Annotated in this window: 47 protein-coding genes (1 of these 47 running past the window's edge); 17 read left to right on the top strand and 30 right to left on the bottom strand. The window is 60.8% G+C overall.

Annotation, left to right across the window (positions count from 1 at the left end):
• From CAG25_RS20485 to CAG25_RS20475, 3 genes are all read right to left on the bottom strand, one after another.
• On the bottom strand, window positions 1-520 hold the start of the coding sequence (locus CAG25_RS20485) for a lipoprotein-releasing ABC transporter permease subunit (protein ID WP_011335181.1). Its footprint begins 725 nt before the window's first position; the window shows 520 of its 1,245 coding nt (coding positions 1-520); the start codon lies at window positions 518-520; its stop codon lies off the left edge, out of view.
• 63 nt (window positions 521-583) lie between these two features.
• A complete protein-coding gene (lolD, locus tag CAG25_RS20480; RefSeq protein WP_162831788.1) occupies window positions 584-1,267 on the bottom strand; it encodes a lipoprotein-releasing ABC transporter ATP-binding protein LolD in 684 nt (227 codons plus the stop codon).
• 7 nt (window positions 1,268-1,274) lie between these two features.
• On the bottom strand, window positions 1,275-2,525 hold the full coding sequence (locus CAG25_RS20475; protein WP_039772786.1) for a lipoprotein-releasing ABC transporter permease subunit: 1,251 nt from the start codon (window positions 2,523-2,525) through the stop codon (window positions 1,275-1,277).
• A 94-nt stretch (window positions 2,526-2,619) separates the two neighbouring features.
• Between CAG25_RS20475 and CAG25_RS20470 the strand changes: the two genes are divergently transcribed.
• Window positions 2,620-3,201 carry a PilZ domain-containing protein gene (locus CAG25_RS20470; RefSeq protein ID WP_085613128.1) on the top strand — a complete coding sequence of 194 codons (582 nt, stop codon included), beginning with the start codon at window positions 2,620-2,622 and terminating at the stop codon, window positions 3,199-3,201.
• A 14-nt stretch (window positions 3,202-3,215) separates the two neighbouring features.
• Window positions 3,216-3,938, top strand: a complete 723-nt coding sequence (locus CAG25_RS20465) for a glycerophosphodiester phosphodiesterase family protein (protein WP_085613127.1) — start codon at window positions 3,216-3,218, stop codon at window positions 3,936-3,938.
• 42 nt (window positions 3,939-3,980) lie between these two features.
• Here CAG25_RS20465 and sthA read toward each other — a convergent pair whose 3' ends face one another.
• A complete protein-coding gene (gene sthA / locus CAG25_RS20460; RefSeq protein ID WP_007953019.1) occupies window positions 3,981-5,375 on the bottom strand; it encodes a Si-specific NAD(P)(+) transhydrogenase in 1,395 nt (464 codons plus the stop codon).
• Window positions 5,376-5,572: 197 nt separating this feature from the next.
• Window positions 5,573-6,622, bottom strand: coding sequence for an FAD:protein FMN transferase (locus tag CAG25_RS20455; protein WP_256575419.1), 1,050 nt, complete (start codon window positions 6,620-6,622; stop codon window positions 5,573-5,575).
• A gap of 53 nt (window positions 6,623-6,675) precedes the next feature.
• Here CAG25_RS20455 and CAG25_RS20450 point away from each other — a divergent pair, with 53 nt between their 5' ends.
• Window positions 6,676-7,968, top strand: a complete 1,293-nt coding sequence (locus CAG25_RS20450; protein ID WP_039772790.1) for an MFS transporter — start codon at window positions 6,676-6,678, stop codon at window positions 7,966-7,968.
• Between the two features lie 65 nt (window positions 7,969-8,033).
• On the opposite strand, the gene CAG25_RS20445 is transcribed toward CAG25_RS20450, so the two are convergent.
• A complete protein-coding gene (locus tag CAG25_RS20445) occupies window positions 8,034-9,497 on the bottom strand; it encodes a glyceraldehyde-3-phosphate dehydrogenase (protein WP_039772791.1) in 1,464 nt (487 codons plus the stop codon).
• A 354-nt stretch (window positions 9,498-9,851) separates the two neighbouring features.
• Here CAG25_RS20445 and mfd point away from each other — a divergent pair, with 354 nt between their 5' ends.
• From mfd to CAG25_RS20430, 3 genes are read left to right on the top strand one after another with little or no spacing between them, the layout of a single operon-like run.
• Window positions 9,852-13,301, top strand: coding sequence for a transcription-repair coupling factor (gene mfd / locus CAG25_RS20440; RefSeq protein WP_085613126.1), 3,450 nt, complete (start codon window positions 9,852-9,854; stop codon window positions 13,299-13,301).
• Between the two features lie 10 nt (window positions 13,302-13,311).
• On the top strand, window positions 13,312-13,878 hold the full coding sequence (locus tag CAG25_RS20435; RefSeq protein ID WP_085613125.1) for a CsiV family protein: 567 nt from the start codon (window positions 13,312-13,314) through the stop codon (window positions 13,876-13,878).
• 11 nt (window positions 13,879-13,889) lie between these two features.
• Complete coding sequence (locus CAG25_RS20430) at window positions 13,890-16,580, top strand: DEAD/DEAH box helicase (RefSeq protein ID WP_085613124.1); 2,691 nt, start codon at window positions 13,890-13,892, stop codon at window positions 16,578-16,580.
• 114 nt (window positions 16,581-16,694) lie between these two features.
• On the opposite strand, the gene CAG25_RS20425 is transcribed toward CAG25_RS20430, so the two are convergent.
• From CAG25_RS20425 to psrA, 3 genes are all read right to left on the bottom strand, one after another.
• Window positions 16,695-17,432: an S-methyl-5'-thioinosine phosphorylase gene (locus CAG25_RS20425; RefSeq protein ID WP_085613123.1), complete on the bottom strand. Its 738-nt coding sequence runs from the start codon at window positions 17,430-17,432 to the stop codon at window positions 16,695-16,697.
• Between the two features lie 13 nt (window positions 17,433-17,445).
• Complete coding sequence (gene nagZ / locus CAG25_RS20420) at window positions 17,446-18,444, bottom strand: beta-N-acetylhexosaminidase (protein ID WP_172829541.1); 999 nt, start codon at window positions 18,442-18,444, stop codon at window positions 17,446-17,448.
• A 170-nt stretch (window positions 18,445-18,614) separates the two neighbouring features.
• Window positions 18,615-19,322 (bottom strand): transcriptional regulator PsrA, encoded by a 708-nt coding sequence (psrA, locus tag CAG25_RS20415; protein WP_085613122.1) that lies wholly within the window; start codon window positions 19,320-19,322, stop codon window positions 18,615-18,617.
• A gap of 230 nt (window positions 19,323-19,552) precedes the next feature.
• Here psrA and lexA point away from each other — a divergent pair, with 230 nt between their 5' ends.
• Both lexA and sulA read left to right on the top strand, forming a co-directional pair.
• Window positions 19,553-20,161, top strand: coding sequence for a transcriptional repressor LexA (lexA, locus tag CAG25_RS20410; RefSeq protein WP_007953044.1), 609 nt, complete (start codon window positions 19,553-19,555; stop codon window positions 20,159-20,161).
• Between the two features lie 10 nt (window positions 20,162-20,171).
• Window positions 20,172-20,645, top strand: a complete 474-nt coding sequence (gene sulA, locus CAG25_RS20405) for an SOS-induced cell division inhibitor SulA (RefSeq protein ID WP_085613121.1) — start codon at window positions 20,172-20,174, stop codon at window positions 20,643-20,645.
• An 86-nt stretch (window positions 20,646-20,731) separates the two neighbouring features.
• Here sulA and CAG25_RS20400 read toward each other — a convergent pair whose 3' ends face one another.
• The 7 genes from CAG25_RS20400 to CAG25_RS20365 all read right to left on the bottom strand — a co-directional run bounded on the left by CAG25_RS20400 (window position 20,732) and on the right by CAG25_RS20365 (window position 29,179).
• Entirely contained in the window at window positions 20,732-20,965 is a 234-nt protein-coding gene (locus CAG25_RS20400) for a hypothetical protein (protein WP_007953047.1), read from the bottom strand.
• A gap of 105 nt (window positions 20,966-21,070) precedes the next feature.
• On the bottom strand, window positions 21,071-21,595 hold the full coding sequence (locus tag CAG25_RS20395) for a DUF6586 family protein (RefSeq protein WP_085613120.1): 525 nt from the start codon (window positions 21,593-21,595) through the stop codon (window positions 21,071-21,073).
• A gap of 174 nt (window positions 21,596-21,769) precedes the next feature.
• Entirely contained in the window at window positions 21,770-24,400 is a 2,631-nt protein-coding gene (topA, locus tag CAG25_RS20390; protein WP_085613119.1) for a type I DNA topoisomerase, read from the bottom strand.
• A gap of 114 nt (window positions 24,401-24,514) precedes the next feature.
• Entirely contained in the window at window positions 24,515-24,751 is a 237-nt protein-coding gene (locus tag CAG25_RS20385) for a DUF1653 domain-containing protein (protein WP_007953059.1), read from the bottom strand.
• Window positions 24,752-24,849: 98 nt separating this feature from the next.
• Window positions 24,850-26,025: an acetyl-CoA C-acyltransferase FadA gene (gene fadA / locus CAG25_RS20380; RefSeq protein WP_085613118.1), complete on the bottom strand. Its 1,176-nt coding sequence runs from the start codon at window positions 26,023-26,025 to the stop codon at window positions 24,850-24,852.
• A gap of 29 nt (window positions 26,026-26,054) precedes the next feature.
• Window positions 26,055-28,202, bottom strand: coding sequence for a fatty acid oxidation complex subunit alpha FadB (gene fadB / locus CAG25_RS20375; protein ID WP_085613117.1), 2,148 nt, complete (start codon window positions 28,200-28,202; stop codon window positions 26,055-26,057).
• Window positions 28,203-28,741: 539 nt separating this feature from the next.
• On the bottom strand, window positions 28,742-29,179 hold the full coding sequence (locus tag CAG25_RS20365; RefSeq protein WP_085613116.1) for a hypothetical protein: 438 nt from the start codon (window positions 29,177-29,179) through the stop codon (window positions 28,742-28,744).
• Window positions 29,180-29,282: 103 nt separating this feature from the next.
• On the opposite strand from CAG25_RS20365, the gene CAG25_RS20360 reads away from it, so the two are divergent.
• A complete protein-coding gene (locus CAG25_RS20360) occupies window positions 29,283-29,720 on the top strand; it encodes a universal stress protein (RefSeq protein WP_011335197.1) in 438 nt (145 codons plus the stop codon).
• A 75-nt stretch (window positions 29,721-29,795) separates the two neighbouring features.
• Here CAG25_RS20360 and CAG25_RS20355 read toward each other — a convergent pair whose 3' ends face one another.
• Window positions 29,796-31,718 carry an ATP-binding cassette domain-containing protein gene (locus CAG25_RS20355; protein WP_011335198.1) on the bottom strand — a complete coding sequence of 641 codons (1,923 nt, stop codon included), beginning with the start codon at window positions 31,716-31,718 and terminating at the stop codon, window positions 29,796-29,798.
• Between the two features lie 215 nt (window positions 31,719-31,933).
• Between CAG25_RS20355 and CAG25_RS20350 the strand changes: the two genes are divergently transcribed.
• Window positions 31,934-33,862, top strand: a complete 1,929-nt coding sequence (locus CAG25_RS20350; protein ID WP_085613115.1) for a transglycosylase SLT domain-containing protein — start codon at window positions 31,934-31,936, stop codon at window positions 33,860-33,862.
• Window positions 33,863-33,955: 93 nt separating this feature from the next.
• On the opposite strand, the gene CAG25_RS20345 is transcribed toward CAG25_RS20350, so the two are convergent.
• Complete coding sequence (locus tag CAG25_RS20345; protein ID WP_178076495.1) at window positions 33,956-35,749, bottom strand: ABC transporter transmembrane domain-containing protein; 1,794 nt, start codon at window positions 35,747-35,749, stop codon at window positions 33,956-33,958.
• A gap of 259 nt (window positions 35,750-36,008) precedes the next feature.
• Between CAG25_RS20345 and CAG25_RS20340 the strand changes: the two genes are divergently transcribed.
• Window positions 36,009-36,188 (top strand): PA1571 family protein, encoded by a 180-nt coding sequence (locus tag CAG25_RS20340; protein ID WP_085613114.1) that lies wholly within the window; start codon window positions 36,009-36,011, stop codon window positions 36,186-36,188.
• A gap of 57 nt (window positions 36,189-36,245) precedes the next feature.
• Here the strand turns inward: CAG25_RS20340 and pdxB are convergent, their stop codons facing one another.
• Complete coding sequence (gene pdxB, locus CAG25_RS20335; protein WP_085613113.1) at window positions 36,246-37,388, bottom strand: 4-phosphoerythronate dehydrogenase PdxB; 1,143 nt, start codon at window positions 37,386-37,388, stop codon at window positions 36,246-36,248.
• Window positions 37,389-37,567: 179 nt separating this feature from the next.
• On the opposite strand from pdxB, the gene CAG25_RS20330 reads away from it, so the two are divergent.
• On the top strand, window positions 37,568-38,977 hold the full coding sequence (locus CAG25_RS20330) for an MATE family efflux transporter (protein ID WP_085613112.1): 1,410 nt from the start codon (window positions 37,568-37,570) through the stop codon (window positions 38,975-38,977).
• Window positions 38,978-39,026: 49 nt separating this feature from the next.
• Here CAG25_RS20330 and tusA read toward each other — a convergent pair whose 3' ends face one another.
• Window positions 39,027-39,278 carry a sulfurtransferase TusA gene (gene tusA, locus CAG25_RS20325; protein ID WP_007953079.1) on the bottom strand — a complete coding sequence of 84 codons (252 nt, stop codon included), beginning with the start codon at window positions 39,276-39,278 and terminating at the stop codon, window positions 39,027-39,029.
• A 65-nt stretch (window positions 39,279-39,343) separates the two neighbouring features.
• A complete protein-coding gene (gene rlmM / locus CAG25_RS20320) occupies window positions 39,344-40,417 on the bottom strand; it encodes a 23S rRNA (cytidine(2498)-2'-O)-methyltransferase RlmM (protein WP_085613111.1) in 1,074 nt (357 codons plus the stop codon).
• A gap of 222 nt (window positions 40,418-40,639) precedes the next feature.
• On the opposite strand from rlmM, the gene acnA reads away from it, so the two are divergent.
• On the top strand, window positions 40,640-43,381 hold the full coding sequence (acnA, locus tag CAG25_RS20315) for an aconitate hydratase AcnA (protein ID WP_085613110.1): 2,742 nt from the start codon (window positions 40,640-40,642) through the stop codon (window positions 43,379-43,381).
• 290 nt (window positions 43,382-43,671) lie between these two features.
• Here the strand turns inward: acnA and CAG25_RS20310 are convergent, their stop codons facing one another.
• Window positions 43,672-44,487, bottom strand: coding sequence for an aminoglycoside phosphotransferase family protein (locus CAG25_RS20310; RefSeq protein ID WP_085613180.1), 816 nt, complete (start codon window positions 44,485-44,487; stop codon window positions 43,672-43,674).
• Window positions 44,480-44,968 carry an SRPBCC family protein gene (locus CAG25_RS20305; protein ID WP_085613109.1) on the bottom strand — a complete coding sequence of 163 codons (489 nt, stop codon included), beginning with the start codon at window positions 44,966-44,968 and terminating at the stop codon, window positions 44,480-44,482. Before CAG25_RS20305 ends, CAG25_RS20310 begins: the two co-directional genes overlap by 8 nt.
• A 196-nt stretch (window positions 44,969-45,164) precedes the next feature.
• Between CAG25_RS20305 and CAG25_RS20300 the strand changes: the two genes are divergently transcribed.
• Together CAG25_RS20300 and CAG25_RS20295 are read left to right on the top strand one after the other, a co-directional pair.
• Complete coding sequence (locus CAG25_RS20300) at window positions 45,165-46,085, top strand: ADP-ribosylglycohydrolase family protein (RefSeq protein ID WP_085613108.1); 921 nt, start codon at window positions 45,165-45,167, stop codon at window positions 46,083-46,085.
• Between the two features lie 55 nt (window positions 46,086-46,140).
• The gene (locus CAG25_RS20295) at window positions 46,141-46,545 is read left to right on the top strand and encodes a lysozyme inhibitor LprI family protein (RefSeq protein ID WP_085613107.1); all 405 of its coding nucleotides are present in this window, start codon (window positions 46,141-46,143) and stop codon (window positions 46,543-46,545) included.
• A 141-nt stretch (window positions 46,546-46,686) separates the two neighbouring features.
• On the opposite strand, the gene CAG25_RS20290 is transcribed toward CAG25_RS20295, so the two are convergent.
• From CAG25_RS20290 to CAG25_RS20280, 3 genes are read right to left on the bottom strand one after another with little or no spacing between them, the layout of a single operon-like run.
• Window positions 46,687-47,712 carry a histone deacetylase family protein gene (locus tag CAG25_RS20290; RefSeq protein WP_085613106.1) on the bottom strand — a complete coding sequence of 342 codons (1,026 nt, stop codon included), beginning with the start codon at window positions 47,710-47,712 and terminating at the stop codon, window positions 46,687-46,689.
• A gap of 3 nt (window positions 47,713-47,715) precedes the next feature.
• Window positions 47,716-48,954 (bottom strand): Zn-dependent hydrolase, encoded by a 1,239-nt coding sequence (locus CAG25_RS20285; RefSeq protein WP_085613105.1) that lies wholly within the window; start codon window positions 48,952-48,954, stop codon window positions 47,716-47,718.
• Between the two features lie 22 nt (window positions 48,955-48,976).
• Window positions 48,977-50,287, bottom strand: a complete 1,311-nt coding sequence (locus CAG25_RS20280) for an MFS transporter (protein ID WP_085613104.1) — start codon at window positions 50,285-50,287, stop codon at window positions 48,977-48,979.
• 162 nt (window positions 50,288-50,449) lie between these two features.
• Here CAG25_RS20280 and CAG25_RS20275 point away from each other — a divergent pair, with 162 nt between their 5' ends.
• Window positions 50,450-51,385, top strand: a complete 936-nt coding sequence (locus CAG25_RS20275; protein WP_085613103.1) for a LysR family transcriptional regulator — start codon at window positions 50,450-50,452, stop codon at window positions 51,383-51,385.
• Here CAG25_RS20275 and CAG25_RS20270 read toward each other — a convergent pair.
• From CAG25_RS20270 to CAG25_RS20260, 3 genes are read right to left on the bottom strand one after another with little or no spacing between them, the layout of a single operon-like run.
• The gene (locus CAG25_RS20270; RefSeq protein ID WP_085613102.1) at window positions 51,379-52,308 is read right to left on the bottom strand and encodes a glyoxylate/hydroxypyruvate reductase A; all 930 of its coding nucleotides are present in this window, start codon (window positions 52,306-52,308) and stop codon (window positions 51,379-51,381) included. The two genes, CAG25_RS20275 and CAG25_RS20270, sit on opposite strands and share 7 nt — an antisense overlap.
• Window positions 52,305-53,060, bottom strand: coding sequence for a class II aldolase/adducin family protein (locus CAG25_RS20265; protein WP_064598177.1), 756 nt, complete (start codon window positions 53,058-53,060; stop codon window positions 52,305-52,307). Before CAG25_RS20265 ends, CAG25_RS20270 begins: the two co-directional genes overlap by 4 nt.
• Complete coding sequence (locus tag CAG25_RS20260; RefSeq protein WP_085613101.1) at window positions 53,057-54,358, bottom strand: MFS transporter; 1,302 nt, start codon at window positions 54,356-54,358, stop codon at window positions 53,057-53,059. The genes CAG25_RS20265 and CAG25_RS20260 overlap by 4 nt, the downstream gene beginning before the upstream one ends.
• Before the next feature lie 144 nt (window positions 54,359-54,502).
• On the opposite strand from CAG25_RS20260, the gene CAG25_RS20255 reads away from it, so the two are divergent.
• Window positions 54,503-55,462 carry a LysR family transcriptional regulator gene (locus tag CAG25_RS20255; RefSeq protein ID WP_064381145.1) on the top strand — a complete coding sequence of 320 codons (960 nt, stop codon included), beginning with the start codon at window positions 54,503-54,505 and terminating at the stop codon, window positions 55,460-55,462.
• 12 nt (window positions 55,463-55,474) lie between these two features.
• Here CAG25_RS20255 and mrdA read toward each other — a convergent pair whose 3' ends face one another.
• Window positions 55,475-57,367: a penicillin-binding protein 2 gene (gene mrdA / locus CAG25_RS20250; protein ID WP_085613100.1), complete on the bottom strand. Its 1,893-nt coding sequence runs from the start codon at window positions 57,365-57,367 to the stop codon at window positions 55,475-55,477.
• Between the last annotated feature and the right edge of the window lie 304 nt (window positions 57,368-57,671).

Genomic DNA, 57,671 nt, shown 5'->3' with positions numbered 1-57,671 from the left:
TGCTGACTTCCGGCACGATCAGGGTGATCTTGTCGCCGACGTTGAGGCGAAAACGCCGAGCGGTGATTTCGCCCAGCACTACGCCGAACTCACCCGGTTTCAAGGCATCGAGACGACCCTGAACAATGTGCTGGGCAACGATCGACACCTTGCCTTCCTGGGCCGGGTCGACGCCGCTGATCTGGATCGGCTGCATCATGCCCTTGTAGGACAGCATGCCTTCCATCTCGGTGAACGGCACGGCGGCGGTCACTTCCGGGTTCTTCATCGCGGCGGCGGCCACTGGCTGCCAGTCGTCGATCGGCTTGACGCCGACGATGGTCGCGTGGGGCACCATGCCAAGGATGCGCGAGCTCATTTCGCGCTGGAAGCCGTTCATCACCGACAACACCACGATCATTGCCAGCACGCCGAGGGCGAGGCCGATCATCGAGGTCATCGAGATGAACGAAACAAAGCGATTGCGGCGCTTGGCGCGGGTATAGCGCGTGCCGATAAAGATCGATAACGGTCTGAACATTCGCTGGGGCACCGTATAAAAATAAAAGACCCGATGCCTTTTCAGGCATCGAGTTTCAAGCCGTCAGATGGGGGTCAGGCAACCTTCCTGCAGTTGCAGGACGCGGTCCATCTGGCGAGCCAGGTTCATGTCGTGAGTCACCACCAGAAACGCCGTGCGCATCGAAGTGCTGAGTTCCAGCATCAGATCCTGAATGCCTTCAGCGGTGTGGGAGTCGAGGTTGCCGGTCGGCTCGTCGAGCATCACCAGCCCTGGATTGTTCACCAGCGCCCGGGCGATGGCCACGCGCTGGCGTTCGCCACCGGACAGCTCTGCCGGTTTGTGTTCCAGGCGATGGCCCAGACCGACCCGCTCCAGCAACGCCGTGGCACGCTGACGTGCTTCCGGGATCGCGGTCTTGCCGATCAGCAGCGGCATGCAGACGTTTTCCAGCGCGGTGAATTCCGGCAGCAGGTGGTGGAACTGGTACACGAACCCGAGGGCACGGTTACGCAGCAGACCCCGCTTCTTCTCGCTCAGCGCCGAAAGCTCTTCACCGTCGAGCCAGACACCGCCCTTGGTTGGCGTGTCGAGACCGCCCAGCAGGTTGAGCAAGGTACTTTTGCCCGAACCGGATTTGCCGACGATCGCCACCCGCTCGCCCGGATGCAGTTCCAGTTGCAGGTTGGCCAGCACTTCCACCGACTCCGGGCCTTCCTCGTAGGATTTGCCCAGGTTGCGGCAGCTCAAGATTGCTTTTTCACTCATGCCCGACTCACTCATAACGTAGCGCCTCCGCCGGCTGGGTGCGCGCGGCACGCCAGGCTGGATACAGGGTGGCGAGGAAACTCAGGACCAACGCAGCGGCGCAGACCATGACCACGTCCTGGCTCTGCACCTGCGACGGCAGGTAATCGATGAAATACACGTCGGCGTTGAGGAATTTGTGTCCGATCACGCCTTCGAGGGCGGAAATCGCGGCGCTGACGTTGAGCGCGGCGAAGATCCCGACCACGGCGCCGATGGCCGTGCCGACCACGCCGATCACCGTGCCCTGCACCATGAACGTGCGCATGATCGTGCCCGGCGTGGCGCCCAGTGTGCGCAGAATGGCGATATCGCCCTTCTTGTCATTCACCACCATCACCAGCGTGGAAATGATGTTGAAAGCCGCCACCGCGACGATCAGCAGCAACAGCAGGCCGATCATGGCTTTTTCCATGCGGATCGCCTGATACAGGTTGCCGTGGGTACGGGTCCAGTCGCGGGCGTAGTAACGGTCTTCGCCGAGGCGCTGGGCGATGTTCCACGCCTCACGCGGGGCCTGGAACAGATCGTCGAACTTCAGGCGCAGGCCCTGCACCTGATCAGGCTTCCAGCGATGCATCTTCGCCAGATCCTGCAGGTTGGTCACGCCCAGATAGCCGTCCAGTTCACCGGCGCCGACATGGAAGATGCCGACCACGGTGAAGCGCTTCATGCGCGGGAACATCCCGGCCGGGGTCACACTGACCTCCGGCGCGACGAAGGTGATCTTGTCACCGAGGCCCACGCCGAGCTTGGTCGCGGCCTTGTCGCCAATTACGATGCCGAAGCTGCCCGGCGTCAAATCGTCGAGTTTGCCCTGCTTCATGAAGTTGTCGATGATCGAGACGTTGCGCTCCAGCGCCGGATCGATGGCATTGAGCAACACCTTGGACACCTGGCCGTTGTTGGTCAGCAACCCCTGCATCTGGGTGAACGGCGCGACGGCCGCCACCTGCGGGTTCTGCTTGACCTTGGCGGCCAGGCTCGGCCAGTCGTTGATGGCTTCACCGGACTCGATGGTCGCGTGGGGCACCATGCCCAGCACGCGGGTGCGCATCTCATGATCGAAGCCGTTCATCACCGACAGCACCACGATCATCACGACCACGCCAAGGGCGAGCCCGATCATCGAAGTCAGGGAAATGAATGACACAAAATGATTGCGACGCTTTGCACGGGTATAACGCGTGCCGATAAATACGAAGAGAGGTCTGAACATGTCGGGGCTTGTTCGGAGGGAAAAGGAACGTCCTTGTGGCGGGGGTCGATAACCAGCTTTACACTCAGACCACCGCCGCTACCATGGGTTCGCCATGTCGACATTAGATGAAGAAGATCGCCGCGAATACTACCGTATCGAGGACACGATCGCACTGGAAATTCGGCCCCTGTCCGCTCCCGAAGCCGCAGGCCAGGAAGTGTTGCAGGATGCTTCTCCACTGTTCAACCTGCTCAGCGAACTGCACCTGAGCGAATTCGAGTCGCAGCACCTGCTGCGCCAGATCAGTGAACGCGACCGCGCCATCGCGGCGTTCCTGAAATCCCAGAACAAACGCATCGACCTGCTCAGCCAGGTGGTCGCCCTGACCGTGCTCGGCCATATCGGCGAGCCGCAACCGGTGATCATCTCCGAGGGCGGCATCGACTTTCAGCACCCTACCCCGATCGCCACCGGCGTGCACCTGTCGGTGAAACTGGTTCTGATGCCCCAGGCGCTTGGCCTGCTGCTGCGCGCCCGCGTGACCCATTGCGACCGCAAGGGCGACGGCTACGACGTCGGCACCGAGTTCGAACACCTGACCGACGCCCAGCGCCAGTTGCTCGCCCGCTATATCTTGCAGAAGCAGGCCCAGGAACGACGCTTGGCCCGCGAACAGAACGAATCAGGCATCTAAATTAAGGAAGAACCGTGACCCTTATCTACGGCCACCGCGGCGCCAAGGGCGAAGCACCGGAAAACACCCTGAGCAGTTTTCAGGAATGTCTCAAGCACGGCGTTCGCCGTTGCGAGCTGGACCTGCACCTGTCCAAGGACGGCGAGCTGATGGTCATCCACGACCCGACCCTCAAGCGCACCACCGACCGGCGCGGCAAGGTAGTCGAGCACACCGCCGCCGAGCTGGTGACCTACGACGCGCGCAAGGGCGGTCCAGGCTGGATCAAGCCATGCCCGATTCCAACGCTGGAAGAACTGTTCGAAAAGTGTGATTTCGAGCACTGGCAGCTGGAAGTCAAAAGCGCTTCTCGCACCCGCGCCGCGACCACCGTGCTGGCGATCCGTGAAATGGCAGTCAGACACGGGCTGCTCGACAAAGTGACAATCACCTCGAGTTCGCGGGAAGTGTTGAAGGCTGCACTGGATCTGGTGCCCGACGTATCGCGCGGCCTGGTGGCCGAATACGCCTGGCTCGACCCGTTGAAGGTCGCACAGAGTTACGGTTGCGAGATTCTGGCGTTGAACTGGACGCTGAGTACGCCGGAACGCCTGCAAAAGGCGCAGCGTCAGGGGCTACATGTGTCGGTGTGGACCGTCAACGAGCCTGCGCTGATGCGCAGACTCGCTGACTTCGGCGTTGACAGCCTGATTACAGACTTTCCCGGTTTGGCCACTGCCACCCTCGGGAATGGCTGAAATCGGTCTCCCCGGCCGGCTCAGGCCACCGGCCGGAGCCCGTCAAAAAAGCCGGTTGAGGCCGTCGTACGCCGCTACCCGATAGGCTTCGGCCATGGTCGGGTAGTTGAACGTCGTGTTGACGAAATACTTCAGGGTATTCAGTTCGCCCGGCTGGTTCATGATCGCCTGACCGATGTGCACGATCTCCGACGCCTGATAACCGAAGCAGTGAACGCCGAGCACTTCGAGGGTTTCACGGTGGAACAGGATCTTCAGCATGCCTTGCGGCTCGCCGGCGATCTGTGCACGCGCCATGCTCTTGAAGAACGCCTTGCCCACTTCGTACGGCACTTTGGCCTGGGTCAGTTCCTGCTCGTTCTTGCCGATCGAGCTGATCTCCGGAATGGTGTAGATGCCGGTCGGCACGTCATTCACGAAACGCCAGCTGCCATTGTCGACGATGCTGCCAGCGGCGGAACGGCCCTGGTCGTGGGCGGCACTGGCCAGGCTCGGCCAGCCGATCACGTCACCGGCGCCATAGATATTCTGCACGCAGGTGCGGTAGTTCTCGTCGACTTCGATCTGGCCACGGCTGTTGACCTTGACCCCGATGTTTTCCAGACCCAACTGGTCGGTGTTACCGGTACGGCCGTTGCACCAGAGCAAGGCGTCGGCCTTGATCTTCTTGCCGGACTTCAGGTGCAGGATCACGCCGTTGTCCACGCCTTCGACGCGGTCATACTCTTCGTTGTGACGCACGGTGATGTTGTTGTTGCTGAAGTGGTAGCTCAACGCCTGGGAGATTTCCGAGTCGAGGAAGCTCAACAACTGACCACGGTTGTCCACCAGCTCGACCAGCACGCCCAGACCGCTGAAGATCGAGGCGTATTCGCAACCGATCACGCCGGCGCCGTAAACGATCAGTTTGCGCGGGGTGTGGCCGAGGCTGAGGATGGTGTCGCTATCGTAGATACGCGGGTGGTGGAAATCGATGTCCGCCGGGCGATAAGGACGCGAACCGGTGGCGATGATGATGTGCTTGGCCACCAGTTTCTCGACCACGCCGTTGGCGCAGACCACTTCGATGGTTTGCTCGTCGGCGAAGCTGCCGGTACCGAAGAACACGTCGACGCGGTTACGGGCGTAGTAGCCGGTACGCGAAGCGACTTGTTTGGAAATGACTTTCTCGGCGCTTTTCAACACGTCCGGGAAGGAGAACCAGCGCGGCTCGCCGATCGCACGGAACATCGGGTTGGTGTTGAACTGCATGATCTGCCGCACCGAGTGACGCAGGGCCTTGGACGGGATGGTGCCCAGGTGGGTGCAGTTGCCGCCGACCTGGCGACGGCTGTCGACCATCGCCACCTTGCGCCCTGCTTTGGCGGCGTTCATTGCCGCGCCTTCTCCCGCCGGGCCGGAACCCAGCACCACCACGTCGTAGTTGTAGACAGCCATGCGTACTCCTCAGAACAGGCCGCGATGCCAGCAGCACCGGCGGCTAAATCACGCCGAACGACGGCGCGAAGGAACAATTGGGGGCCAGTAGAAAACCCGGACACAGTCTATAGAAGCGTCAACGCCGCGCACATTAACCCTTGGTCGCGTCGTAGGCTACTTTTGCATGCACTACAACGCCAGCTTTCGTACTGTTCTCAGTCAACTTTTGCGCCACTGAGCCGTTCGAACGCGTGACTGGTGCGTGTGACGAAACCTTTATCGGCACGAATCACAAAGAATGCACCAATGTCGTGTTTTTCGGCATAGTCCCAGGCCCTTTCAGGGCCGAGAATCAGCAACAGCGTCGATAGTCCATCGGCCATCAGCGCTGAAGGATGAATTACCGTGACCGACGCCAAGTCATGCAGGACCGGCGCACCGGTCCGGGCATCGAAGGTGTGGGAATAACGCCGGCCATCCTGCTGAAAAAAGTTGCGGTAGTCGCCGGACGTGGAGAGGCCGTAGCCATCGACATTGATGACGCGCTCTGCAAGCTGCTGATCGTCGCGCGGTTCTTCCAGTGCGATGCGCCATGGCGAACCGTCGGGCTTCTTGCCGGATGCCTTGAGCTCGCCGGTGGCTTCGGCAAGGTAATCATGTATGCCCAGAGCCTGGAGCCGCGCGGCAATGGTGTCGACCGCGTAACCGGCGGCGATGCTGTTGAAATCCACCTCGACCGCCGCGTCCTTGCACAACCGGTCACCGTCGATGCGCAGGTGCTGATGACCGACGCGCTGCCGCACTTCGGCCAGCGCCGCCACATCCGGGACTTTTTCTTCACGGCCTTGCGGGCCGAAACCCCACAAATTCATCAGCGGTTCTACGGTGAGGTCGTAGGAGCCTTCGCTTTGTTGCGACAGCTGCTCGCCCACGCGGATCAATTCAAGGACCGGCGCGGGCATGACCTGACAGCGATCAGCCGGCAATGCATTGAAGCGCGAGATGTCGGAGTCCGCACGGTAAGTCGACATCTGCCGGTCGACGTCCGCGAGGATTTTTTCCACTTCGACACGCACCTCCTGCGGCGCAGGCAGATTGGCGTGGCGCACGTACTTGATCGAATAGGTGCTGCCCATCGTCGGGCCGCCGAAAGTCTCCAGGGAATCACCGTTGCCGCAGCCGGACAAAAACCCGGTCAGCAGCACGAGAATCACCCAGCGTCCAGTTAACAATTCTTCATCTCCCCGCAAAACCGCGCCGGCCATTATGGGCTACGAGCGCAACGCTTTCTTACAAGATTTAGAGCGAGTACCTATCCATGTCTTCCACGACCGGCAAAGGCAAGGCGATTTTTCGCGTTGTCAGCGGCAACTTTCTCGAGATGTTCGACTTTATGGTCTACGGCTTCTATGCCACGGCCATTGCCAAGACCTTCTTCCCTACCGACAGCGCCTTCGCGTCCCTCATGCTTTCCTTGGCCACTTTCGGCGCCGGCTTCCTGATGCGTCCGTTGGGGGCGATTTTTCTCGGTGCCTACATCGACCGACACGGCCGGCGCCAAGGCCTGATCATCACGCTGGCCATGATGGCGGCCGGCACCGTGCTGATTGCCTGCGTGCCGGGCTACGCCACCCTGGGCGTCGCTGCACCGCTGATCGTGCTGTTCGGGCGATTGCTGCAAGGTTTCTCGGCCGGCGTCGAATTGGGCGGTGTGTCGGTGTATCTGGCGGAAATCGCCACACCGGGCCGCAAGGGCTTTTTCGTCAGTTGGCAGTCCGCCAGCCAGCAGGCGGCGGTGGTATTCGCCGGCCTGCTCGGGGTCGGCCTCAACCACTGGCTGAGCCCGGAACAGATGGGCGACTGGGGCTGGCGCGTGCCGTTCCTGATCGGCTGCATGATCGTCCCGGTGATTTTCGTCATCCGCCGCTCGCTGGAGGAAACTCCGGAGTTCCAGGCGCGCAAACATCGCCCTACCCTGCAGGAAATCATCCGTTCGATCGGTCAGAACTTTGGCATCGTCATCGCCGGCATGGCGTTGGTGGTCATGACCACGGTGTCGTTCTACCTGATCACGGCCTACACACCGACGTTCGGCAAGGCGGAACTGCACCTGTCGGACTTCGATGCGTTGCTGGTGACCGTGTGCATCGGTCTGTCGAACTTCTTCTGGCTGCCGGTGATGGGCGCGGTGTCTGACAAGGTTGGGCGTAAACCCCTACTGCTGGCGGCGACGATTCTGGCGATCCTGACCGCTTATCCGGCGCTGTCGTGGCTGGTGGCGAACCCGAGCTTCAGCCATTTGCTGATCGTCGAGCTGTGGCTGTCCTTCCTGTACGGCTCGTACAACGGGGCAATGGTGGTGGCACTCACCGAAATCATGCCGGTAGAAGTTCGTACGACCGGTTTCTCGCTGGCCTACAGCCTGGCGACCGCGACCTTCGGTGGCTTTACCCCGGCGGCCTGCACTTATCTGATTCATGTGCTGGACAACAAGGCGGCGCCGGGGATCTGGCTCAGTGGCGCAGCCGTATTGGGCCTGATCGCCACGCTGGTGCTATTCCGTGGCAACAGGCACGAACTGCGCACGGCCCAAGCCGCCATCCCCCGCTAAGGCAAATCGCGCGCAAACAAAAACGCCCCGACCAGAGTCGGGGCGTTTTCAATTGCAGCTAAGGCTTAGCGCGGGAACGCTGGCGGGTTTACACCGGCCATGTCCTCCATCACGCGAACCACCTGGCAGCTGTAGCCGAACTCGTTGTCGTACCAGACGTACAGAACAACGCGGTTGTCCTGAACGATGGTCGCTTCAGCGTCGACCACACCGGCGTGGCGCGAGCCAACGAAGTCGGTCGAAACCACTTCCTGCGAATTGACGAAGTCGATTTGCTTGTGCAGATCGGAGTGCAGCGCCATGTAGCGCAGGTACTCGTTCATCTCTTCACGGGAGGCGGCTTTCTCAAGGTTCAGGTTGAGAATGGCCATGGACACGTTCGGCGTCGGAACGCGGATCGCGTTACCGGTCAGCTTGCCGGCCAGCTCAGGCAGGGCCTTGGCAGCAGCGGTGGCAGCACCGGTCTCGGTGATCACCATGTTCAGCGCGGCGCTACGGCCACGGCGATCGCCTTTGTGGAAGTTGTCGATCAGGTTCTGGTCGTTGGTGTACGAGTGAACGGTTTCGACGTGACCGTTGATGATGCCGAACTTGTCATTCACGGCTTTCAGCACCGGCACAATGGCGTTGGTGGTGCAGGAAGCGGCGGACACGATCTTGTCGTCAGCCGTGATTTCGTTGTGGTTGATACCGTGAACGATGTTCTTCAGCTTGCCCTTGCCAGGTGCGGTCAGAACAACGCGGTCGATACCCGGGCACGCCAGGTGCTGGCCCAGGCCATCGGCATCACGCCATACACCGGTGTTGTCCACCAGCAGCGCATCTTTGATGCCGTACTGGGTGTAGTCCACTTCGGTAGGGTTCTTCGCGTAGATAACCTGGATCAGGTTGCCGTTGGCGGTGATGGTGTTGTTTTCTTCGTCGATGGTGATGGTGCCGTTGAACGAACCGTGTACCGAATCGCGACGCAGCAGGCTGGCGCGTTTGGTCAGGTCGTTTTCGGCGCCCTTGCGCACCACGATGGCACGCAGACGCAGGCCGTCGCCGCCACCGGTTTTCTCGATCAGGATACGCGCCAGCAGACGGCCGATACGACCGAAGCCGTACAGCACAACGTCGGTGCCTTTGCGGGCCGAAGCGTTTTGCTGGCCAACCACGTCAGCCATTTCTTCACGCACGAACTGCTCGGCGGTGCGGCCGTTGCCTTCGTTACGGAATTTGTACGCCAGCTTGCCCAGATCTACCGAGGCCGCGCCGAGCTTGAGCTCGCTCATGGCCTTGAGCAGTGGGAATGTTTCGTGGACGGAGAGTTCGCTGTCGTCGGCAGAGCGGTGGCGAGCAAAGCGGTGAGCTTTGAGAATCGCGATGACAGACTGGTTGATCAGGCTGCGGCCATAGATCGAGCTCACCACGTTGTTGTTGCGGTAGAGCTGACCGATAAGCGGAATCATCGCTTCTGCGAGTGCTTCACGGTCGATCCATTCACCAAGACACTGGTCGGGCTTCTGAGTCACGGTAACCTTCCACATGTAGGGGCAGAAAAAAGGGGCTACATTATGCCGCCGAGAACCTCTTGTAGCAATGCGCGCCTGTCGCGCAATCGGTAACAAAAACCCGTCCAAAAAAATAACGCTCTCCGCCAGCCCAGTAAAACCGGGGCTTCCAGCGCAGTCAGTTTTTCGACGACTGTTAGACGATGTCTGTAACCCTCCGTAACACCACCGACTTTTGGCACTACATAACCGTAAAAAAAGCGCTGGTTTTTATGGTTACCACTACATTTTTCCCAAACGGTGCAGATAGACGCATCCTGCAACTGACAGGCGGCACCGGACGCCGCTACAATTACCGACTTTGTCGCAACGCCTGGAGCTCAACCTTCCGTGCCTGTTCTGCGTCTACCGCTTCTCCCTGCTGCGGCAGGTAAACAGCACTGGGGCAACCTCCCCGGTGCCGCCCTGAGCCTGGCGATTGCCGAGGCTGCCAGCGCTGCCAAGCGCTTCACGCTGCTTTTGACCGCCGACAGCCAGAGTGCCGAACGGCTGGAACAGGAGCTGAGTTTCTTCGCCCCGGATTTGCCGGTGCTGCATTTCCCGGACTGGGAAACCCTGCCCTACGATCTGTTTTCGCCGCACCAGGACATCATTTCTCAGCGCATCGCCAGCCTTTATAGACTGCCGGAACTGGAACATGGCGTGCTGGTGGTGCCGATCACCACCGCCCTGCACCGTCTGGCGCCGACCAAATTCCTGCTCGGCAGCAGCCTGGTGCTGGATGTCGGGCAGAAACTCGATGTCGAGCAAATGCGCTCGCGGCTCGAAGCCAGCGGCTACCGCTACGTCGACACCGTCTACGAGCACGGCGAGTTCACCGTACGCGGTGCACTGATCGACCTGTTCCCGATGGGCAGCAAACTGCCCTATCGCATCGACTTGTTCGACGACGAAATCGAAACCCTGCGCACTTTCGACCCGGAAAACCAGCGTTCCATTGAAAAGGTCGATTCGGTCAAGCTGCTGCCGGCCAAGGAATTCCCACTGCAAAAAGAGGCGGTCACCCGCTTCAAGGCGCGCTTTCGCGAGCGCTTCGACGTCGATTTCCGCCGCTGCCCGATCTTCCAGGACCTGAGCAGCGGCATCACGCCGGCCGGTATCGAGTACTACCTGCCACTGTTCTTCGAAGAAACCTCGACCCTGTTCGATTACCTGCCGCAAGACACCCAGGTGTTCTCGCTGCCGGGCATCGAGCAGGCGGCGGAAAACTTCTGGAACGATGTGCGCAACCGTTATGAAGAGCGCCGCGTCGATCCATCGCGTCCTTTATTGCCGCCGGCCGAACTGTTCCTGCCGGTGGAAGATTGCTTCGCCCGCCTGAAGAACTGGCCGCGCGTGGTCGCCAGCCAGCAGGACGTGGAAACTGGCGTCGGCCGCGAGCGCTTCCCGGCGCAGGCCTTGCCGAATCTGGCGATCGAAGCCAAAGCTACCCAGCCGCTTGCTGCACTCTCGGCATTCCTCGATGAATTCCCCGGACGCGTGCTGTTCACCGCCGAATCCGCAGGTCGTCGCGAAGTGCTGCTGGAATTGCTCGAGCGCCTGAAGCTGCGCCCGAAAACCGTCGACAGCTGGCCGGACTTTGTCGCGAGCAAGGATCGTCTGGCGATCACCATTGCCCCGCTCGACGAAGGCCTGATGCTGGACGACCCGGCGCTGGCACTGGTCGCGGAAAGTCCGCTGTTCGGCCAGCGCGTGATGCAGCGTCGCCGTCGCGAAAAGCGCGCCGATGCCAACAACGATGCGGTGATCAAGAACCTCACCGAGCTGCGCGAAGGCGCGCCGGTGGTGCACATCGACCATGGTGTCGGTCGTTATCTCGGCCTGACGATTCTGGAAATCGACAATCAGGCTGCCGAATTCCTGACCCTCGAGTATGCCGAGAACGCCAAGCTCTACGTGCCCGTGGCCAACCTGCATTTGATCGCCCGCTACACCGGCAGCGACGATGCCTTGGCCCCGCTGCACCGCCTCGGCTCCGAGACCTGGCAGAAAGCCAAGCGCAAGGCCGCTGAACAGGTCCGCGACGTGGCTGCCGAATTGCTCGACATCTACGCCCGTCGCGCCGCCCGCGAAGGTTATGCGTTTGCCGATCCGAAGGCCGATTACGCGACGTTCAGCGCCGGTTTCCCGTTCGAAGAAACTCCGGACCAGCAATCCACCATCGAAGCCGTGCGCGAAGACATGCTCGCGCCGAAACCGATGGATCGCCTGGTCTGCGGCGACGTGGGTTTCGGCAAGACCGAAGTCGCCATGCGCGCCGCGTTCATCGCCGTGCACGGCGGCAAGCAAGTGGCGATCCTGGTGCCGACCACCCTGCTCGCCCAGCAGCATTACAACAGCTTCCGCGACCGCTTCGCCGACTGGCCGGTGACCGTGGAAGTGATGAGCCGCTTCAAGTCGGCCAAGGAAGTCAACGCTGCGGTGGCCCAACTGGCCGAAGGCAATATCGACATCGTCATCGGCACTCACAAGTTGCTGCAGGATGACGTCAAAATCAAAAACCTCGGGCTGGTGATCATCGACGAAGAGCACCGTTTCGGCGTCCGTCAGAAGGAGCAGCTCAAGGCCCTGCGCAGCGAAGTCGACATTCTTACGCTGACCGCCACGCCGATTCCGCGCACGCTGAACATGGCGGTGTCGGGCATGCGCGACCTGTCGATCATCGCCACGCCGCCGGCGCGACGCCTGTCGGTGCGCACCTTCGTCATGGAGCAGAACAAGAGCACGGTCAAAGAAGCCCTGCTGCGTGAGTTGCTGCGTGGCGGTCAGGTCTATTACCTGCACAACGACGTGAAGACCATCGAGAAATGCGCCGCCGAACTGGCCGAACTGGTGCCGGAAGCACGAATCGGCATCGGCCACGGGCAGATGCGCGAGCGCGAGCTCGAACAGGTGATGAGCGACTTCTACCACAAGCGCTTCAACGTGCTGATCGCCTCGACCATCATCGAGACCGGCATCGACGTTCCGAGCGCCAACACCATTATCATCGAGCGCGCCGACAAGTTCGGCCTCGCGCAGTTGCACCAGTTGCGCGGCCGCGTTGGCCGTAGCCACCACCAGGCTTACGCCTACCTGCTGACTCCGCCTCGCCAGCAAATCACTGGTGATGCGGAAAAACGCCTGGAGGCGATTGCCAATACTCAGGATCTGGGTGCGGGCTTCGTACTGGCCACCAACGACCTGGAAATCCGTGGCGCCGGCGAACTGCTGGGCGACGGCCAGAGCGGGCAGATTCAGGCCGTTGGATTCACGCTGTACATGGAAATGCTCGAGCGCGCGGTGAAGTCGATCCGCAAGGGCGAACAGCCGAACCTCGATCAACCGCTCGGCGGTGGCCCGGAGGTCAACCTGCGGGTGCCGGCGCTGATTCCGGAAGATTACCTGCCGGACGTTCACGCACGCCTGATCCTTTACAAACGCATCGCTTCGGCCACCGACGAGGAAGGTCTGAAGGATCTGCAGGTCGAGATGATTGACCGCTTTGGTCTGCTGCCGGAGCCAACCAAGAATCTGGTGCGCATCACGGCGCTGAAATTGCAGGCCGAGCAACTGGGTATCAAGAAAGTCGATGGCGGTCCGCAAGGCGGACGCATCGAGTTCGCGGCGCAGACGCCGGTCGACCCGATGACCCTGATCAAACTGATCCAGAGTCAGCCAAAACGCTACAAATTCGAAGGCGCCACGATGTTCAAGTTCCAGGTGCCGATGGAGCGCCCGGAAGAGCGCTTTAATACTGTGGAGGCGCTGTTCGAGCGCCTCATCCCGAAAACTGCTTGAAGGACGCCGCATGCGCCTGTTTCGCTCATTGACCTTGCTACTGACTCTGGTAGCACCGACTACGTTTGCCGATGACCTGTATCAGGTCGAAATGATTCTGGTACGCCAGAACGCCGTCCCGGCGATTGTCAGCCGCGCGGCACCGGAAGACTGGGCGGCGGGCGCCCAGCGGCTGAGCGATGACAGTAAACGCACGCCGGCGCTGAACGACGTTGTGACCAAACTCACCGCAAGCGGCGAATACAGCGTGCTGATGCACAAAGCCTGGCAGCAGACGCTGGGCGAGACGCCTGCCAAAGTTGCGGTCAGCGAAGGTCAGGAGCAGTTCGGCCAGTTCCCGATCGAAGGCACGATTGAAATGAAGCTCGGGCGCTTCACCGACGTGAACGCCGATTTCTGGGTCAACCAGATCGACGCCAACGGCATGGTCACCGCCAGCGAGCGCCTGAAACAGGACAGCCATACCAAAAATGGCCAACTCAACTACCTCGATAACGGCCACCTGGCCCTGCTGATCAAGATCACTTCACTGACGGCGCCCGCGCCTCGGGAAGCGCCTGAAGCCATTCCGGACTGACTGAAGTCCTTATGTCCCCGCCTCTGAGTAAACCGCTGGCCTCCTCCTGGGTCAGTCGGTTCAAGGAACAAAGCCTGGAGCGTGGCCGCCGCTATGCCCTGGAAAACCGGGTGCGATTCGTGCAGGTCGGCGACGCGACCATTACCGCCAGCTGCGAAGGTTCTGGCGGTAATGTGTACCGTCAGACGATTCATCTGCGCGAGTCGGCCAAAGGCACGCTGCTGATGGTCGACGCCACCTGCACCTGCCCGGTGCACAGCAACTGCAAACATTGCGCGGCGGTGTTGCTGCAAGTGCAGGAAACCCTCGAATACCCCGCCGCCGCCAAAGACGCCGTACTGCTGGAAAAACTCCAGGCCGTACTGGAAAACCGCAGCCCGAAAGCGCCGCCGCAAGTGCTGGTGGACAACGTGCAACCGGTGCCGCGCTTGTGGCTGGCCAGCGTCGAGTTCAGCGCATTCGAACCGCGTAACGGCAAAATGCAGCGTTATATCCAACATCGCGCGGCGCTGTCCTTCAGTTACCTCGACGAATACGTCAGCGGCCAGAAGAACAGCGACATTCTGATTCGCCAGGAAGCGCAGACCCTGCGGGTCAAGCGCCATCCGGACGTCGAGCAAAGCTACCGCGAGCAGTTGCGAATTCTCGGTTTCCGCATCGCCACCCGGCAGAGCAAAGCCCTGCCGGAAAGCGCCGGAGAACTCTACGAGATGGTCAACGACAGCGCCTGGCTGACCTTCACTCTCAACGATCTGCCGAAGCTGCGCACCCAGGGCTGGGAGCTGCTGGTCGATGATGAGTTCGGTTTCGACCTGACTGCCGTGGACGACTGGTACGCCACCGTCGAGCAGACGCCGGAACGCGACTGGTTCGATCTGGAGCTCGGGATCATCGTCAACGGTGAGCGCCTGAGCCTGCTGCCGATCCTGCTCAACCTGATGCGTTCGCACACGGAAATCCTCAACCCGGAACGTCTCGCCCGCCGTCGCGATGATGAACTGATTCTGGTGAACATCCCGCAACGCAACAGCGAGCACGGGCCGTTGCAAGTTGCCCTGCCCCTCGGTCGCCTGAAACCGGTGCTGGCGACCCTTGGCGAGTTCTATCTTCAGGAGCCGGGCGAAACCACCCTGCGCCTGAGCAAGGCCGACGCCACGCGCCTGAATTCGCTGGAAGGCATTCCCCTGCTCTGGGAGGGTGGCGAGCAGATTCGCAGCTTCGCCCAGCGCTTGCGCGACATCCGCGATTACAGCGCCAAAGCACCGAAGGGGCTGAATGCGACGCTGCGTCCTTATCAGCTCGAAGGCTTGAGCTGGATGCAGTCGCTGCGGCAACTTGAGGTCGGCGGGATTCTCGCGGACGACATGGGCTTGGGCAAAACCCTACAGACATTGGCGCACATTCTCAGCGAGAAGAACGCCGGACGCCTGGATCGCCCGAGCATGGTGGTAATGCCTACCAGCCTGATTCCCAACTGGCTCGACGAAGCGGCGCACTTCACGCCACAGCTCAAGGTTGTCGCGCTGTACGGTGCCAGCCGTAAAAAGCATTTCGAGCATCTGGCCGATTACGACCTGATCCTCACCACTTATGCGCTGCTGCCCAAGGATGTCGAACGTCTGGCCAAGCAGCCGCTGCACGTACTGGTGCTGGACGAAGCGCAGTACATCAAGAACCCGAACAGCAAAGCTGCACAGGCTGCCCGTGAACTCAATGCGCGTCAGCGCCTGTGCCTGAGCGGTACACCACTGGAAAACCACCTGGGCGAACTGTGGTCACTGTTTCACTTCCTGCTGCCCGGCTGGCTCGGCGACGTCAAAAGCTTCAACGCCGATTACCGCGTGCCGATTGAAAAACGCGCGAGCGAAGTCAGACTTCAGCACCTCAACGGTCGGATCAAACCGTTTCTGCTGCGCCGCACCAAGGAGCAGGTTGCGACCGAGCTGCCGCCGAAAACCGAAATCATTCATTGGGTCGAGCTCAACGAAGCGCAGCGCGACGTGTACGAAACCATGCGCCTGGCCATGGATAAAAAGGTTCGCGACGAAATCACCCGTAAAGGCGTGGCGCGCAGTCAGATCATCATTCTCGAGGCGCTGCTCAAGCTGCGTCAGGTCTGTTGCGATTTGCGCCTGGTCAACGACGCCACCCTGCCCGCTCGCGGCAGCACATCAGGCAAGCTCGACAGCCTGATGGAAATGCTCGAGGAGTTGTTTGAGGAAGGACGGCGGATTCTGCTGTTCTCGCAGTTCACTTCGATGCTGTCACTGATCGAGGACGAGCTGAAAAAACGCAATGTCGCCTATGCGCTGTTGACGGGACAGACCCGTGATCGGCGTACACCGGTGAAGGAATTCCAGAGCGGCAAGCGTCAGATCTTTCTCATCAGCCTGAAGGCTGGCGGCGTGGGTCTAAACCTGACAGAAGCGGACACGGTGATTCACTACGATCCGTGGTGGAACCCGGCGACCGAAAATCAGGCAACCGACCGCGCGTATCGCATTGGCCAGGAGAAGCCGGTGTTCGTCTACAAGATGATTGCCCGGGGCACGGTCGAGGAGAAGATTCAACACTTGCAGCGGGAAAAATCCGACCTGGCGGCCGGCGTGCTGGATGGGCGCAAGGCCGGGGACTGGAAATTGCAGAGTGATGATATCGAGGCGCTGTTTGCGCCGCTGCCGGACAAATTCGACAAGCGCTGAAGTCTTTGTCGTCTACCAGATCGATTCGCGGGCAAGCCCGCTCCCACAGAGATAGCGCTTAACCTGTGGGAGCGGGCTTGCCCGCGAATGGCTCGACTCGGTTTTGAGCCAGACTCAGCCCTTCAGCACCCGCGCCAACGTCGATTTCACCTTGCCCATCCCGTCATGCAGCGCCTGCTCGATCTCGGCCATGGTGATGACCTCAGTGGTCTTGCCCGCCGCCGGATTCACCACCAGCGACAGACACGCGTAATCCAGATCCAGCTCGCGAGCCAGCGCCGCTTCCGGCATGCCGGTCATGCCGACGATGTCGCAGCCGTCACGCTCCAGTCGCACGATCTCGGCCACGGTTTCCAGACGCGGGCCCTGGGTACAGGCATAAACGCCTTGATCGCTGTACTCACACTCTTCCGCGGCCAATGCAGCAATCAGTCGCTGACGCAGCGGTTCGCTGTAGGGAAAGCTGAAGTCGATGTGTGTGACATGTTCCAGATCATCGGCGAAATAGGTGTGCTCGCGACCGCTGGTGTAGTCCACGATCTGATGCGGCACGCAGAAATGTCCGGTGCCCATTGCAGGATGAATCCCGCCCACGGCGTTGACCGCAATGATTGCTTCAGCCCCTGCCTGCTTCAATGCCCAAAGGTTGGCGCGGTAGTTGACCTTGTGCGGCGGGAAGCGATGCGGGTGGCCGTGACGAGCGAGGAACAGCACTTCCTTACCGGCGTACTCGCCAATCTGGACCTCGGCCGATGGCGCGCCATAAGGCGTATCCACCGCCAGCGACTGACGAATGCTCAGGCCTTCCAGCTGGGTCAGGCCAGTGCCGCCAATGATTGCGTAAACCGTCATAGCGAAAAAATCCTTAATCGATCAGTTGAGCGTCTTTGAGCGCGCCGACGGCGGTCAGCCAGCGCGGATCCTGACGGTATTCGGTATTGGCGAATGCCTGACCGCGCATGCGTGCGATGCGCGGCGACGGCTTGACCTTCATGCGCTGCGCGGCACTCAGGGCCAGCTCGGCAGCTGCGCGGTCGTTGCACACCAGGCCCATGTCGCAACCGGCACTCAGTGCCGCTTCGATACGGCTGGCGGCGTCGCCAACCACGTGGGCGCCGGCCATCGACAGGTCGTCGCTGAAGATCACGCCGTCGAACTGCAACTCGCCGCGCAGGATGTCCTGCAACCAGCGCCGGGAGAAACCGGCAGGTTGTGTGTCGACTTGCGGATAAATCACGTGGGCCGGCATGACGGCGGCCAATTGCTTGCTGAGTCTGGCGAACGGCACCAGGTCGTTGGCGCGGATCTCTTCGAGGCTGCGCTCGTCGTTGGGGATTGCGACATGGGAGTCGGCTTCCGCCCAGCCGTGGCCAGGGAAATGCTTGCCGGTGGCGGCCATGCCCGCGCTGTTCATGCCTTTGATGAAAGCGCCTGCGAGCAGTGCGGCGCGCTCCGGGTCACCTTCAAACGAGCGGGTGCCGACCACGGCGCTGCGCTGGTAATCCAGATCCAGCACCGGCGCGAAGCTCAGGTCGAGTCCGACTGCCAGCACTTCGGTGGCCATGATCCAGCCGCATTGCTCGGCCAGATACTCGGCGTTCGGGTTATCAGCGATGGCGCGCATGGCTGGCAAACGGACGAAGCCCTGACGCAGACGCTGGACGCGACCGCCTTCCTGATCCACCGCCAGCAACAAGTCCGGACGAATGGCACGGATCGCCGCGCTCAGTTCGCGCACCTGGCGCGGATGCTCGATGTTGCGGGCAAAGATGATCAGGCCGCCCACTTCGGGCTGGCGCAACAATTGGCGATCTTCGGCCGTCAGCCAGGTACCGGCGACGTCCACCATCAACGAGCCTTGCAGGCCAGCAGTCATAGAGATTCCTTGAAAACGAAAAACCCGTCGCCCACGAAATCACCACCAGGGACATTGCCCGGCGGGTCGGTGATTTCGATGAGAAACGGGTTCAGAACGAGAGTCGACATGGGCGGCTAGCTTAGCGGATGTCAGCTGTCGCGCCCACCCATGAACGGTCAAACCTTGGCAGGTACCGGCGCGGATTTGCTGCGTGGACGCAACTGCGCTGTGGCCATGGCCGTGTCCGTGACGCCGGTTTCGGCACGCATGCCGGCCGCCAGGAACGGCACCATCAGACGCATCACCTGCTCGATGGAGGTGTTGACGCCGAAATCGGTCTCGGCAATCGCACGCAAGGCCTTGATCCCGGACATGCTGAACGCCGCAGCGCCGAGCATGAAGTGCACGCGCCAGAACAGTTCGATTGGTGGAATACGCGGCGCAGCTTCATTCACCAGCAACATGTAGCGGCGGAATACCTTGCCGTACATATCTTCCAGATAACGGCGCAAGTGGCCCTGGCTCTGACTGAAGGCCAAACCGAGCAAACGCATGAAGATCGACAGATCGTTGCCGCTGCGTGGCTGTACTACCAACGCTTGCTCGACGAGGATTTCCAGCAACTCTTCGAGCGAAGGCTTGTTCTCTGGTTTGGCCTGGCGGCGCTCCAGCTCTTTGTCGAGGCTGATGCAGAACGGACCAAGGAAGCGCGAGAAAACCGCCTGGATCAGCGCCTTCTTCGAGCCGAAGTGATAGTTCACCGCAGCGAGGTTGACCCCTGCCTTGCTGGTGATCAGACGCAATGAGGTTTCAGCGAAACCTTTTTCCGCGAACAGCTGTTCTGCAGCATCAAGAATGCGTTCAACGGTTTCCGACTGGGCCATGGCTACTCCGCCTGACAAACACTTGTTTGAAACATACGTTTCAGTCTATGCCTTGTCAAGCCTGCCAGTTCGTTTTGGGAATGGTCGGTCAGTTATTTAACCACAACAAGGACGCCACATTAATCAGCGCCGTCACTGACCGTCCGGCGGCATGGCAAAAAACGATGATTGCCAAGACCGCTTCACTGTATATAATCCCAGTCACTGTATAAAAAGACAGAGCGATCAATATGCTTAAGCTGACGCCACGCCAAGCCGAGATTCTGGCCTTTATCAAACGCTGCCTCGAAGACAACGGTTACCCGCCGACCCGTGCGGAAATCGCTCAGGAACTGGGTTTCAAATCGCCCAACGCGGCCGAAGAACATCTCAAGGCGCTTGCCCGCAAAGGCGCGATCGAGATGACACCCGGCGCTTCTCGCGGCATTCGCATTCCCGGTTTTGAAGCCAAGGTCGACGAGTCCACGCTGCCGATCATCGGTCGAGTAGCTGCCGGCGCGCCGATTCTCGCTCAGCAACACATCGAGGAGTCCTGCAACATCAATCCGGCCTTCTTTCATCCGCGCGCCGACTACCTGTTGCGCGTCCACGGCATGAGCATGAAGGACATCGGTATTTTCGACGGCGACTTGCTGGCGGTTCACACCACCCGCGAGGCACGCAACGGTCAGATCGTGGTTGCCCGGATCGGCGACGAAGTCACCGTCAAACGCTTCAAGCGTGACGGCAGCAAAGTCTGGCTGATTGCCGAAAACCCCGAGTTCGCCCCTATCGAAGTCAACCTGAAAGACCAGGAACTGGTTATCGAAGGCTTGAGTGTCGGCGTCATCCGCCGCTAAAGGAGGCTTTATGCAGTTCCCACACGCACCTCAGCAAACACAACTGCCGTTGTTCGAGGCATTTCTGGCGCAACCACTCGCCCCCATCCTCAAGGATGTTGTCGAGCGTCCGTGGAATACCGAACCTGAAGCGTTCAGCGAGCTGTCACTACGCGGCGCGACCGGGAACTGCCTGAGCCTGCTGGCACCGATTCTTCGCGAACTGAGCGAGGATCAGGACGCACGCTGGCTGACCCTGATTGCACCGCCTGCCAGCCTGACTCAGACCTGGCTGCGGGACGCTGGATTGAATCGCGAACGCATCCTGCTCCTGCAACCACGCGGCGCCCAAAGCGCTCAGCAACTGGCCTGCGAAGCACTACGCCTGGGCCGCAGCCACACGGTCGTCACGTGGCTGAACCCACTAAGCGCAGGGTCACGGCAACAGCTGATCAGCGCCGCCCGCACCGGGGACGCTCAAAGCCTGAACATTCGTTTGGGTTGATTCAGCAACAATGTGCGCCAAGTTAAGCGCAGGGCTTCTCCAAGGATAGAGAAGCCGGTCTGGAGCAGTGACTGACAGACAGCGGATCAATGAAGAACCCGCGGCCCCTCATCTTTATCGAATTCGCCTTCAACCATACGCCCCGCCATTTGCACGCCAACGCTCAACATCGCTTTGGCAATTTCAACGTGCTGGCCCTGCAAAAACGCCTTGGCATCCTCGGAGAAATCCAGAGTCACCAGAGAACCCTCGTCCTCGGCCCTGCGCAGTTCGATTCGGCCGTCTGGTAGCTCGACAATTTCTAGAAAGGACGTTGGCATATAGGTCTGATCTCCACGAAAGGCAGGGATTATATAGACATCATTCAGGCTTCGCTCGGGATCTTGACCAGCAGCACGCCTCTCGTCGCCGCCAACCCACGCCCCTCAGCACTCGCTCAAGCCTTCACGGAAACGGAGCGCCAGCCCCTTGAGGTTCTGCCGCCAGCTCTCGAGCTCTTCACGGCTCAACTCTTCAACCACCTCTTCTTCATCCAGATTCACTGCCTGAATCAATGGCTGCGTCACATCGCCCTTCGGCTTGTGTGGCACGCGTGGCGGCTGAAACAACGCCGAATGCGCAGCCAGTAACTTAGACAGCCAGGTCTCCGGATTGCCCGCCAGCTCAATCATCTCTGCCAGCTCAGGAATGGCAATCGACTCCAGCACTTCGCGGGTCAGCAGAGTTTCCGCCCGCGACGTATTGGCTTGCGGCAGACGGTAGAAGCCGGCGATTTCATGACACAACCCCAACAACGCACCGTAGAGATGAAACAGTGCGGATTCGCGCCCGGCCTGAATCAGCGCCAGCGAGTTCATCGCCCGCCCCTCTTCGGCCCTGGCCAGCGCTTCCAGCGACAAACCCGCGAAATAGATCTTCTGATTGGTACGGGTATAGAGTTCGTGGGCCATGTCGGCACTCTCCACATCGAAATAATTGCTTCACACAGGCCGGACAGTGTCATGGATCAGCCGATCCAACCGCAAGCATTAAACAAAAAGGCCGCATGAAAACCCGAAGGTTGTCATGCGGCCTTTTGTCGTATTGGGCCGATAACATCAGCCCATCGCAAGGTCGGAGTCAGCTCACGCCTTGGCTTTCGCCGGACGCTTGTCCTCAACCGTCCACTTGCCACCGTCAAAGAACGCTTTCCAGCCAGTCGGCTTGCCGTCGACTTCGGTCTGAACATACTGTTCTTTGGTCTTGCGGCTGTAGCGGATCACGGCTGGCAGACCATCCGGATCCTTCTGCGGCGCTTCGCACAGGAAGTGGTACTTCGGATCGATCTCGTCCTTGTGCGGCAGAATCTCGATCACCAGCGGAGCACGGGTCTCGCGGTTTTTCGGGAACTGACTGGCCGCCAGGAACAGGCCGGACGCTCCGTCACGCAGGATGTAGGTGTCGTTGACCTTCTCGCATTTCAGCTCAGGCATCTTCACCGGATCCATCTTCGGCGGCGCCGCATCACCGCTTTTCAGCAGCTTGCGGGTGTTCTTGCACGTCGGGTTGGTGCAACCGAAGAACTTGCCGAAACGGCCGGTCTTGAGCTGCATCTCGCTGCCGCACTTGTCGCATTCCAGGCTCGGCCCCTCGTAGCCCTTGATGCGGTAGCTACCTTCTTCGATTTCGTAGCCGGCGCAATCCGGGTTGTTACCGCAGATGTGCAGCTTGCGCTTTTCGTCGAGCAGGTAGGCATCCATCGCCGTGCTGCAGATCGGGCAGCGGTGCTTGCCGCGCAATACCAGGGATTCCGACTCACCTTCGTCATCAGCCGCGATTTCGTCGCCCGGCACCAGGTTGACGGTGGCCTTGCAGCGCTCTTTCGGCGGCAGGCTGTAGCCCGAGCAACCAAGGAACACACCAGTCGAGGCAGTACGAATCTGCATCGGACGGCCGCAGGTGGTGCACGGGATATCGGTCATCACCGGCTGGTTGGCACGCATGCCGGCTTCCGGATTCTCCGCCACTTCGAGTTTTTTCTTGAAGTCGCCGTAGAACTCGTCCAGCACGTTTTTCCAGTCGCGTTCACCCTGGGCCACGTCATCGAGATTCTCTTCCATGCCGGCGGTGAAGCCGTAGTCCATGAGATTCGAGAAGCTTTCCGACAGACGCTCGGTAACGATGTCGCCCATCTTTTCCGAATAGAAACGACGGTTGTGCAGGGTCACGTAGCCGCGATCCTGAATGGTCGAGATGATCGCTGCGTAGGTCGAAGGACGACCGATGCCGCGCTTTTCCATTTCCTTCACCAGGCTGGCTTCCGAATAACGGGCCGGCGGCTTGGTGAAGTGCTGGGACGGATCGAGCTTTATAAGCTTCATCACGTCGCCCTGCGCCATATCAGGCAGAACGTCATCGTCGCCAGGCTTGGTGATTTGCGGCAGCACACGGGTGTAACCGTCGAACTTCAGGATGCGGCCCTTGGCGCGCAGCTCGAAGTCGCCGGCAGCGACGCTGACGGTGGTCGACAGGTATTGCGCCGGCAGCATCTGGCAAGCCAGGAACTGGCGCCAGATCAGCTCATAGAGGCGCTCAGCGTCACGCTCCATGCCGGCCAGCTTGCTTGGCGTGGTGTTGGCGTCGGAAGGACGAATCGCTTCGTGAGCCTCTTGTGCGCCTTCCTTGCTGCTGTAGACATTCGGCGACTCCGGCAGGTATTTCTTGCCGAACTCGGTTTCGATGTAATCGCGCGCCATCGCCACGGCATCAGCCGAGAGGTTGGTCGAGTCGGTACGCATATAAGTGATGTAGCCGGCTTCGTACAGACGCTGGGCCATCATCATGGTTTTCTTCACACCGAAGCCCAGGCGGTTGCTCGCGGCCTGTTGCAGTGTGGAGGTGATGAACGGTGCCGACGGCTTGCTGCTGGTCGGCTTGTCTTCACGCTTGACGATGCTGTAGCTGGAGGACTTGAGCTTCTCCAGCGCTGCCGTCGCTTGGGCTTCGTTCAGCGGCTTGAAGGCTTCGCCTTTCTCGCGAGCCACTTCGAAACGCACGGTCGAGCCTTTGGCGGTGCCGAGATCGGCATGCACTTCCCAGTACTCTTCCGGGTTGAACGCGCGGATTTCACGTTCACGCTCGACCACCAGTTTCACGGCAACCGATTGCACGCGACCGGCGGACAGACCACGGGCGATCTTCGCCCACAGCAGCGGCGAGACCATGTAGCCGACGACGCGGTCGAGGAAACGACGGGCCTGCTGCGCGTTCACTCGATCGATGTCGAGTTCGCCCGGCTCCGAGAAGGCTTCCTGAATCGCCTTCTTGGTGATTTCGTTGAACACCACGCGCTTGTAGCGGCTGTCGTCACCACCGATGGCTTCGCGCAGGTGCCAGGCAATGGCTTCCCCCTCGCGGTCCAAGTCGGTTGCGAGATAGATGGTGTCAGCATCCTTGGCGAGCCGGCGCAGCTCTTCGATGACCTTTTCCTTGCCCGGGAGGATCTCGTACTTGGCTTTCCAGCCGTGTTCAGGATCGACTCCCATACGCGAGACCAGCTGCTTGCGCGCCTTCTCTTTCGGCGACAGCGCTGGCGCTTCGCCCGCAGCAGCCTTGCCGCGCTTGGCGGCTGGCTCCTTGCTGGCGCTAGCCGAACCGCTGGTGGGCAGGTCTCGGATATGGCCGATACTCGACTTCACCACGTATTGGTTGCCCAGATACTTGTTGATGGTCTTGGCCTTAGCCGGGGATTCCACAATGACCAGCGATTTGCCCATGGATCAGAAAATTCCTGAATTCTAGAAGTGAAAGGCGGTTGGCGCCTGACGCGGCACCGCTATATATAGTGGCTACAAGGTGAGGTCAAGCGCAGGGTTTTGCGCGCACTCGCCTTACGGCTTCGAAAAAAGGCTCGGTTCGGCTTGCACCAAAGCAAAGCGTGGGACCTGCTCGCCGTCAACCTCGACGGACTCCAGGAACATGCTCAAGGGACGTACCCAAAAGCCGTAATCGCCATACAGGGCTTGGTAAAAGACTACTTCTTCTTCGGTCTCGGAATGCCGCGCGACACTGAATACGCGGTACTGCGGACCTTTGTAATGTTGGTAGAGCCCAGGTTGTATCGGCATGCTTTGGCCCTCACTCAAATATTTTCAAAATAAAAACAAAATAAATCCGCAAAAACAAAAACCGGGGCACTTGGCCCCGGCTTCCATCGACGAGACGCTTAAACGCGTTCGAAGACGGTGGAGATGCCTTGGCCGAGGCCAATGCACATGGTGGCCACCCCGAAGGTGCCGCCATTCTGCTTCATCACGTTCAGCAACGTGCCGGAAATACGGGCACCGGAGCAACCGAACGGGTGACCCAGGGCGATCGCGCCGCCGTGCAGGTTAACCTTCTCATTCATCTTGTCGAGCACTTTCAGGTCTTTCAGCACTGGCAGGGCCTGTGCGGCGAACGCTTCGTTGAGCTCGAAGAAGTCGATATCGTTGATACCCAGGCCAGCACGTTTCAGTGCTTTCTGAGTAGCCGGTACCGGACCATAGCCCATGATGGCCGGGTCCACACCCGCTACCGCCATCGAGCGAATCACCGCCATAGGCTGGATGCCCAGGTCCTGTGCGCGCTGTGCCGACATCACGATCATGCACGAAGCACCATCGGTGATCTGCGACGAAGTACCGGCCGTCACGGTGCCGCCCTTTGGATTGAACGCCGGCTTCAGAGCCGCCAGACTTTCCAGGGTGGTTTCCGGACGAATGGTTTCGTCGTAGTCGAAGGTTTTCAGGAAACCGTTCTCGTCGTAACCCTGCATCGGGATGATTTCGTCCTTGAACTTGCCTTCCACAGTCGCCTTGTGGGCCAACTGGTGGGAACGCACGCCAAAGGCGTCCTGCTGTTCGCGAGTGATGCCGTGCATTTTGCCCAGCATTTCAGCGGTCAGGCCCATCATGCCCGAGGCTTTCGCCGCGTACAGGGACATGTGCGGGTTCGGATCGACACCGTGCATCATGCTCACGTGACCCATATGCTCGACGCCGCCAACCACGAACACGTCACCGTTGCCGGTCATGATCGCTTGCGCCGCGGTGTGCAGCGCGCTCATCGACGAGCCGCACAGACGGCTGACGGTCTGGCCGGCCGAAGTGTGCGGGATCTGGGTCATCAGCGACGCCATGCGCGCGATGTTCCAGCCCTGCTCCAGGGTCTGGTTGACGCAGCCCCAGATCACGTCCTCGACTTCGGCAGGATCGACCTTGGTGTTGCGTTCCAGCAATTTGCTGATCAGGTGCGCCGACATGTCTTCGGCGCGGGTGTTGCGGTGCATGCCGCCCTTGGAGCGGCCCATCGGAGTACGACCGAAGTCGACAATCACGACGTCTCTAGGATTCAAGCTCATAAGTTCACTCTCACTCTAGTTGGGGGCGCTTAACCGAAGAAGCTCTGGCCGTTCTTGGCCATTTCGCGCAGCTTCGCGGTCGGGTGGTACAGCGCGCCCAAATCAGCGTACTGGTCGGCCAGGGCAACGAACTCGGCAACACCGATCGAGTCGATGTAGCGCAGCGCACCGCCACGGAATGGAGGGAAACCAATACCGTAGACCAGACCCATGTCGGCTTCGGCGGCGGTTTCGACGATGCCGTCTTCCAGGCAACGCACGGTTTCCAGGCACAGCGGGATCATCATCCAGTTGATGATGTCTTCGTCAGTGACTTCGCGCTGCTCGTAGACGATCGGCTTGAGCACTTCCAGTACCGACGGATCGGCGACTTTCTTCTGCTTGCCTTTCTTGTCGGCCTCGTAGGCATAGAAGCCCTTGCCGTTCTTCTGACCCAGACGTTTGGATTCGTAAAGCACGTCGATGGCCGAACGACGGTCGTCCTTCATGCGATCCGGGAAGCCTTCGGCCATCACGTCACGACCGTGGTGACCGGTGTCGATACCGACCACGTCCATCAGGTACGCTGGGCCCATCGGCCAGCCGAATTTTTCCATGATCTTGTCGATACGGACGAAGTCCACACCGGCGCTGACCAGCTTGGCGAAACCGCCGAAGTACGGGAACAGTACGCGGTTGACCAGGAAGCCCGGGCAGTCGTTGACGACGATCGGGTTCTTGCCCATTTTCTTGGCGTAGGCAACGGTGGTGGCGATGGCCTGCTCGCTGGATTTCTCGCCGCGGATTACTTCCACCAGCGGCATCATGTGCACCGGGTTGAAGAAGTGCATGCCGACGAAGTTTTCCGGACGCTTGAGGGCCTTGGCCAGCAGGCTGATGGAAATGGTCGAGGTGTTGGACGCGAGGATGGTGTCCTCTTTGACCTTGTCTTCGACTTCCGCCAGAACGGCTTGCTTGACCTTCGGGTTCTCGACCACGGCTTCAACGACCAGGTCAACGTGACCGAAATCGCCGTAAGACAGCGTAGGACGAATGCCGTTGAGCACTTCAGCCATTTTCGCGGCGGTCATGCGGCCCTTGTCAACGCGACCGACCAGCAGCTTGGCGGCTTCAGCCAGACCTTGCTCGATGCCGTGCTCGTTGATGTCCTTCATCAGGATCGGCGTACCTTTGGAAGCCGACTGATAGGCGATACCGCCACCCATGATGCCAGCGCCCAGTACGGCAGCCTGCTTCACGTCCTTGGCGATTTCGTCGTAGGCCTTGGCCTTTTTCTTCAGTTCCTGATCGTTCAGGAACAGACCGATCAAGCTCTGCGCGGCAGAGGTCTTGGCCAGTTTCACGAAACCTGCCGCTTCGACTTCCAGCGCCTTGTCACGACCGAAATTCGCGGCTTTCTGGATGGTCTTGATCGCTTCGACCGGGGCCGGATAGTTCGGGCCAGCCTGGCCAGCCACAAAACCTTTGGCGGTTTCGAAAGCCATCATTTGTTCAATGGCGTTCAGCTTGAGCTTTTCCAGCTTAGGCTGACGCTTGGCCTTGTAGTCGAACTCGCCGGAGACGGCGCGCTTGATCAGCTCAAGGGCGGCATCCTGCAGCTTTTCAGGGGCAACCACGGCATCGACGGCGCCGACTTTCAGCGCGTCTTCAGGACGGTTTTCCTTGCCGGCGGCAATCCACTCGATGGCGTTGTCGGCACCGATCAGGCGCGGCAGACGCACGGTGCCGCCGAAGCCAGGGTAGATGCCCAGTTTGACTTCCGGCAGACCGATCTTGGCCTTGGTCGACATGACGCGGTAGTCCGCTGCCAGGCACATTTCCAGCCCCCCACCCAAAGCGATGCCATTGATCGCGGCGACGGTCGGAACGTTGAGGTCTTCGAAATCGCTGAAGATCTTGTTGGCTTCGAGATTGCCAGCAACCAGCTCGGCATCCGGCAGCTTGAAGTTGTCGACAAATTCGGTGATGTCGGCGCCGACGATGAACACGTCCTTGCCACTGCTGACGATCACGCCCTTGATCGAAGCATCTGCCTTGATGGTGTCTACGGCCTGACGCAGTTCGTTCAGGGTAAGACGGTTGAACTTGTTGACGGACTCACCCTTGAGGTCGAATTTCAATTCGACGATGCCACTTTCAAGAGCTTTAACCGTGATGGCTTTACCTTCGTAAATCATCAACTGATCTCCACGATATGGAAGCTGAACAGTACACGTCGGACGCAGGCGAATGGCTCGGCAGGACGCTTTTTCGTCGATGCTGACACCCATCCACCCGGCACACCCGCCAACGCGATAGTCGGGATTCTGTAGGAGCAGTCTGCAATACAAACGCTCAATTCATACGCCCGTTTGATTTGGGTACGCCACCTTCACGGAATTTCCGACAATTGTCAATCGCCCAAAATACGGGTTGAAATGCGACTTTGCGGTCATTTCTGTAGGACGCAGCCCGGCCACACACGCTTGCATGTGGGGGCATTCATAAGATTAATAGTTAGAAAAGTCGCCCTAATTCACGGCACGCCTTGTTTAACAGGCTACGCTGGCTGGACTACGAAGGAAAACAGGCGCACGTTTGTTGACCGGATCACCCGATTCAGCGCCAAAAAGACTTTCCGGCCTGCCTGGCCAACCCCGCCCGATGAATCATGTCGGGCTTTTTATTGCGCGTCTGCCAGACGTTTCGCACCGTTGCAGCGCGAAAAATCCGCAAGTCATGCCAGCGCTTTCAGCGTGGCATCAATGTCCAGCAAAACCGACGCATCCCCCTTCTCGCCCCAATAAAGGGCGATCATCTGCTTGTCGGCCTCGACCTTGAAAACGTTGCCCGGCAATTTTTCGAAATGATTGAGCAACAGCGGATCGTCACAGACTTCCTGCCACTGATTCACCCAAACACCCGGGGATTTCTGCCAATACGTCCAGCACGCCGGCTGTTTGCCACGGCGTGGCCGATGGTATTGCGCACACGGGCTAGGCGGCTCCTGAGACATCCAGTGCGGCCATTCCTGAGGCGCCAGCTGCATGGCCAGCCCGATGCGCCGGGCCTCCGTGCGCAGGGCTATCCGGCCACTCTGAGCACGGGACGGACGCAACCATGCCAACGGACTCAACACCACCAGCAGGATTGACACCACCAGCCAGACCGTCATATCTCTACTCCCGAATCCTGATGAGCCCATTGCGTCACTTTGGAACCAATGCGCTTGAAACCAGCCATACTTACCAATATTGATCCCTCACGAGGAGCACCTCATGCCCTACCACCATATCCTGGTCGCCGTAGATCTGACCGAAGAGTGCGACCCTGTGATCCACCGCGCCCGAGAGCTGTCGGTGAGCAATGGCGCCAAGCTGTCGCTGGTGCATATCGTCGAACCGATGGCCATGGCCTTCGGCGGTGACGTGCCGATGGATCTGTCACAACTGCAACAACAGCAGTTCGACCAGGCCAAGGAACGACTCGAACGCCTGAAGCACAAGTACACCGAGCTCGAAGGCGCCAACTGCCACCTGACCTATGGCCAGCCACGTCAGGAAATCCACCATTTTGCCAAGGAACAGCAGTGCGACCTGATCGTGGTCGGCAGCCACGGCCGGCATGGTCTCGCATTGTTGCTGGGCTCGACCGCCAATGACGTGCTGCACGGCGCACCATGCGATGTGCTGGCGGTGCACCTGGTCAAACGCTGATACCAGTCACTTATGAAAAGCTGAAAAGCCCGGCGCCCATCACTGGACGCCGGGCTTTTTCATGCCTGGAATCAATCAGGCGTCGAGCTCGGCCCAGCGCTCCACCAGCGCATCCAGCTCAGCCTGCAACTGCTCCAGAGAAGCAATCACCTTGGCCGTCTCGGCCGGCGGACGCTGATAGAAACCAGCCTCAGCCATTTCAGCCTCGACAGCAGCAATCTGCTGCTCCTTGGCATCGATGTCGCCCGGCAGCGCTTCCAGCTCGCGCTGAAGCTTGTAGCTCAGCTTCTTTTTCGCAGCCGGGGCCGCAGCAACCGGTGCGGCAACCGGAGCCGGTTCGGCAGTGACCACCGCCGAGTTCAGGTCAGCCTTGCCGGATTTGCTTTCCGTCACGCCCAGCAGACGCGGCGAGCCGCCCTGGCGGATCCAGTCCTGATAGCCGCCGACGTATTCGCGAACCTTGCCTTCACCTTCGAAGACCAGCGTGCTGGTGACCACGTTGTCGAGGAATGCCCGGTCGTGACTGACCATCAGCACAGTGCCGTTGAAGGTCAGCAGCACTTCTTCGAGCAGCTCGAGGGTTTCCACGTCGAGGTCGTTGGTCGGTTCGTCGAGTACCAGCAGGTTCGCCGGCTTGCTGAACAGTTTGGCCAGCAGCAGACGCGCACGCTCGCCACCGGACAACGCCTTCACCGGCGTGCGGGCACGCTGCGGGCTGAACAGGAAGTCGCCGAGGTAGCTCAGCACGTGGCGGCTCTGGCCGTCGATATCGATGAAGTCGCGACCTTCGGCGACGTTATCGATCACGGTTTTTTCCAGATCCAGCTGATGACGCAACTGGTCGAAGTAGGCCACGTCGATCTTGGTGCCCTCTTCCACTTTGCCGCTGGTCGGTTGCAGACCGCTGAGCATCAGTTTCAGCAGGGTAGTCTTGCCGGTACCGTTGGCGCCGAGCAGGCCGATCCGGTCGCCGCGTTGCAGCACCATGGAAAAATCACGGATCAGGAACGGACCGCCCGGATGCGCGAAGCTCACGTTATCCAGCACCATTACCTGCTTGCCGGACTTCTCCGCTGTTTCCAGCTGGATGTTGGCCTTGCCGGTGCGCTCGCGACGCTCGCTGCGCTCCACGCGCAGGGCTTTCAGCGCACGTACGCGGCCTTCGTTACGGGTACGACGAGCCTTGATGCCCTGGCGAATCCACACTTCTTCCTGGGCCAGACGCTTGTCGAACAGCGCGTTGGCGGTTTCTTCGGCGGCCAGCGCGGCTTCTTTATGGACGAGGAAACTGGCGTAGTCGCCGTTCCAGTCGATCAGGCCACCGCGATCCAGTTCGAGGATGCGGGTGGCAAGGTTTTGCAGGAAAGAACGGTCGTGCGTGATGAACAGCACGGCGCCCTGGAAATCCTTCAGCGCTTCTTCAAGCCAGGCAATCGCACCGATGTCCAGGTGGTTGGTCGGTTCGTCGAGCAGCAGCAGATCCGGTTCGGACACCAGCGCCTGCGCCAGCAACACACGACGACGCCAGCCGCCGGACAGTTCGGCGAGGGTCTTGTCGGCCGGCAGTTGCAGGCGGCTCAGGGTGCTGTCGACCAGGGTCTGCAAGCGCCAGCCATCGCGGGCTTCGAGGTCGTGCTGGACGTGCATCAGCTTGTCCAGATCGGCATCGGTGACGATGTTCTGGCTCAGGTGATGGTATTCGGCGAGCAAGGCGCCAACGCCGTCGAGACCTTCGGCGACCACGTCGAACACAGTCCGCTCGTCGGCCACCGGCAATTCCTGCGGCAATTCACCGATTTTCAGACCGGGGGCACGCCACACCGAGCCGTCATCAGGCTTCTGGTCGCCCTTGACCAGTTTCATCATGCTGGATTTGCCAGTGCCGTTGCGGCCGATGATGCACACCCGCTCACCACGGGCGATCTGCCAGGACACCTTGTCCAACAACGGCATCGCGCCGAATGCAAGGGACACATCGCTGAATTTGAGCAGGGTCATGAGCTTCTCCAAAAACCGGGCGCGCATTCTACCTGAATCGGGGCCCGAGCAGGCCGGCAATTTCGCCGCTGACGCACTCTGCACAACAATTGTTGCGAACTTGTGCTGCAAGGCCGGCAAAGCTTTCGCCGCCTGCTGGCAAAAGGCTAAGCTACAGACAATTCAGTGCCGGTTTTGGGCCGGCACTTGTCATGATTTCTCTGCCCGGATGTCTCATGCGCAGTCGCCTCTTCAGTGTTTTTTCATGTTTGCTGCTTTCCGCCGCTGCCGTTCAATCCGCCCAGGCGGTGGACCTGTCCACCCAACGCCAGTATTACGATGAAGCCAAGCGCGCCCTGGCCAAGGGCGACACTGGCCCGTATTTCCGTTACAGCCAGGCTCTAGCTGATTATCCGCTGGAGCCATACCTGGCTTACGACGAGCTGACCGCCCGCCTGAAAACCGCCAGCAACGCGGAGATCGAAAAATTCCTCGCCGAACACGGTGACCTGCCCCAGGCCAACTGGATGAAGTTGCGCTGGCTGCGCTGGCTGGCCGATCGCGGCGACTGGGCGACGTTCGTCAAGTATTACGACCCGAAACTGAATTTCACCGAACTGGACTGCCTCAACGCGCAGTACCAGATCAGCCACAACAAGAAGGCCGAGGGCTACGCCAACGCCGAGAAACTGTGGCTGACCGGTAAATCCCAGCCCGCCGCCTGCGATGCGCTGTTCGGCATGTGGGCCGCCGAAGGTCAGTTGACCGAACAGAAACGCTGGGAACGCGCCAAACTCGCCGCCCAGCACCGCAACTATCCACTGGCCAACAGCCTGGTCAACGGCCTGACCACCCTCGCCCCACGCGGCCGCCTGCTGGTGGACGTGGCGCAGAAACCGGAATTGCTCAACCAGCCGTCGCGCTTCACGCCGGCCGATGAACCGATGTCGGACGTGGTCAGCCTCGGTCTGCGCCGCCTCGCGCGCCAGGATCCGGACAAGGCCATGGCCCTGCTCGACGGTTATGCCAGCAGCATGCATTTCTCCCGGGATGAAAAAGTCGCGATCGCCCGGGAAATCGGCCTGACGCTGGCCCGCCGCTTCGACAGCCGCGCGCTGGACGTGATGACCAAATACGATCCGGAACTGCGCGACAACACCGTGTCCGAATGGCGCCTGCGTCTGTTGTTGCGTCTGGCGCGCTGGGATGACGCCTACCAACTGACCCGCCGTTTGCCACAGGACCTGGCCACCACCAACCGCTGGCGCTACTGGCAGGCCCGCAGCCTGGAACTGGCGCAACCGCAGAACCCGGAAGCGCAGACGCTGTACAAGAATCTGTCGCGGGAGCGTGATTTCTACGGCTTCCTCGCCGCCGACCGCTCGCAGTCGCCTTACTCGCTGAACAACAAGCCGCTGGTGCTCAGTCAGGCGCTGATCAACAAGGTGCGCAACACCCCTGGCGTGCGTCGTGCGCTGGAGTTCCACGCCCGTGGGCAGATCGTCGACGGTCGCCGCGAGTGGTATCACGTCAGCCGGCATTTCAGCCGCGACGAAATGGTCGCTCAGGCAAAACTGGCCTACGACCTGAAATGGTATTTCCCGGCCATCCGCACCATCAGTCAGGCGCAGTACTGGGATGATCTGGATATCCGTTTCCCGATGGCCCACCGCGACACCCTGGTGCGCGAAGCCAAGGTGCGCGGCCTGCATTCGAGCTGGGTGTTCGCCATCACCCGTCAGGAAAGTGCGTTCATGGACGACGCCCGCTCCAGCGTCGGCGCCAGCGGCCTGATGCAACTGATGCCCGGCACCGCCAAGGAAACCGCGCGCAAGTTCAGCATTCCGTTGGCCTCGCCGCAGCAAGTGCTGGATCCGGATAAAAACATCCAGCTCGGCGCCGCCTATCTGAGCCAGGTGCACAGCCAGTTCAACGGCAACCGCGTACTCGCCTCCGCCGCCTACAACGCCGGCCCCGGCCGCGTGCGCCAATGGCTGCGCGGCGCAGACCACCTGAGCTTCGACGTGTGGGTGGAAAGCATCCCGTTCGACGAAACCCGCCAGTACGTACAGAATGTGTTGTCCTATTCGGTGATCTACGGCCAGAAACTCAACTCGCCACAGCCGCTGGTGGACTGGCATGAGCGGTATTTCGACGATCAGTGATCGGGGCGCGTATTGCCGATAGATCGACGTGAACAAAAATGCCTGCATCGAGAGATGCGGGCATTTTTTATGGCGTTCTACTGGGTCGGTTACTTAGTCGGTTACAGGGTCGGTCGAAGCTTGATGACCATCACTGAACTGCAACGCCGCCAACCGCGCATACAGCGGATTACTGGCAATCAACTCCTGATGTGTGCCGATCGCCACCAGTTTGCCCTGATCCATCACCGCGATCCGGTCGGCGTTTTTCACCGTGGCCAACCGGTGGGCGATGACCAGCGTGGTGCGGTTTTGCATCAGGCTCGGCAGCGCTTGCTGGATCAGGTGTTCGCTTTGGGCGTCAAGGGCGCTGGTGGCTTCGTCGAGCAGCAGGATCGGCGCGTCGACCAGCAACGCCCGGGCAATGGCCAGGCGCTGGCGTTGTCCGCCTGACAGACCGAGGCCACCGTCGCCCAGATGGGTCTGGTAGCCGTCGGGCATCTGTTCGATGAAGTCGTGGGCGTGGGCGATTTTCGCGGCTTCCCGCACCTGCTCCAGCGTGGCGGTGGGGCAGCCGTAGCGAATGTTCTCTTCGACGCTGCCGAAGAACAGCGCCGGGGTTTGCGAGACCAGCGCGAAGCAGCGACGCAAGTCCAGCGGATCAAGGCTCGTCAGCGGCACGCCATCGATCAGGATCCGCCCTTCCCGGGGATCGTAGAAACGCAGCAGCAAGTCATACACCGTGGACTTGCCCGCGCCGGACGGTCCTACAAGCGCGAGGGTTTCTCCGGCGTTGATCGTCAGACTCAAGCCATCGACGGCAAGACTTTCGGGACGCGAAGGGTAGGAAAAACGCACATCCTGTAATTCCAGTTCGCCTTTGACTCGCTCCGGCAGCGTCACCAATCCCGCGGTCGGTGGCTGAATGATGTTCTCCGAACGCAGCAATTCGGCGATGCGCTCGGCGGCGCCGGCTGCTCGCTGCAACTCGCCAATCACTTCGCTCAACGTGCCAAACGCACTGCCAACAATCAGGCTGTAAAACACGAACGCCGCCAGTTCACCCGCCGAAATCCGCCCCGCGATCACGTCCATGCCGCCGACCCACAACATCACCGCGACGGCGCCGAGCACCAGCACGATCACCAGCGTGATCAGCCAGGCCCGCTGGAAAATCCGTTTGCGCGCGGTCTCGAACGCCTGCTCGACGGTGCTGGCGAACCGCTGTTCGTCCTGCACCTGATGGTTGTAGGCCTGCACGGTTTTGATCTGGCCGAGGGTTTCCGACACATAACTGCCAATGTCGGCAATCCGGTCCTGACTCAGCCGGGAGAGGTTGCGCACGCGACGGCCGAAAATCAGGATCGGCGCAATCACCAGCGGCAGCGCGATCACTACGATGCTGGTGAGCTTTGGGTTGGTGATGAACAGCAACACGACACCGCCAATGACCATCAGCAGATTACGCAGGAACAGCGACAGCGACGAGCCGATCACCGATTGCAGCAACGTGGTGTCAGCGGTCAGACGCGACTGGATTTCCGAGCTGCGGTTGTCTTCGTAGAACCCGGGATGCAGGTACACCAGATGGTTGAACACCTGCCGGCGAATGTCTGCCACCACGCGCTCACCGATCCACGACACCAGGTAAAACCGCGCAAAGGTGCCGACCGCCAGGCCGAACACCAACAGCATGAACAGGCCGATGGATTGGTTGAGCAAGTGCGGCGACTGGGTCATGAAGCCTTGATCGACCAGCAGCTTGATGCCCTGCCCCATCGACAGGGTGATGCCCGCCGTGACGATCAGCGCCAGCAGTGCGCCGAAGGCCGGCCAGCGATAGGGAGCAAGGAAATGACTGGTCAGGCGCAAGGCCCGGCGGTGGCGCGAGGAAAGCATCGAGATCATTCAGGTTCACGTCGTGTGCTGATGGATAGGGCCAGCCTACAGAGTCAAATGGGGTGGAACTCTGCAAATCACAATGAGTCAGGTTAATTATGACCGGCAAGACTACCCCCTAGACGCTATTGGTCTAAGGTCCGGGTTGAGACAGACGGTCATTTCTGTTTGAGTGGAGATGCCGTTCCGGACCGACCGCAGGGAGTTGTCACAGCCTGGTCACCTGACGGTTTTAACCTAGGCACACAACCTGATGAGGAGACAGGCCATGTCCTTGCAAAACAGCAGCGATGACAAGATTGAAGTGATCCGCACCAAGCCCGGCCAACCTCTGGGTTGCTCGATCATCGACGAAAACGGGCGTGAAATCGAGATCACTGAAGACATGATCCAGGACGCCTGCCGCGAACTGGAGCAGCGATTGGTCAAGCCTGCCGAACAAAAGTGATATCGCCACCGTCTTCCTGACCCGGCCCTTGCAGGCCGGGTTTTTTCTGCCCGCTGTTTATACGGCCACAGCGCCCAGCGCGGTCACGATCTGGCGCAGGGACGGCGAATCACCGTCGATCCGCACCTTCAAACCTTCGATCTCGCGTCGCGATGGATACTGTTTGCGCAGCAGATCAAACGCGGCACGTTGCTCACCGACACTGCCCAGCAGCGTGCGACGGAAATCCGCGTCGTCCCGGCGCGGGTCATACACGCCACGGCACAACATCGCCAGCGCCCAAGCCGGATCGCTGTCGGCATGCAGGGAAACCTCCGACAGCCACGGCGCCGGCAGCAGATCACCGAGCTGAATGCTGGCCGGCTCACCGATAAATTCGCAGTACGCCTGATAGATCTGCGCCGTACCGCGCTGTTTGCCGTCGAGGCTGTAACCGGCGATGTGCGGCGTCGCCAGCACGCAGAGCTCGGCCAGCGCCACATCGACTTGCGGTTCGGCCTCCCAGACATCGAGCACTGCTTGCAGGTCTTCTCGCTCCAGCAGCACCTCGCGCAACGCGGTGTTATCCACTACCGGACCACGAGCTGCGTTGATCAGCCAGGCACCGGGCTTGAGCTGCTGCAAACGCTGCTCGTCGAACAGATGCCAGGTCGCACCGTCACCGCTGCGGGTCAGCGGGGTATGCAGGCTGATCACATCGCACTGCGCGATGATCTGCTCCAGGCTGACATAGTCGCCGCCCTCGGCCGCCTGACGTGGCGGGTCGCAGACTTTCACGTTCCAGCCCAAGCCTTTCAGGACCTTGATCAGGCGACCGCCGACTTCACCGGCACCGATCACACCGTAAGTACGTTCACGCAAATCGACGCCTTCAATTTCCGCCAGGGTCATCAGGCTGCCCAGCACGTAATCGACCACGCCCCGGGCATTGCAACCGGGCGCGCTGGACCAGGTGATGCCGGCCTCGTTGAAGTAATCGAGATCCAGATGATCGGTGCCGATCGTGCAGGTGCCGACAAAACGCACCTTGCTGCCTTCCAGCAATGCGCGATTGACGTGGGTCACCGAGCGCACCAGCAGCACGTCGGCGTGTTCGACCGTGGCCCGGTCGATGGAACGACCCGAAACCCGGCGGATCTCGCCGAAACCGGCAAAAAAGGCATCGAGCAGCGGGATATTTTCGTCGGCAACAATCAACATGGCGGGGCTCCTTGGGCGGATCGGCAGTGTAGGCGCTGGGACTGCGATGAGCCAGCAGGCTGTGATTTCTTGATGAGGCGCCGCGATTACAAATACGCAACAGAGGATTTTTCCTGACCGTTACGTCAGCGGCGTAGAATGCCCGGCCTTGCGCATCAACCCCTGTGGACGCTTTGCCTGTGAATTCCGTGACTGACCGCCCTGCCGCCGTTTCCCTCAACCGCCCTGCCCGGGTTCGCCTGGAGCTGAAAAATCTGCTCGGTCTGGCCCTGCCGATCATGATCGCGCAACTGGCGACCACCGCCATGGGCTTCGTCGATGCGGTGATGGCCGGGCGCGTGGGGCCCAAGGATTTGGCGGCCGTGGCGCTGGGCAACTCGATCTGGGTGCCGGTGTTCCTGCTGATGACCGGCACCCTGCTGGCCACCACCCCGAAAGTCGCCCAGCGCTTCGGTGCCGGCACCCACAGCGAAATCGGCCCGATTGTGCGTCAGGCCCTTTGGCTGGCTCTGGTGGTGGGCCTGATGGCGACCATCATGCTGTTCAGCGCCGAACCGATCCTGCACCTGATGAAAGTCGATCCGGAGCTGATCGGCCCGTGCATGCAGTACCTGCACGGCATCGCCAGCGGTCTGCCGGCGGTGGCCTTCTATCACGTGCTGCGCTGCACCAGTGACGGCCTCGGCCGCACGCGGCCGGCGATGGTGCTGGGCCTGTGTGGGCTGGCGCTGAACATTCCGCTGAACTACGTGTTCATTTATGGCCACTTTGGCGTGCCTGCGATGGGCGGCGTCGGCTGCGGCTGGGCCACGGCGATCGTGATGTGGGTGATGGCGCTGGGTCTGGCCGGTTATGAGCGCTGGGCACCAGCCTACAAGTCGAGCGAACTGTTCAGCCGGTTCGACTGGCCGCAATGGGCGGTGATCAAGCGTTTGCTGGCCATCGGTCTGCCGATCGGCGTCGCGGTGTTTGCCGAGTCGAGCATCTTCGCGGTGATCGCGCTGCTGATCGGCAGCCTCGGCGCCACGGTGGTGGCCGGGCATCAGATCGCGCTGAACGTCAGCTCCCTGGTGTTCATGATTCCGTACTCGCTGGGCATGGCCGTGACCGTGCGGGTCGGCCAGGCCCTGGGCCGTGAAGAACCCCGTGAAGCGCGTTTCGCCGCGGGTGTCGGCATGGGCACCGCGCTGGCTTACGCCTGCCTGTCGGCGAGCATGATGCTGCTGATGCGCGAACATATTGCTGCGATCTACACCTCCGATCCGATGGTGATTCATATCGCGGCGATGCTGATCGTGTACTCGGCGCTGTTCCAGTTCTCCGACGCGATTCAGGTTACCGCTGCTGGCGCCCTGCGCGGTTATCAGGACACCCGGGTGACGATGATCCTGACCCTGTTCGCCTATTGGGGTATCGGTCTGCCGGTGGGTTACGCACTCGGCCTGACCGACTGGCTCGGCGAACCGCGTGGCCCGAGCGGCTTGTGGGAAGGTTTGATCGTCGGCCTCAGCTGCGCGGCGCTGATGCTGTCGATCCGCCTGACGCGCAGCGCACGCAAACGCATTCGCATCAGCCGCTTGATGGGCTGACCGGCCATAAAAAAAGACCTGCATTTGCAGGTCTTTTTTTGCCTTGCGATCAACCGGACTTCTTGCGGATCCAGTACAGATAGGTCCCGGCTTCTTCGTGCTGCCCCACCAATTCATGGTCGAGAAACACGCAGAACTTGGGGATGTCGCGGCGGGTCGACGGGTCGGTGGCGATCACCTTGAGCAGGCCACCGGGCACCAGGTCGCGGATGTGCTGGTGCAGCATCATCACCGGCTCCGGGCAGTTGAGGCCCGTGGCGTCGAGGGTGCCGTCGACCGGCGTATCGATCATTTCACTCATGATTCACTCCTGAAACTGGCCGGCATTGTCGCCCAATGCCGGGTATTCGGTCACCTGTCGTGCGCTCAGCGGGCTTTGGCTTTCTTCACGTCATGGCGGCGCAGATGGCAGGTCACTTCCTCACGGTCGTGGTACAGCTGCTTGCAACCGATGTCGACCTTGATCCCACGGGCCTTGAAACCGTCGGCGATACGCTCGAGCAAGCGCTTCACTTCGGCGTAACGCTGCTTCATCGGCAACTTCAGGTTGACCACTGCTTCCCGGCAATGCCCCTCGCCGATCCACTCTTCGAGCATCGCGGCATTGCGCGCCGGTTTCTCGACGATGTCGCAAACCATCCAGTCCACCGGCTGCTTCGGTTTGAAGGTAAAGCCGTCAGCCATCAAATGCTGCACCAGACCGGTGTCCATCAAGCTTTCGGCCATCGGGCCGTTGTCGATGGCCGTCACCAGCATGCCGCGATTGACCAGTTGCCAGGTCCAGCCGCCCGGCGCCGCGCCGAGGTCGACGCCGGTCATGTCGCTGTGCAGGCGATCTTCCCACTGATCGCGGGGGATGAAGTGGTGCCAGGCCTCTTCCAGTTTCAGGGTCGAACGGCTCGGCGCCTCGCGTGGGAACTTCAGGCGCGGAATGCCCATCGGCCACATCGCCGAGTTGCCGGCGTCGGCCAGACCGAGAAACACCTCACGACCGCTCTTGAAGGTCAGCAGCAGGCGCGGCTTGCTCGCGTCCTCCACCAGTTTGCCGGCGCCGGTCAGCGCCTTGCGCAGTGGGCCTTCGAACTTCTTGCAGAAATTCGACAATTCCTTGCCGTCGTTGGTGTCGACGACTTCCAGCCACAGGCTGCCACAGACCGGGAATTCAGCCATGTGCGCGAGGATCACGCTGATGCGGTCGTTTTCCGGCAGATCGATGAAAAACCCGCGCGCCCACTGGCGCGGGAAGATCAACTCGGCGAAACGCTGACCGCGCATCAGGCGCTCGGCACCGTCTTCTTCGGTGCAGACGAACTCGGCGCAAGCGGTGGCCGGTTTGGCCCTGGCGTAGCCGGCCACGTTCAGTTGGGCGGCGAGGTCGGAAATCTCCGAGCAGACTTCGCCTTCGAAGCCTGGCCGGCAATGCATGAATAGGGTGTTCATTCTTACTCCTGGGCAGAGGGCGATCATTCATCCCCTGCGCGATGCCCAGACCCTGCGTTGAAGCAAAGCCTGTCACGAAAACCGGCGCATGATAGCCCATGTCGGAACCTTGGACTTGCCCATAGAGTCCAGTTATTAGCCAGCTACTGAAAACAGGGCTACGTTGATAGCTCTGCCCGTCCCCTCAATCCGTAGCCGTGCGGATTCAAAGGAGTGATCGTAATGCCGTCCCTCGATAGTCTGAATTCTCTGAAAACCCTCAAAGTCGATGACAAGACTTACCACTATTTCAGCCTGCCGGATGCCGCCAAGACCTTGGGCGATCTCGACAGGCTGCCGATGTCGCTGAAAGTTCTGCTGGAAAACCTGCTGCGCTGGGAAGATGAAAAAACCGTCACCGGCGCCGACCTCAAGGCGCTTGCCGCGTGGCTCAAGGAGCGCCGCTCCGACCGGGAAATCCAGTACCGCCCTGCCCGTGTGCTGATGCAGGACTTTACCGGCGTACCGGCGGTCGTCGATCTGGCCGCGATGCGCGCCGCCATGGCCAAGGCCGGTGGTGATCCGCAGCGGATCAACCCGCTGTCGCCGGTGGATCTGGTGATCGACCACTCGGTGATGGTCGACAAGTTCGCCAGCGCCAGCGCCTTCGAACAGAACGTCGACATCGAAATGCAGCGCAACGGCGAACGCTACGCCTTCCTGCGCTGGGGCCAGAGCGCCTTCGATAACTTCAGCGTGGTGCCGCCGGGCACCGGGATCTGCCACCAGGTCAACCTCGAATACCTCGGTCGCACGGTGTGGACCAAGGACGAAGACGGCCGTACCTATGCCTTCCCCGACACACTGGTCGGCACCGACTCCCACACCACCATGATCAACGGCCTCGGCGTACTGGGCTGGGGCGTGGGCGGGATCGAGGCGGAAGCGGCGATGCTCGGGCAACCGGTGTCGATGCTGATTCCGGAAGTGATCGGTTTCAAACTCACCGGCAAGCTCAAGGAAGGCATCACCGCCACCGACCTGGTGCTGACCGTCACCCAGATGCTGCGCAAGAAAGGCGTGGTCGGCAAATTCGTCGAGTTCTATGGCGACGGCCTCGCCGACCTGCCGCTGGCCGACCGCGCGACCATCGCCAACATGGCCCCGGAATATGGCGCGACCTGCGGTTTCTTCCCGGTGGATGACGTGACCCTCGACTACCTGCGCCTGTCCGGCCGTCCGCCTGAAGTGGTGAAACTGGTCGAGGCCTACACCAAGGCTCAGGGTCTGTGGCGCCTGCCCGGTCAGGAACCGGTGTTCACCGACAGCCTGGCGCTGGACATGGGCAGCGTCGAAGCCAGCCTCGCCGGGCCGAAACGCCCACAGGACCGAGTCTCGCTGCCGAATGTCGGCCAGGCGTTCAGCGACTTCCTCGACCTGCAATTCAAACCCACCAGCAAGGAAGAAGGACGTCTTGAAAGCGAGGGCGGCGGCGGTGTCGCCGTGGGCAATGCCGACTTGGTCGGCGAAACGGATTACGAGTACGACGGCCACACCTATCGCCTGAAAAACGGCGCCGTGGTGATTGCCGCGATCACCTCCTGCACCAACACCTCCAACCCGAGCGTGATGATGGCCGCCGGCCTGCTGGCGAAAAAAGCCGTGGAAAAAGGCCTGACCCGCAAGCCGTGGGTGAAAAGCTCATTGGCACCGGGGTCGAAAGTGGTCACCGATTACTACAAGGCCGCCGGGCTGACGCAGTACCTCGACCAGCTCGGGTTTTCACTGGTGGGTTACGGCTGCACCACTTGCATCGGCAACTCCGGGCCGCTGCCTGAACCGATCGAAAAAGCCATCCAGAAAGCCGACCTGACCGTGGCTTCGGTGCTGTCCGGCAACCGCAACTTTGAAGGCCGGGTGCATCCGCTGGTGAAAACCAACTGGCTGGCGTCACCGCCACTGGTGGTCGCCTACGCCCTGGCCGGCACTGTGCGCACCGACATCAGCAGCGAGCCGCTGGGCAATGACCAGCAGGGCAACCCGGTTTACCTGCGCGACATCTGGCCGAGCAGCAAGGAAATCGCCGACGCGGTAAATCAGGTCAACACGGCGATGTTCCACAAGGAATACGCCGAGGTGTTTGCCGGTGACGAACAGTGGCAAGCCATCGAAGTCCCGCAAGCCGCGACCTACGTCTGGCAGGCGGATTCGACCTACATCCAGCATCCGCCGTTCTTCGATGACATTGCCGGGCCATTGCCGGTGATCGCCGATGTGAAAGGTGCACGAGTGCTGGCGCTATTGGGCGATTCGGTGACTACCGACCACATCTCCCCCGCCGGCAACATCAAGGTCGACAGCCCGGCCGGACGTTACCTGCGCGAGCAAGGCGTCGAGCCACGGGACTTCAACTCCTACGGCTCGCGCCGGGGCAACCACGAAGTGATGATGCGCGGCACGTTTGCCAATATCCGTATCCGCAACGAAATGCTCGGCGGCGAAGAAGGTGGCAACACGATCTACATTCCGACCGGCGAGAAACTGGCGATCTACGACGCGGCCATGCGTTATCAGGCCTCAGGCACGCCGTTGGTGGTGATTGCCGGGCAAGAATACGGCACCGGTTCCAGCCGCGACTGGGCGGCCAAGGGCACCAATCTGCTGGGCGTGAAAGCGGTGATCGCCGAAAGCTTCGAGCGCATCCACCGTTCCAACCTGGTGGGCATGGGCGTGCTGCCGTTGCAGTTCAAACTGGATCAGAACCGCAAGAGCCTGAACCTCACCGGCAAGGAAACCCTGGATATCCAGGGCCTGAGCGGTGTCGAGCTGACGCCACGGATGAACCTGAGCCTGGTCATCACCCGTGAAGACGGACGGCAGGAGAAAATCGAAGTGCTGTGCCGCATCGACACCTTGAACGAGGTGGAGTACTTCAAGTCCGGCGGGATTCTGCATTACGTGTTGCGCCAGTTGATCGCCTCGTAAGACCTGCAGATGCAGAAACACCGCCAGATCGGCGGTGTTTCTGTTTGCGCATGTCACTTTTCTGCGGGCGAAAAAAAACCCGCCGAAGCGGGTTTTTCCCAAGACCATTATCGACTCCCTGTCGGCAGCGATCCTTGCTAATGGTCGATCATCCGTGATCCTGAAACACTCCCTGTGCTTCAGTTGATGAGGCTAGATTACGCTCTGGATCCAATCGGCAATAGTCGAAAAAGCTACCAGCGCGTGTAAGACATTCGCCATAGCGCGCCTTCCGAAAACCCTTAGGCGTGTCAGGCATTGAGCGCGGAAGCCGCCAGTCGTGCGACTTTCAGCTGTCCGTTGGCGGCTTTTGGCTCGTCATCTTCCATGAACCACGCGGCAGACAGTCCGGCGAAGGCCAGTACCCATTGCAGCAGGCGCTTGCGTTCAATTGCCGCTGCTTCGCAGATCACATTGACTTGGTGCCGAAAGCGCTCCGGATCGGTGGCCGTCGGCAGTTCCGGGTTGCAGATCAGGTTGGCGTAGTCGTAACCGCGCTCGCCCCGCACCCGCTTGGGGTCGATGGCCAGCCAGCCCCGTGGGCCGAAATCGAGGACGTTGTCGTGGTGCATGTCGCCGTGCAGCACCACTACGTCCTGCGGCTCGGCGAGCAAGGTCTGGGCGGTTTGCAGGCATTCGGCGTATTGGCCGACGTATCGGGTCGCGGCCATTCTTAATGATGCGAACCACGGCGCCAGTTCCACCAACGGGGGTGGCGGCGTTGGTCGCGGTGCGTGCAGGTGCGCCAGCGCTCGACACATGATCCGTGTGGCTTCGTCGTCTTCGCCGTTGAGCGCCATGTGCATCAGCGAACGCTGGCCCATGGCCCGCTCCAGCAACAGGCCTTCCTCGTAATGAGCGAGCACCCGGGCGGCGCCATCGCCGTCCCACCAGGTCATCAGCAGGTTGCCGTACTTTTCCTCGTCGTCCACCGCGACTTTCAGCATTGCCGGCACATCGCCCTGACGCACCGGCAACAGGCGGCTGCCCGGGGTGATGACCGGCTCGCCGTCCGGCACCAGCGCCCAGCGTTCCAGCCACGGCGTGAACAGGCCGAGATCAGCCACCTTCACGCTCGCGGGCCCGTTCGCTCTCCGCGAGGAAGTGTTCAAGTCGACTCAACTGTTCCTCCCAGCCCCGGCTGTCCATGTAATACGCCTCTTTCTGGCGAACGTCGGGAATGTGCGCGAAACCGGACTCGGAGACTTTCAGCAACGTGCCGTTCTCGTAGTCCTGCAATTCGAATCTGACCAGCGTGGTCGGTTCCTGGGAGTAGTCGATTTTCGGGTTCACCGCGTAGGGGTGCCAGCGGAAGGAGAACAACTGCTGCGGCTCGACCCGCTCCACCAGCACGTTCCACAACACATGTTCATAACCGGGGTACGTGACCTGCCCTTGCGTCCATTCGCCCGCGATAAACCGCCGGCCCTCCAGCGCAACGCCGAACCACTGGCCGAACGCCTCGGCATCGACCAGGGCGCGCCAGACATGGGAGCGCGGCGACCTGAGCATGATCTTGCGTTCAAAGCTGTTGGGTACTGGTTTCATACGTCACCTCCTGTTTTGAACAGTAGGCTTGTATGACCACATGTCCAATCCGAAGTTGTATCAATCCAGTGCAACGGTCGGGTCTGATTGAAATATCCGGCAGTATTTTGGATCACCGGTTCGTCAGAATGCGCACGGATCGGCGCGGCGAAACTGCTAACGTTCCCAGCGAATTGAACGACACAAGGACGTCATCATGCAGCCCTCCCTCCCCGAACGTTACCGTGGCGCCCTGCTCGGCCTGGCCTGCGGCGATGCCGTGGGAACCACCGTCGAATTCCAGCCTCGCGGCAGCTTCCAGCCCCTGACCGACATGGTCGGTGGCGGACCTTTTCACTTGAAGCCCGGACAATGGACCGACGACACCTCGATGGCGTTGTGCCTGGCGGAGAGTCTGCTGAACAAAAACGCATTCGATGCCGCTGATCAGATGGGCCGCTATCTGAACTGGTGGCAATGGGGTTATCTGAGCTCGACCGGCGAATGCTTCGACATTGGCATGACCGTGAGCCAGGCGCTGGATCGCTATCAACACACCGGAGAGCCGTTTGCCGGCTCCACCGATCCCGATAGCGCCGGCAATGGCTCGTTGATGCGACTGGTGCCCGTGGTTCTGTTTTATTTCCCCGATGCCCGGCAAATCAGGCGATTCGCCGCCGACAGTTCACGCACCACCCACGCGGCGCCCGAGGCCATCGAATGTTGCCAGTTGTTTGCCGAACTGCTCTGCAAGGCCCTGGAAGGCGCATCGAAAGCGCAACTGCGCACTCTGCCCCAAACATCTTTCAACCAGCCCAAGGTGGCGGCGATTGCCCGGGGTAACTACCTGCACAAGACCGAGCGCGAAATCCGCGGCAGCGGCTACTGTGTCGAATCCCTGGAAGCGGCGTTATGGTGCTTCCAGCACACCGACAGTTTTGCCACCGCCGTCCTGCAAGCGGCGAATCTGGGCGATGACGCGGACACCACGGCCGCCATCGTCGGTCAGTTGGCCGGTGCCCATTACGGCGTGCAGGGAATCCCGTCCGCGTGGCTGGAAAAACTGCATGACGGAGAGGAAATTGCCGCGACTGCCGAACGGTTGCTCAACGCATCCAGACATCGCACACCTTGTTAGCGCGACGAAGCCGCTAAACTGCCCGGCAAGTTCATTCATCAAAGCGAGATGACTCATGTCCCCACGCCTGCTTTTGGCCCTGACACCCTTTCTTTTCACTTCCGTCGTCCACGCCGCCGTGGACTGCGCCAATGCCAGCGATCAGGCGACGATGAATCAGTGCGCCGCGCAGGAAAACAAGGCGGCGGACAAAGAGTTGAACGCGGTTTATCAACAGATCACCGCCCGTTTGAAGGACAACCCTGAGGGCAAAAAAATGCTGGTGAGCGCGCAACGGGCATGGATCGGCTTTCGCGATGCCGAGTGCAAGTTTTCGGCATCCGGGGTGGCAGGCGGGAGTGTTTATCCGTTGATCTACAACAATTGCATCACCTCAGTGACAAAGACGCGAACCGAGGCGCTCAAGCAGTATTTGAAGTGTGAGGAAGGTGACATGAGCTGTCCGGTGCCCGGGGCCTGACTTTTGTAGCGGTTTCGAGGGTTTCTTCGCGGGCAAGCCCGCTCCCACATTTGAACCGCATTTCAAATGTGTGTGCGGGCTTGCTTGCGATGGCTTCAGGGCGATGGCAAGCACCACCGGCGCTACGGCAGGTGGAGTGCCTCAGCGTTGCCACACCTCGCCATTCAGGAAAAACGCTCGGGCATTGTCTTCGAGACTTTCCAGGTGATAACCGCCCTCCTGCACGATCAGGCATGGCAGGCCCAGGCTGCGGATCCGCTCGCCCAGTACCGCAAAGCCCTCACGGGTCACGGCGACTTTGCTTTGCGGGTCCAGCTCATAGATATCGAAGCCCAGCGACAGCACCAGCACCTCGGCGCCGAACTCGCGCACCGCATCCAAAGCGACTTCCAGTTGCCCGAGAAAATCCGCTTCGCTTGAACCATGGGCCATCGGCAGGTTGAGATTGAAGCCCTCCCCCGCGCCGCTGCCGCGTTCGTCGGCGAACCCGGCGACGCCCGGATAGAAGTTGGTCGGATCACCATGCACCGAGACGTAGAGCACGTCATCGCGGTCGTAAAAAATCTCCTGGATGCCCTGACCGTGGTGCATGTCGGTGTCGAGCACGGCGACTTTTTCAAACTTGGCGCGCAGCACTTGCGCCGCCACCGCTGCGTTGTTCACGTAGCAGAAACCGCCCGCCGCTTCGGCCCGGGCATGGTGCCCCGGCGGACGGCACAAGGCGTAGGCCGCCGGCTCACCGTCGATCAACGCTTGCGCACCGGCCACTGCGCTTTGCGCCGACCAGTAGGCGGAACGCCAGGTCTGCTCGCCGACCGGGCAACTGCCGTCCGCCAGATAGCGCGCCGCCTGGGCGAGGATGCCGCGCAAGGCGTTGGGCTCGCGGACGAAGATGTTCGACATCACCTCATCGCCCCAGTCTTCGGGGATTTCCTTCCAGCGTGCATGCGCTTCCTGAAGGAACGTCAGATACGGCGCACCGTGTACCGCCAGCAACGGTGCGAGGCCGGCATCGATCGGCTGCTCGACACTGAAACCCAAACCGTGTGCGGCCTGCACCAGACGTTGCGCACGCTCGGGGACTTCCTGCGGCGTGCGCATCTGCCCGCGCGAGTAATAGCTGCGTGGATGGTGGAGCAATTGTTCGGGGTGGAAAAAACTGCGCATGGTTCAGGCTCCCTGTTCGATTCGACCGGCGCGGGCCAGCACGGCGTTGAGCAATACATCGGTGCCCTGCTTCACGTCTTCGGGCAACACGTCTTCGGCTTCGTTGTGGCTCAGGCCGCCAACGCACGGGATGAACACCATCGCCGTCGGGCAGTAGCGCGCGAGGTGAATCGCGTCATGCCCGGCGCCGCTGACAATCGACTGCTGAGCGTAGCCCAGCGCATCTACCGCTTCTTGCACCGCCGCCACGCACTCGGCGTCGAACGGTGTGGCCGGGCTGATCCAGTGCGGGGTGATCGTCAGATTCAGACCTCGCCCATCGGCGATCGCCTGCAGGCGGGCGCGGACTTGTTGCTCCATGGTGGCAATGGCGTCGTCGCGGTGATGACGCAGATCGACGGTGAAATTCACCAGCCCCGGAATGGTGTTGCGCGAGGACTTGTTGATACTCAACTCGCCGACCGTGGTCAGGCCTTCGGGGGCAAAATCCGTGGCCAAGCCTTCAATCGCCTGAATCATCCGCGCCACGCCGTACAGCGCATCTTTGCGCAGCGGCATCGGCGTGGTGCCGGCGTGGGCAGCCATGCCTTCCACGCGCACGTCCAGCCAGCGGATCGCCTGACCGCCCGTGACCACGCCGATGCTTTTGGCGTTGTCCTCGAGGATCGGGCCTTGTTCGATGTGCGCTTCAAAATACGCGTCCACCGCGCCTCCCAACGGGCGATCACCGGCGTAACCGGTACGCTGCAAAGCTTCTGCAACGCTGATGCCATCGACATCACGCACCGCCAGCGCGGCGTTCAGATCCATGATCCCGGTGAACACCGCCGAGCCGAACATGGCCGGGGTGAAGCGTGCGCCTTCTTCGTTGGTCCACACTGCCACTTCCAGCGGTTTGCGGGTCTGGATGTTCAGGTCGTTGAGGCAACGCACCACTTCCAGCCCGGCGAGTACGCCGTAGACGCCGTCGAAACGCCCGCCTTCGGGCTGGGTGTCGAGGTGGCTGCCCATCATCACCGGCGCGGCGTCCGGATCGGTGCCGGCGCGACGGGCGAACAGGTTGCCGATGGCGTCCAAGCTCAGGGTCATGCCGGCTTCGCGGCACCAGTGGGCGAACAGTTCGCGACCGGCCTTGTCTTCGTCGCTCAATGCCAGACGGCAGCTGCCGCCTCGGGCTGTGGCACCGATTTCGGCCATGGCCATCAGGCTCGCCCACAGGCGTTGGCCATTGATTTTCAACATGAGGTTCTCCTGAAATTCCGGGTCAGGCACGGGCCAGTTCCGCGCGATGGGCGCTGGCGTGACGACGGGCGAGGGACAGCACGCACACCAGCGAAATGCCGGCGATCAGGCTGTAGAACACCGCCATCGGCCACCACTGCCCGGTGAACTTGTGCGCGAGCATCGTGCCGATCAGCGGCGTCAGCCCACCGGCCACCGCGCCGCAGATCTGATAGGCCAACGAGATCGCGGTGTAGCGCACGCGGGTCTCGAACATGCCGCTGACATAACCGGCGATCACCGCATAGAACGAGGCCATGCACACCACCGCCAGCGCGATGCCGAGGATGATCAGCGGCGCTTGGGCCGAGCTGACCAGCACGAACATCGGATACGGCGAGGCCATCGCCAGCAGCGACACCAGGCAAAGGAAACGCGTCGCGCCGATCTTCTCCGCCGTCCACGCGGCCAGCGGCTGAATGCAGAACTGGATGATCGCGACGAAGAACAGGCATTCGAGAATCAGCGAACGTGGCAGCGCCAGTTGCTGAGTGGTGTAGGCGATCATGAAAGTGTTGGTGAAATACACCCCGGCGATGCCCAGCGTGTTGGCGCCGATGCACAGCAACAGTGGGCGCCACGCGGTGCGCAGGACTTCCATCACCGGCGCCTGCTCTTTCTTGATTTGCTTGCTGGCCTGCTCGCGGCTGGCGAGGAATTCCGGTGACTCATTCACGCCCAGACGAATCGCCAGGCCCACCAACAGCAACAGCGCACTGGCGAGGAACGGCAGGCGCCAGCCCCAGCTCATCAGGTCTGCTTCCGGCAAACGGGTCACGGCACTGAAGGCCAGCAGTGACAGGATCAAACCCGCCGGGCTGCCCAGTTGTGCGAACGAGGCGAAGAAATTGCGCCGGCCCTTCGGCGCATGCTCGCCGGCCATCAACACCGCCCCGCCCCACTCGCCACCGACGGCAATGCCCTGGACGATGCGCAACAGAATCAGCAGCACCGGCGCGGTTGCGCCGATCTGCGCGTAGGTCGGCAACAGACCGATGCACACCGTGACCACGCCCATCATCAACAGCGTGATGATCAGTGATTTCTTGCGGCCGATACGGTCGCCGATATGACCGAAAATGATCCCGCCCAGCGGCCGGGCAAAGAAGCCCACGGCGAAGGTGCCGAATGCGGCCATGGTGCTGAACAGCGGATCGTCGGAGGGAAAGAACAGCGCGCCGAACACCAGCGCGGCGGCGGTGGCGTAGATGTAAAAGTCGTACCACTCGATCATGGTGCCGATGAAGGCTGCGGCCGCCGCACGGCGCGGCTGGTTCGAAGCGTGGGGCTTCATGGGGTCGGGCTCCTTTGATTGTTTTTTTGGCAGGAGGAAAACGTAAATCCAAGGCGCTCTGGCGGCGCCTGTCGTGGGGTGATTTATCGTCCCGGGGCTATGATTAGTCAATTTTCTATTTATTATTCCGAGTATTACCTCACCTTATAATCGAGAGCCGCCATGGCCGAACGCGATGTCCAACGCCTGCTCAACGACCGCCTGGACTGGAACCTTTTGCGCACCTTCCGGGTGATCGGCCAGGAGCTGAGCATCAGCCGCGCCGCCGCGCGTCTGCACCTGACTCAACCGGCGGTGAGCCAGGCACTCAAGCGTCTGGAGGAGCAACTGGGTCGCCAGCTAATCGCCCGGCGCGGCCCACGCTTTGCCCTCACCGAAGTCGGCGAGCAGATCTTCGAACTGGCCGGCGAGATCTACGGGCAGATGTCCCAGGTCAGCAGCCTGCTGGAGCAACCGGCCGACGAGGTGATCGGCAAGGTGCGGTTGCTGATCATCAGCCGGATCTTTTCTGAGCGCTTCGATGACTTCCTCGCTGACTTTCATCGGCAGTATCCACGGGTGGATCTGGAGGTCGATGTGATGCGCAGTTCGGACATCGTCAGCGCCCTTCAGGAGAAAACCGCGACGCTCGGCCTTAGCCTCAATCGCCGCCCGCAACCGCGTCTGGAACAGCGTCTGTTTCTGCGTCAACGCTATGCGTTTTTCTGTGGCAAACACCACGCGCTGTTTGGCCGACAGGACATCGGCGAAGGCGATTTGCAGCGGGAAAACTTCGTCAGTTTCACCAGCGACCAGATTGGCGGGATGCTTTCGCCGCTGACGATTTTTCGTGATCAGCAAGGCTTCAGCGGACGCATCGTCGCCTCATCGCCAAGCCTGGAGGAAGTGCGGCGACTGGTGATCGCCGGGTTCGGTATCGGTTGTTTGCCGGAGCACGTGGTGGCGGCGGACGTCGAGGCCGGATTGCTCTGGCGTCTGCCGCCCAACGAGGGGATTGCCGATGTCGACATTCATCTACTGTGGAACCGCGACCAGCGCATGAGCCGCGCCGAAACGCTGTTCATCGAACGCTTGCAGGCCCGTCTGGCGGATCAATAGCCGAGCAGTCGATCCGCGCTGTTGAGCAGCGGTTCGCCGGCGTTCAAACGGCGAAAGTTCTCGGCGATCTGATCGGCGATGCAATCGTGGGAGGCTGCCGAAGCCATGTGCGGGGTGATGGTCACGCCCGGGGTTTTCCACAGCGAATGATCGGCGAGCAGCGGTTCCTGTTCGAAGACATCGAGCAGTGCACCGCGCAGATTTCCACGGGCCAGTGCCTGTTGCAGATCGTCGATGTTCAGATGCCCGCCGCGCCCGACGTTGACCAGCGCCGCGCCGTTTGCCAAGTGCTCGAAAGTCTGGCGATTGAGGATGCCGCGAGTCTCGTGAGTCAGCGGCAACAGATTGATCAGCAATTCCACACCGTCGAGGAACGGGTGGAAGGCACCGGTGCCGGCAAAGGTCTGCACGCCCGGTAAATCCTTTTTGCTGCGCGCCCAGCCACGCACGTCATAACCGGCACTGGCCAGGTCTTGGGCAATCGCGCTGCCGAGCGAGCCGAGCCCCATCACACCGATCCGGAACTCACGGGCCGGGCGTTGCAGCGGTCGCTCCCAATGCTGTTGGCGTTGTTGCTCGAGCACTTGATCGAAGCCGCGATGAAAGTGAATCACCGCCCAGCGCACATACTCGGTCATGCCTTGGCGATGGCCGGGATCAACTACCCTGCACACTGGCAAATCCGGGCACGACGGATCGTGTTCCAGATGATCGATCCCGGCGGCGACCGAGTGAATCACTTGCAGATTGGGCAACGCGGCGAGGCTGTCCGGCAACGGAAACCAGCACGCTGCGATCTGCGCATTCACCGCACGGGGATCGTCAGCCAGCACCGCCGAAAGCTGCGGCGCACGGCGGGCAAAGGCTTCCTGCAATTGTTTGAGCAACAGCGTGTCGCGGGACATCAGTGCAACGGTGTTCATGACAGATAGGACTCGCGCTGGGATTCGATCAGGGTCAATGCGGCCTCCCAGGCCAGGTCGATGATGTTGTCCTGCTCATCGCGGTCGAACTGTTCGGCGGTGTGGGCACAGACTTCCGGCGACGGGAAATGCAGCTCGCAACCGCCGGCCAGCGCTTGCACTTGAGCCTGGCAGGCGCGCTCCAGAAAGTGGATTTCCTGGAATGCCTGGGCCACGCTCGAACCGCCGACCAGCAGGCCGTGATTGCGCAGGATCATCGCCCGGTGCGGGCCGAGGTCGGCGATCAACCGATCGCGCTCGTCCAGCGACAGAGCGATACCTTCGTAGGTGTGGTAAGCGAGTTTTCCGTAGAACTTCAACGCATGCTGACTGATCGGCAGCAGACCTTGCTTCTGCGCGGCGACGGCCATGCCCGCAGCAGTGTGGGTGTGGATCACGCAGTTCAGATCCGGCCGCGCCATGTGGATCGCCGAGTGGATCACGAAGCCGGCAGCGTTGACTCGATGCCCGGCGTATTCAGGGTCGACGATGCGTCCGTCCTGATCGATGCGCACCAGATCGGAGGCGCGCATGCGGTCGAAAATCACGCCGTAGCGGTTGATCAGGAAATGGTGCTCAGGCCCCGGAATCCGCAGGGTGATGTGGGTGTCGATCAGGTCGGTCATGCGAAAGTGCGCGATCAATCGGTACAACGCCGCGAGCTCGCAACGGGCTTGCCATTCGATCGGGTCAATGTGGGCGGGCTTACTCACGAATACACCTCTTTGTTGGTATTAAGGACGACCGGGTTGGCCCGCAAGCGCGCGAGGCCGCAGACACCGATCAGAGACAGGGCGGACAGCAGCGTGAAGAACACCGCCAATGGCAGCCACTGTCCGGAGAACTTGCTGGCCAGCAGCGTGCCGATCAGCGGCGTCGTGCCGCCGGCCACTGCACAGCTCAGTTGGTAAGCGATGGAGATGCCCGAATAGCGCAGATGCACCGGGAAGGCCTGAGTCATGTACCCGGCGATCACCGCGTACAAGGCCGAGAGAATCACCACCGCGACAGCGATGCCGAGGGTCATCAACAGAATGTTTTGAGTGCCGACCAGCAGGAACATCGGGTACGGCGTGCCCATGCACAGCAACGCCACCAACATCAGGAATCGGCCTTCGCCGATGCGCTCGGCGAGCAGTGCCGACAACGGTTGCGACAGCAGTTGAATGACTGTCACCAGGAACAGGCAGTCGAGAATGGTCGCGCGCGGAATGCCCTGATATTGGGTGACGTAGGTGATCATGAAGGTGTTGGTGAAGAAGAACCCGGCCGAGCCGATGGTGACTGCGGCGGCGGCGAACAGGATCTGCCGCCAGCACTGACGGATCACGTCTTTCACCGGGTATTTAGCGGTTTCGTTGTTGTCCTTGGCCTTGGCGAATTCCGGCGATTCATGCACCCCGGAGCGGATCATCAGGCCGACCATCATCAGCACGCCGCTGGCGAGAAACGGCAGACGCCAGCCCCAGGCGAGGAAGTCTTCCGGCGACAGCGACGTCACCAGTCGAAACGCGATCAACGCCAGCAGCAAACCCGCCGGGCTGCCGAGTTGTGCAAAGGAGGCATAGAAGGTTTTACGCTTGGCCGGGGCGTGCTCACTGGCCATCAACACTGCCCCGCCCCACTCGCCGCCGACGGAAATGCCCTGAATCAGGCGCAACACGATCAGTCCGATGGGCGCCCAGATACCGACGCTGGCGTAGCTCGGCAACAGACCGATACCCGCCGTGGCCAAGCCCATCAACGCCATGGTCACCAGCAGCATTTTCTTGCGACCGAGACGATCGCCCAAATGACCGAACACCATCCCGGCCATCGGGCGGGCGATGAAGCCGACAGCAAAACTGCCGAACGCGGCGAGGGTGCTGGTCACCGGGTCGCTGCTGGGAAAGAACACTTGGCCGAGCACCAGTGCGGCGGCGGTGGCGTAGATGTAGAAATCGTAGAACTCGATGGTCGTGCCAATGAAGGCAGCGGCCGCGGCGCGACGCGGCTGAGCGGTGGTGTGCATGCAAGAACCCTGTGTATTTATAGTTTTGGGCAGGTGTCGAGGCGGCTGACAGTCGCGCTCTGTGGCGCTTGTGGGCTTTATCGCTTCCGTGAAAGGATTAGTCAATTTTCAAAAACTTATCTTTACTATTAGCGTGGCTACTACATGACTTCCTCCGCAAATCCTTGGATTGGCCGACGTTTTCTCAATGACCGGCTGGACTGGAACCTGCTCCGCACGTATCTGGTGATCGGGCAGGAAGGCAGCATGAGCCGTGCCGCTGCCCGCTTGCACATCACCCAGTCGGCAGTCAGCCAGGCGTTGAAACGTCTCGAAGAACAACTGGATTGTGTGTTGATTGCGCGCAGTGGAAGGCGCTTTGATCTGACGGAAACCGGGGAAGAAGTCCTGCGGATTGCGGCGGATATCTACGGCGATATTTCCCGTTTGGGCACGGTGGTCGAGAACCGCCATGACGACGTTGTCGGCAAGATCCGTATCCTCACCGTCAGTGGCGTGCAGGCGCGGCATTACGACGAGTTTCTTGCGGATTTCCACGAAACTCACCCGAAAATCGAGCTGGAAGTCGAGGTGATGGGCAGCTCGAACATCATCAGTTCATTGCTGCAAAAGACCGCTACGGTAGGTGTCGGATTGTGTCGTCTACCGCAGCCAAGGCTGGAACAACGGGTTTTGTTTCGTGAGCGCTATGCGTACTTTTGCGGGCAGCGGCACCGGCTGTTCGGGCAGCAGAATCTGACGCTGGAGCAACTCGCGGCAGAGAACTTTGTCAGCTTCACCAGTGATCAGCTCGGCGGCAATCTTTCGCCGTTGACGCTGTTTCGTGATCAACAGGGCTTTACCGGCAAGATCGTCGCATCCTCCACCAGTTTCGAAGAAATTTATCGCCTGATCTGTGCGGGATTCGGGATTGGTTGTTTGCCGATTCACCTGGTTCGACGGGATGTCGAACAGGGCTTGCTGTGGCGTTTGCCGCCGGAGGATGGGGTGGTGGATTTCGATATTCAGCTGCTGTGGAATCGCGAGCAGAAGATGACTCAGGCTGAAACGGTGTTCCTCGACAGCTTCCAGCACATGCTCAGCTTGCGTGAGCCTGTGCTGTGAAGCTGTGACGGATTACACGTGGGGATCGCCCGGCGCTTTGGTCGGCGCCGCGTATTGCGGCTTGAGGTGACCGTCCTGGTCGAGTAGCCAGGCGTCCATGATCTGCCGCACTACGGGACCTGCGACGCGGCCACCGGCCTCGCCGTTTTCGATCATCACCGAAATCACGATCTTCGGATGCTCGGCCGGAGCAAAGCCGACGAACAAGGCGTTGTCGCGATGGCGCTCAAGGGTTTTCTCGCGGTTGTAGCGTTCGCCCTGCTTGATCGCCACCACCTGCGCCGTACCACTCTTGCCGGCGATGCGGTATTGCGCACCGGCCGCCGCCGCACGGGCAATGCCTCGGGCGTCGTGCATCACCATCTGCATGCCATGATTGACCTGTTCCCAGTCACGGGGATCCTTTAGCAGGATATTCGGCATCGGGTGTTCGTCCACCGGTGCTACACCGTCGACGGTCTTGGCCAGATGCGGACGGTTCCAGACGCCCTTGTTGGCGATCAACGCGGTGGCCTGGGCCAGTTGCAGTGGCGTGACTTGCATGTAGCCCTGGCCGATACCGAGAATCACAGTCTCGCCAGGGAACCAGGCCTGACGACGAGTTGCACGTTTCCAGGCTTGGGACGGCATCAGGCCGGGTGACTCCTCGAACATGTCGAGCGAGACTTTCTCGCCGAGGCCGAACATCGCCATGTAGTCGTGCAGGCGATCGATGCCGAGCTTGTGCGCCAGGTCGTAGAAGTAGGTGTCGTTGGAGCGCATGATCGCGGCGTCCATGTCCACCCAGCCGTCGCCGCTGTGGTTCCAGTTGCGGTACTTGTGATCGAAATCAGGCAGTTGGTAGTAACCCGGATCGAAGACGCGGGTCTGAGGCGTGACCACGCCGGCGTCGAGCCCGGCAATCGCCACCTCTGGCTTGATCGTCGAACCGGGCGCGTACAGGCCGCGCAACACGCGGTTGAACAGCGGGCGGTCAATGGAGTCACGCAGCGCGGAGTATTCCTTGGAGCTGATACCGGTCACGAACAGATTGGGGTCGAAGCTCGGGTTGCTGACCATGGCCAGCACTTCGCCGGTCGATGGGTCCAGCGCAACCACCGAGCCGCGACGGTCGCCCAGTGCGGCTTCGGCGGCTTCCTGGAGTTTGACGTCGAGACTCAGAACAATGTTTTTGCCTGGTATCGGATCGGTGTGTTTCAGCACGCGCAGTACGCGGCCTTGAGCATTGGTCTCAACTTCCTCGTAACCGACGTGGCCGTGCAGTTGCGGCTCGTAGAAGCGTTCGATACCGGTCTTGCCGATGGATTGGGTGCCACGGTATTCGACAGAATCGAGGGTCTTGGATTCTTTTTCGTTGATACGGCCGACATAGCCGATCGAGTGTGCGAAGTGTGCGCCCAATGGATAGTTACGAACGAATTGCGGCTCGACATCTAGACCCGGCAGGCGGAACTCGTTGACTGCCAGCACGGCGATCTGTTCTTCGGTCAGCTCGTAGAACAGCGTCACTGGTGTAAACGGGTGACGCGACTGCTTCATGGCCTTGTCGAAGACCGCGCGGTCTTCGGCGGGCAGGTGCAGGAGGTTGATGACTTCATCCAGCTCCTGGTTGACGTCAGTCGCGCGCTCTCTTGTGATCGTCAGGTTGTAGCTGGGACGGTTGTCGGCCAGCAACACACCGTTGCGATCGTAGATCAGGCCGCGTGTCGGCGGTATCGGCAGGACATGGACGCGATTGTTTTCGGAGATGGTCGAGTGGTAGTCGAACTCGACGACTTGCAAGATGTACAGGCGCACCACCAGGGCGCAACTAATGGCGAAGACGAACAAGGCACAGGCGATCAGGCGTTTGTTGACCAGCCGCGTCTCTTTTTCGTGATCTTTGATTGGGATGGGTTCGGGCATTTCTGCAGCCACTCTTTGACAAAAAAATGAGCGCCGATCCTTGGGCGTGACATCAGTCCGTTAAAAAACGAGCTGCACCATACCAAAAACCGGGCGGTCATTTCAGAGGGATTTCCCCAATGGTTGCGATCGTGACGGTTGGAGCTTCAGCTTCCTCCAGGCACTTTCCTGCGTACAAAACAAAACCCCAACTGCTTTCGCAATTGGGGTTTCGGAATTTAATCTTGACGATGACCTACTCTCACATGGGGAAACCCCACACTACCATCGGCGATGCATCGTTTCACTTCTGAGTTCGGGATGG

Source organism: Pseudomonas sp. B16(2017), from assembly GCF_002113205.1.
GTDB lineage: Bacteria > Pseudomonadota > Gammaproteobacteria > Pseudomonadales > Pseudomonadaceae > Aquipseudomonas > Aquipseudomonas pharyngis.
Note: the sequence above shows the minus strand (reverse complement) of the source record. Positions and strands in the feature narration are given on the sequence as shown.

Excerpts from the sequence above, each read along its gene's own strand:
- CAG25_RS20445 (WP_039772791.1), bottom strand. The coding sequence starts at position 9,497 with ATGTGGAAGGTTACCGTGACTCAGAAGCCCGACCAGTGTCTTGGTGAA.
- CAG25_RS20260 (WP_085613101.1), bottom strand. The coding sequence starts at position 54,358 with ATGCACACCACCGCTCAGCCGCGTCGCGCCGCGGCCGCTGCCTTCATT.
- CAG25_RS20305 (WP_085613109.1), bottom strand. The coding sequence starts at position 44,968 with ATGAAACCAGTACCCAACAGCTTTGAACGCAAGATCATGCTCAGGTCG.
- topA (WP_085613119.1), bottom strand. The coding sequence starts at position 24,400 with ATGGGCAAATCGCTGGTCATTGTGGAATCCCCGGCTAAGGCCAAGACC.
- CAG25_RS20290 (WP_085613106.1), bottom strand. The coding sequence starts at position 47,712 with ATGCGCAGTTTTTTCCACCCCGAACAATTGCTCCACCATCCACGCAGC.
- CAG25_RS20450 (WP_039772790.1), top strand. The coding sequence starts at position 6,676 with ATGTCTTCCACGACCGGCAAAGGCAAGGCGATTTTTCGCGTTGTCAGC.
- CAG25_RS20355 (WP_011335198.1), bottom strand. The coding sequence starts at position 31,718 with ATGACCCTGCTCAAATTCAGCGATGTGTCCCTTGCATTCGGCGCGATG.
- psrA (WP_085613122.1), bottom strand. The coding sequence starts at position 19,322 with ATGGCCCAGTCGGAAACCGTTGAACGCATTCTTGATGCTGCAGAACAG.
- CAG25_RS20350 (WP_085613115.1), top strand. The coding sequence starts at position 31,934 with ATGCGCAGTCGCCTCTTCAGTGTTTTTTCATGTTTGCTGCTTTCCGCC.
- CAG25_RS20340 (WP_085613114.1), top strand. The coding sequence starts at position 36,009 with ATGTCCTTGCAAAACAGCAGCGATGACAAGATTGAAGTGATCCGCACC.
- CAG25_RS20435 (WP_085613125.1), top strand. The coding sequence starts at position 13,312 with ATGCGCCTGTTTCGCTCATTGACCTTGCTACTGACTCTGGTAGCACCG.
- rlmM (WP_085613111.1), bottom strand. The coding sequence starts at position 40,417 with ATGAACACCCTATTCATGCATTGCCGGCCAGGCTTCGAAGGCGAAGTC.
- CAG25_RS20430 (WP_085613124.1), top strand. The coding sequence starts at position 13,890 with ATGTCCCCGCCTCTGAGTAAACCGCTGGCCTCCTCCTGGGTCAGTCGG.
- lolD (WP_162831788.1), bottom strand. The coding sequence starts at position 1,267 with ATGAGTGAAAAAGCAATCTTGAGCTGCCGCAACCTGGGCAAATCCTAC.
- CAG25_RS20285 (WP_085613105.1), bottom strand. The coding sequence starts at position 48,954 with ATGTTGAAAATCAATGGCCAACGCCTGTGGGCGAGCCTGATGGCCATG.
- pdxB (WP_085613113.1), bottom strand. The coding sequence starts at position 37,388 with ATGTTGATTGTTGCCGACGAAAATATCCCGCTGCTCGATGCCTTTTTT.
- CAG25_RS20385 (WP_007953059.1), bottom strand. The coding sequence starts at position 24,751 with ATGCCGATACAACCTGGGCTCTACCAACATTACAAAGGTCCGCAGTAC.
- CAG25_RS20300 (WP_085613108.1), top strand. The coding sequence starts at position 45,165 with ATGCAGCCCTCCCTCCCCGAACGTTACCGTGGCGCCCTGCTCGGCCTG.
- lexA (WP_007953044.1), top strand. The coding sequence starts at position 19,553 with ATGCTTAAGCTGACGCCACGCCAAGCCGAGATTCTGGCCTTTATCAAA.
- CAG25_RS20425 (WP_085613123.1), bottom strand. The coding sequence starts at position 17,432 with ATGACGGTTTACGCAATCATTGGCGGCACTGGCCTGACCCAGCTGGAA.
- tusA (WP_007953079.1), bottom strand. The coding sequence starts at position 39,278 with ATGAGTGAAATGATCGATACGCCGGTCGACGGCACCCTCGACGCCACG.
- CAG25_RS20395 (WP_085613120.1), bottom strand. The coding sequence starts at position 21,595 with ATGGCCCACGAACTCTATACCCGTACCAATCAGAAGATCTATTTCGCG.
- fadA (WP_085613118.1), bottom strand. The coding sequence starts at position 26,025 with ATGAGCTTGAATCCTAGAGACGTCGTGATTGTCGACTTCGGTCGTACT.
- sthA (WP_007953019.1), bottom strand. The coding sequence starts at position 5,375 with ATGGCTGTCTACAACTACGACGTGGTGGTGCTGGGTTCCGGCCCGGCG.
- CAG25_RS20470 (WP_085613128.1), top strand. The coding sequence starts at position 2,620 with ATGTCGACATTAGATGAAGAAGATCGCCGCGAATACTACCGTATCGAG.
- acnA (WP_085613110.1), top strand. The coding sequence starts at position 40,640 with ATGCCGTCCCTCGATAGTCTGAATTCTCTGAAAACCCTCAAAGTCGAT.
- CAG25_RS20275 (WP_085613103.1), top strand. The coding sequence starts at position 50,450 with ATGGCCGAACGCGATGTCCAACGCCTGCTCAACGACCGCCTGGACTGG.
- CAG25_RS20400 (WP_007953047.1), bottom strand. The coding sequence starts at position 20,965 with ATGCCAACGTCCTTTCTAGAAATTGTCGAGCTACCAGACGGCCGAATC.
- CAG25_RS20475 (WP_039772786.1), bottom strand. The coding sequence starts at position 2,525 with ATGTTCAGACCTCTCTTCGTATTTATCGGCACGCGTTATACCCGTGCA.
- CAG25_RS20365 (WP_085613116.1), bottom strand. The coding sequence starts at position 29,179 with ATGACGGTCTGGCTGGTGGTGTCAATCCTGCTGGTGGTGTTGAGTCCG.
- CAG25_RS20295 (WP_085613107.1), top strand. The coding sequence starts at position 46,141 with ATGTCCCCACGCCTGCTTTTGGCCCTGACACCCTTTCTTTTCACTTCC.
- mrdA (WP_085613100.1), bottom strand. The coding sequence starts at position 57,367 with ATGCCCGAACCCATCCCAATCAAAGATCACGAAAAAGAGACGCGGCTG.
- CAG25_RS20280 (WP_085613104.1), bottom strand. The coding sequence starts at position 50,287 with ATGAAGCCCCACGCTTCGAACCAGCCGCGCCGTGCGGCGGCCGCAGCC.
- fadB (WP_085613117.1), bottom strand. The coding sequence starts at position 28,202 with ATGATTTACGAAGGTAAAGCCATCACGGTTAAAGCTCTTGAAAGTGGC.
- CAG25_RS20270 (WP_085613102.1), bottom strand. The coding sequence starts at position 52,308 with ATGAACACCGTTGCACTGATGTCCCGCGACACGCTGTTGCTCAAACAA.
- CAG25_RS20360 (WP_011335197.1), top strand. The coding sequence starts at position 29,283 with ATGCCCTACCACCATATCCTGGTCGCCGTAGATCTGACCGAAGAGTGC.
- CAG25_RS20455 (WP_256575419.1), bottom strand. The coding sequence starts at position 6,622 with ATGGCCGGCGCGGTTTTGCGGGGAGATGAAGAATTGTTAACTGGACGC.
- sulA (WP_085613121.1), top strand. The coding sequence starts at position 20,172 with ATGCAGTTCCCACACGCACCTCAGCAAACACAACTGCCGTTGTTCGAG.
- CAG25_RS20255 (WP_064381145.1), top strand. The coding sequence starts at position 54,503 with ATGACTTCCTCCGCAAATCCTTGGATTGGCCGACGTTTTCTCAATGAC.
- CAG25_RS20345 (WP_178076495.1), bottom strand. The coding sequence starts at position 35,749 with ATGATCTCGATGCTTTCCTCGCGCCACCGCCGGGCCTTGCGCCTGACC.